This window comes from Mesorhizobium sp. ES1-4 (assembly GCF_020164745.1).
GTDB lineage: Bacteria > Pseudomonadota > Alphaproteobacteria > Rhizobiales > Rhizobiaceae > Mesorhizobium.
Genome location: NZ_JAIUGV010000027.1, coordinates 1 through 46,835, shown reverse-complemented (window position 1 = coordinate 46,835; position 46,835 = coordinate 1). Strand labels below are relative to the sequence as shown.

Sequence of the window (46,835 nt, the reverse complement as noted above, 5' to 3'; positions counted from 1 at the left end):
GCACCCATATGTGCCCACGCGTCCATTCGACCATGGCTGCTGCGAAATCCAGGACAGCGTGTCATAACCGTCGTCCCCTATATGTTCCCTAGCGTATACGCCGCCGGAATCGAAGACGCCACGACGCTCCTGCACAAGTACAGCGAACCCTTGTCCAGCAAACATTCTTGCCACTTTGTGGCGAGGCTCAACCGGACAGCGATAGGGCGTCTTACCGTATGGAGTTCGGATAAGGATTGACCCGAGTTCCCCAGTGTAACCAATAGGCCGATACAGGTCCGTGGCGAGCTCAACGCCGTCCCGCATTGGAACGCGCAAGCCGGTCTGCAAAACCACTTCGTATCGCGGCGTTGGCGGTTTAATCGGGCCTAGTTCATTACACACTTCAGAGTGCCTCCCAGACATTGAGACTGATTCAAGATGGAGTGGCCAATTTCGACGGGTCTCAGCATTCTATCTGCATGGTGGTGTTCCAGCCCACCTGCCTGTGCAATACCAGATGGAATACGCTCATTGGGGTGGCGCTGATTGCATGCCTTTCACTTAGCGAGCCAGCAGGCTGACAGGTGCTGTGGTCCAACTTCGATCGCCGGCGGCTCCTCAGCTTTGCAACGGTCGAAGGCAAGCGGGCAACGAGGATGGAAACGGCAGCCCTTCGGCACGCGCGCGGCACTTGGAACCTCGCCCTGCAGGGCCGGCAACTCGGCGCGACCTGCGTTGCCGCCAATCTGCGGTGTGGCGTTGCGCAAGGCGACGGTATACGGATGGCGAGGGTTGAATGTGATCTCGTCGGCGCTACCAATCTCGACCAATTTTCCAAGATACAAGACCGCAATCCGGTCGGCGATCAGCCAGGCAAGGGGCAAATCGTGGGTGATGAACAGCAGCGCCATGTTGTGCCTGTCGCGCAAGTCAACCAGGACCTGAAGAATCTGAGCGCGTATCGAGACATCGAGCATCGATACAGGTTCATCAGCAACGATGAGTTCCGGCCGGACGGCAAGCGCTCCTGCAATCACGACGCGCTGGCGCTGCCCGCCGGATAGCTCGTGCGGGAAGCGGGCGAAGAAATCGCCGGGAGGATTGAGCCCAGCGGCCGCAAGCGCTTCACTCACCCGGTCGGCGAGTTGAGTGGCGTTACCGACCAGCCGCAGGGACTGCAACGGCTCCGCCACGATGTCGAACACGGTGTGTCGCGGATTGAGGGCCTGATAAGCGTCCTGGAAGATCATTTGCACGCGACGCCGGTACGGACGTAGAGCCGAGAAGCCCTCTACCGACCTCATGTCGCGGCCTTCGAACAGCATTCTGCCGCCAGTCGGCTTGGCAAGCTTGGTGATGACGCGGCCCACAGTGGTCTTGCCGCTTCCCGATTCGCCGACCAGGGCGACGATCTCGCCCCGCCCGACGTTGAGGTCGATCCCGTCTACCGCGCGCATGGCGCCGACAGATCGGCCCAGGACACGGTCGAACAGACCGCCCTGGATAGGAAAATGAACTTGCAGGCTCTCGAGACGCAGGATGCCGGCAGTGTCAGGCATGAACAGCGACCTTGTCTTCTTGCGTCAAGGACCGGTGAAGGTGACAGGCGACACGTCCCCGCCCGAACTTATTGAGGCTGGGGACTTCGGTCGCGCACCCCCCCATGACCGACGGGCAACGCGGATGGAAAGCGCAGCCCGAGGGTCGATTCACCAAGTTGGGAGGATCACCCGGTATTGGCCGGATCATCTTTTTGCCGCTCGCTGGGTTCGGGATCGATTCGATCAGCTGTCGGGTGTAGGGATGTTTGGGCTGGGCGAAAATCTCGGCGACAGTGCCATCCTCGACGATGCGGCCCGCGTACATGATCATTACGCGATCACAACACTTAGCCACCACAGAAAGGTCGTGGGTGATCAAAATCAGGGCGAGGCTCAACTGCGATCGCAAGTCGCCTAGCAGGTTAAGGATCTGAGCCTGAGTGATGACGTCGAGCGCTGTGGTGGGCTCGTCACCAATGATAATCGAAGGTCGACACGCGAGCGCCATGGCAATCATCACCCTTTGTCGCATTCCGCCCGACAACTCGTGAGGGTAGGCGGAACCACGATCCGCCGGGATGCCGACCAGTTGAAGCAACTCACTTCCCCGCTTGGTCGCCTCGCCCCGCGACATGCCGAGCTTCAGCATGCATGGCTCGGCGATCTGCTTGATAATGCGGTGAACAGGATTAAGTGCGTTCATCGCGCCCTGGAAGACAACGGACGTTTCGCTCCAGCGATGTGGCCGCATCGCCGCATCATCGTCGATCGGCAGTCGGTTGCCACGATAGCGCACTTGGCCGCCGCTGACCCGCGCGTTGGGTGATAGTAGACCAGCGATCGCCATCGCGGTCGTGGTCTTGCCACTGCCCGATTCTCCGACGAGGCCCACGGCCTCTCCGGCTCGGAGCGCGAAGCTTACGCCGTCGATTGCTCGCAATGAAACGCCCTTGAGCCCATAATCGACAGAGAGCCGGTCTATTTCCAGAAGCGGTGTTTTGTCCTGGGAGGAGCTGGTCATGGGATCACCCTCCGCCGTGGATTGAACGTGTCGTCAAGGGCACTGCCAATCAGGACGAAGCTAAGCGAAACCGTGAGTACGCACAGTCCTGGGGCGCCGAGGTACCACCAGGCTCCAGCACTGGCCGCGCCGGCGCGCTGAGCGAGCGAAAGCAAAGTGCCCCATGAAGGCTGCAACGGGTCCCCGAGTCCAAGGAATGAGAGCGATGTCTCGACATAGATTGCGCTGGCGACCACCAGCGCACCATTGGCTGCGATTTGCGGCACGAGATTGGGGAGGATGTGCCGCACCATGATGCCGAAATTACTGCTACCCGCAACGCGCGCACGATCAATGAATGGTCGCTCCTTAAGCGACAGTGTCTGACTCCGGACGATACGTGCAACAAAGGACCAGCTTGTCATGCCTATAACGACAATGATCACGAAAAGAGAAGGACGGAAGCCCAGGATTTCTCCACCGCGCCCCATCACCTCGAGAACCACGGGTGTAATGACCAGCGCCAGCACGAAGGACGGCATGACAAAAAAGAAGTCTGTCAAGCGCATCAGCCAGACGTCGACCCTGCCACCATAGTAGCCAGCGGTCGTACCGATTGTAGTCCCAACGACGAGGCTGATCACAGTCGCGAGTAGCGCAATCGTAAGCGAGATCCGGGCACCATGGAGGACCAGATTGAGCACGTCCCGCCCGATTTCGTCCGTGCCGAGCAGATGCTCGCCTGATGGGGGTGCGAGGAAATCGCCAGTTGCATTGATCGCAGTCTGGAGCGGTCCCGCCAGAATATTGGGGACCGCTCCCACAACAAGAAAGAATACCAGACATACGAGGCCCACCTGAGCACCGCCATAGCTGAGAAATTGACGCAGAAAGCCTTTTATTGCGCGCGCCCGGCCTCGCGGGCAATATCGAACAATATTGTCGCTCATTGTCGGACCCTCGGATCTAGAAGGCTGTAGGCAAGATCGGCTACGAGGTTTGCGAGAACAATTGAAACGCCAAGCAACAGGAATATGCCTTGAAGGACTGGGTAGTCCCGTGCGTTGAGTGCTTCCACCGTCAGCCCGCCGATACCCGGCCAGGCGAAAACGGCTTCGACAGTGATGGCCCCGGCGACCACATAGCCAATATTGAGGGTGATCAAGGTCACGACCGGTAGCATTGCATTGCGAAATGCATGACGCATCAGCATTTGACCGTTGGTCAGCCCTTTCGCCCGTGCGGTTACCATGTAATCCTCGGTGAGTACGTCACTCATTGCGGCACGAGCGACGACGACGTACTGGCCGATTAGCCCAAGCGCCACCGCAGTGGCGGGAAGCGTGAGATGTTGCAGGTAGTCGAGGAACGAACCAAGAGAGCCCGTGATCAGGCCGGGCGAGTATGCACCATAGCCCGGGAGCCAACCCAATGCCGTGCTGAAGATTACCACCAGGATCATGCCGAGCCAGAAAGCCGGCGTAGAATAGAGCGCCAGAGAGGCTCCGGTTGCGATACGGTCGCCGGCTCCTCCCCGGCGCCAGCCTGCGTAGATCCCAAGCATCACCCCAATAACGATTGCCATTATCTGAGCAACCCCGACTAGGACTATGGTGTCCGGCAGGCGTTCCGCTATCAGGTCTGCGACATGCCTGCCCCTGAACTTGAAGCTGTAGCCGAAATCGCCGCGGAGTGTTGCCGACAGGTAGTCGACCGCCTGGTCCGGGAACAGCGGCCGGTCAAGGCCCCAACGTTGGTTCTGCGCCTCAATCTGCTCGGCGGTGACGCTGACGCGCGCCCCGCCAAGCAAAAGAGATGCAGGGTCACCTGGAATAACTCGGAATAGGATGAAGTTCAGGACTGCCACCATCAGGAGGGTTATAGAGGCCCTGACGATGATGCGCAGGATGTGACGGCTCCCTCCCCCTCCGTTCACGGCGCGGGCACCGGCTTCAAGCGATCGAATGGGAAGTAGCTGTCCATCGACATGATGCCTTGCTTTCCCCAACCCTCGAAGCAATCCCTCCGGTGGGCTTCGAGCAGGGTGGGGTAACATAGTACGATGTAAGGCGCTTCAGTATAAATTAGTCGCGCTGCCTGGTCGACCAGCTTTTGGTTTTTCTTGAGGTCAACGGTGACCTGCACCTCCGCGAACAGTTTGTCGAACTCCGCATTCGTCCAGTACGCCTTGTTCTTGATGCCGATGGAATTGCTGCTGCCGAAGATGAGCAGGTCTTTAGGTGTTGGGCCTTGCCAGGTATCGGAAATGAGCAGATCCCACCCTCCGCCGCCTTTCGCCGGAGCTGCGGCGCGGGCGCTCAGCGCACCGGAGTCGAGCCGAGTCACCGATACAGGGATACCGATTTGCTCCAACCAGCCAGCGATAAACTGCACTGCCGCGACCGGCATCTCTATATTTGCTGAAGGTCCAGACACCAGCTCTAGCTGGAAACTCTTCCCGTCCTTGTCCTCCCGAATGCCATCGCCGTTCGTGTCCCGGTACCCTGCGGCGTCAAGCCGGCGGTTGGCTTCGGCGAGATCGAAGTGGCGCCTGATGTCGTTCAGATCTGAATAGTAATCGGCCGCCACCGGCATTGCGAGTCCGACACCAGGGTCGGCGTGTCCGCGCATGGCTCGATCGACGATGGCCTTCTGATCGATCGCGTAGCCGAGCGCATCGCGAAACGCCGGATCCTGCAGAGCCTTGGTGCTACCTGCGCCATCTCCCGAAGCGGTGTTGAAGGCGAGATAGGTTTTCTGAGCTATGCGGGATTCACCGACTACAATGTCGGGATCCTTCGAGAGATCAGCCCACTGGGCGGACGTCAGGTAGTTGCCATAATCGAGTTCCCCGCTCTTAAGACCTTGCGCAATCGGATCGGCGGCATCGAAGGACCGCAGGATCACCCCCGCGATTTGGGGCTTCCCCGTACGGAAATAGGGGTTCGGCGTCAGGCGTGTAAACTGGCCCTGGTGAAACTCCGAAACGATCATAGGTCCCGTACCCACCAAAGGCGGATCGTTGCGGAAGGTTACGCGTGCGTCAGCATAGCTGATGTCCTTCCAAATGTGCTCGGGAACGATCATTATGATATTGTCTATTGGCCAGGTCGCGGGGAACTTGGTCACGATCTGCAAAGTCTCGTCGTCGAACGCTTTGATGGACTCGACGTTCTCAAGACCGCTGGTGCTGTTCCACCCGACGTTTAGCTCGTCGGGCTTGCCTATGGAATCGTGCAAATAACTATAAGTGAACGCCGCGTCCCTAGCGGTAGCAGGCTGGCCGTCCGACCACTTCATGCCGGGCCAGATCTTGAAGGTCCAAGTGAGGTTGTCGTCGGCGACGGACCAAGATTGGGCAAAGCCCTTTCGATCGTCGTATCGCTGGGCGTCTATGCAGACCAAGAAATCATAGCAAATAGCCAAGGGCCAAAAGGAGCCCCAAGTGGCGAAGGGGTTCATCGAATCAGGGCCTCCACCCAGTCCGCCGATTCGCAGGATGCGATCGTCGCACGACGAGGCGAACGCCCTCGAGTTAATCCCCCAAGGGGTCGCCGAAATCGCCAGCATTGCCTTCATAAGCGCACGACGATTATATGAGTATTGGCTCATTTTATCCTCCCTGTTTGCCGGCTTTATCATCACTTCATGTTCACACGACCACGATGATCTACGGCCTCAACCCGGAACATCTGGCTTCCTTTTGACGGAAGCTCCACAGTCCCCTCATTCCAGATAAGTAGCAGTGCCCAGGGGGGTGGTTCCTGCAAATTGGCCGCTGTGCCTGCATGAATCCGGCGTTTTTCTCGATTCTGGGCACAGCTAGCCAGAATTAAAGTCGATTGGCCGGTTCCAGCTCCTGGCGGCGCCCACGGACAATTCGCATATAGCAAACGAGGCAGTCATTCAGGTTCTGTTCGCGACCTCGGGTTGGAGGGTCCCGTCGAGCCGCAAACGCCTTTATCACGGATGTGTGATGTCGGAATGTCGATGCCGAAATTCCAGAGGATATCCTCTTCCGGCACACGACGGTCTAAGAGGCGTTCGACAAGCTGCGCGCCGCGCAACAACACGGAGCTTGAGCCGCCCGTTGAAAAACGATGTAAACGCTGATGGATCTCCAGCCTGATGCGTGGCCGCCAGCTCGTCGACCGTGAACTATCCGCAAGCCATTGATCTGGCCTTTTGATTGAGGCGGATAGCGTCTTTTGAATTGCAGGATTAGCGGTATTTGGACGCTGTTTTCCTGCAATTCGGTTTTGCGATTCCCTTGTGCTGCGGAGCGTGATTCACTCGGTTCGGCGGCGGCGAATCGAGGGGACGGCGAATGTCCAAGCCACGCGAGACGGGAGAGCAGGACCTGTTCCGCTCCAGGCTCGATCAGATCATCAACATGAAGCAGGCGATCGACCGGCCGGTGCTGGAGGAGCGTTTCGGCGCCGTCTATTCGGACGGCCCCGGCATGCCGCCGCTGCCGACCCGGCTGATGGCGGGGCTGGCGATCCTCAAGCACACCTTCAACCTGTCGGATGAGGTGCTGTGCGAGCGCTGGGTGGAGAACCCTTACTTCCAGTATCTCACCGGCGAGACGTTCTTTTGCCATACGCTGCCGTTCGACCTCTCGTCGATGACGCGCTGGCGCAGCCGCATGGGCGAGGAGCGGATCGTGGCGCTGTTGCAGGAGAGCCTCAGCCTTGCGGTCAAGACCGGGGCGATGAAGCCGGCCGACACGCGCCAGGTGATCGTCGACACAACCGTGCAGCCGAAGAACGTCATGTTCCCGACCGACGCCAAGCTCATCAACCGGGCGCGCGAACGGCTGGTGCGGCTGGCCAAGAGGGAAGGAGCTCCATTTGCGCCAGAGCTATCAGCTGGCGCTGATCAGCCACCAGCGCTATGCCCACGCCAAGCAGTTCAAGCGGGCCAACAAGGCGCTGCGCAGGCTCAAGACCTATCTCGGCCGGACCATTCGCGACATTTCTCGCCAGATCGCCGGCGATGCGGGGCTGGACGCGCTCTTCAAATGGCCGTTCTACCAGGCCGCCACCGTTCTCTAGCAACGCCAGCGCCAGCGCGGCCGCAAGATCTACAGCCTGCACGCGCACGAGGTGGAATGCATTGGCAAGGGCAAGGCGCATATGCCCTACGAGTTCGGTGTGAAGGTGTCGGTGGCCACCACGCTGAAGCGCTCCAAGGGCGGCCAGTTCGCCCTGCATGCAAAAGCGCTGCCCGGCAATCCCTATGACGGCCACACGCTGGCAAGCGTCATATCGGCCACATCAAGAACGAACACCGCATGGGCCGCAACTACCTCGCCGGCCAGCAGGGCGACGCCCTCAACGCCGTCCTGGCCGCCGCCGGATACAACTTCTCCCTCCTGCTCAGGTGGCTGAAGTGATTTTTGTGGCCCTTGATCGCCCTGCTTCAACTCCGGCCGAAGTCGGTCGCCGCTTAGCGTCTGGATCACGGTCGACCAGCACGAGTTCCAAAAATCCAACCTGCATCTCAGGCACCGCGTCCTGACCTCGGAAATCGAGGATCCAGTCTCGACAGAGTATTCGACAAGATGCGGACGTGTGTTACAATAACGAGCCGCAACTCATACCAGACATGAGCTCATATTTTGGGATAGTGGCCTCCAAGCGGTCAAGCCACGGACGCGAATGTCATCCGATAAAGGGTCGCGGCGTCATAGATGGGCAGTCCTGTCCTACGACGGATTGCTGACGTCACCATCGGGAACAATGTACATTCAAATAGGAGGGCGGCAATCCCCGGATGTGCGGCGCCAAGTCGCGCGACACAGGCTGCAACCTCCGACTCCATTTCAACAACACCAGCCGGCCACGCGTCACCTTCAATGCCGCCGATGACTACTCTTGCCTCTGCGGATGAATCTATGCCCAGCAGCTCTTTGCCGCAGTGTCTTGAGTCTGCGGCCACAACGGCGAGCTTTGCGTCAGCTGGAAGCTGCCGGAGTAGCGTGGGCGCCAGTAGCAGGCTCGACATGGCCACCGGGACTTCGACAGACGCGGCCACTGCAGCCTGGTACCGGATACTGAACCCGCAGTCCCCGGTTATCGCGACTGCTCCGCGCTCGACCAACCGCCTGGCAGCTGCAATGTAGGCCGGCTCGAGAGAAGCATCACCGGGAATGACCCTCTCCTCCAAAGCCCCGGCCGCGGTCTCTATTATAATTGGGAAGTCGAAAGTTGCCGGGTTGAAGACCGACTCCGGTTGCGGTGGCGGAAATTCACGAGGCGGAAGTCCGATCTCCAGCCCAATAATTCCGAGGGCCCTTTGTTGAGTTGTCACGGAAGCATCCTTCTTCTGGAAGCAGCTAAGATGGTGATTTCGGCAGCAAATGCCCATCACCTGCGCGATACAGGTTCTCTCTGAATGCACGAATTTAACAGCGTCGAAACGGCTGTTTCAGAGAAACATGCCTTTCCAGGCGCAGTAAGTCGGCATTGTTTTGGTGCATTCGCATGAAAGCCGTAAAAACTGGGAAACCGCAGAACGCTTGTGCGACCCTCCCCGGGCCTGTAGGATACCGGGTTTGCGTCCGCCGTCAGACAATCGTGTTAGGGCACTTTCCAGAGCCCAGATGCCCTGAATGGCAGATTGAACGCACATCAGATCTTCAAGCTCGCAACTGCCGAACGGGCAGCGCTATTTACCTAACTCGACCAATCTGGGGCTTGGACCGGACGATCCTAGTTATGCAGTCCTGAATGAACTGGGGCAGTAACCTCGACATCAACCCGGCCCTGAAAAACCGCGCGTAGGTTCGTCGCAGGGCAGCCTGCTCCGAACGGACCAGTTCCTGCCCGGAAGCCACCCACGGGATAACTCAACTAGCGGCACAACCCGCAACTCACCTCGTCTCCAGCACCGCATTGAGAAACTGCTGCGTTCGCTCGTTTTGCGGATTGCCTAAAAGCTGGCTGGGCGGGCCTTGCTCGACAATCTTACCGCCAGAAAAGAAGCACACGCGATCGGAGAACTCCTTGGCAAAGCCCATCTGGTGCGTGACCATCAGCATTGTGAGGTCATGTTCGGCGCTGAGCTTGCGGATGACGTTGAGCACCTCTCCAACCAGTTCCGGGTCAAGCGCTGATGTCACCTCGTCAAACAGCATCACCTTGGGCCGCATGGCCAACGCCCGAGCGATCGCCACGCGTTGCTTCTGGCCCCCGGAAAGCTGGATCGGGAAATGGTTCTTCTTGTCGCCGAGGCCCACCAAGTCGAGCAGCTCTGCCGCTCGGGCCTCCGCCTCCTTCTTCGAGAGCCCAAGGACGGAGATCGGCGCCTCCATGCAGTTCTGCAGAGCAGTCATATGCGGGAACAGGTTAAAGTGCTGGAACACCATACCGATCTTGGCACGCACGCGACGGAGATGACGCTCGCTCGCCGGCACTATTTGGCCGTTCTTCTGCGTATGCGTCAACGGTTCACCGTCGACCCATATCACCCCCCCGTTGATGTGCTCAAGCGTCATCAGCATGCGCAGAACGGTGGTCTTGCCCGAGCCGGACGGACCAATGATGGACACCTTCTCGTTGCGTGCGATCTCGAGATTGAGTTCGTCCAGCACCGTCAACGCGCCGTAGCGCTTTGTGACGTTCTCGAAGCGAACTATGGGTTCGTTCATGACTTTTTCGCTGCGCCTGATATCGAGGTCAAGCTCGTCCCGCCTGGCTGATGCCCTAGGGCGCTTCGTGAGATCGTCCTCGAAGCGAAGCACAAATTCGCTCATAGTATAAGGCCTCCCTATTGCAGATGGTAGCGGCGGTTGAGCCAGACGCGGACCGACTGCACGATAGCGGAAGCAACCAAGCTGAACACGTAGTAGAAGAAGCCGCACATAGTGATCGCTTCTATGTATCGATAGTTATTGCCCCCGAAATTTTTCGCCTGCTGCAGCATCTCGAAGATCGAGATTGCCGCCAGGACCGGCGTGTCCTTGAACATGCCGATGAAGTAATTGCCCAGAGCTGGCACCATGGGCGGGATCGCCTGCGGCAGAATGATTGTTCGCCAGGTCCGCGTTCGCGAAAGGTTTAGTGCCGTACAGGCCTCCCACTGGCCGCCATCCACATTCTCGATGCCGCCGCGGAAGACTTCGGAACAATAGGCTGCATAGTGGATCCCCAGCACGCCAACTCCCGCCGTCCAGGCAGGAATGAAGATTCCGATCTGCGGACCAACGAAATAGACAAAGAACAACTGCAGCAGCAAGGGCGTTGAACGGATAAACTCCACGATCTCCGCCATGGTGGTCGAGACGTAGCGGTTTGGCGACTGGCGAATCATCGCGAAGACAAGACCCAATATCAGCGCGATCGCAAACCCGAGCAGCGTAGCCTCAATGGTGACGATCGCTCCCTGATAGAGATATGGGAAAGCCTCCCATACGTAAGACCAATCCCAGATCTTCAAGCCACCTGCTCCCGAACGAAACCGCGCGAGACGCGGCGTTCCAGCCAGCGCACGAAAGGAGTGATGAGGGCGCGCGCGATGATGTAATAACCGAATAGTGCAACCGCAAAGAACAGCATATAATCGCCAGTTGCGTCGGCCGCCTGCTTGGCGGCGCTAGTAAATTCGGGAATGGTGATGAAGAAGACGAGCGAGCTACCCTTAAGCACATCGATGAGCATGTTACCCCAGGTCGGCAGCATGGCGCGCATTGCCTGTGGGAGGATAATACGCCGCATCATGGTGAGCCGCGAAAAATTGAGCGCTGTAGATGCCTCATACTGGCCCCTATCAACGGCCTGAATGGCGGCGCGGACATACTCGGCTGCGTAGCCAGAGGCATTCATTCCGATCCCCAAAATTCCGACAGTCCACGGCGACAGGAAAATACCGAAAATCGGCAATACAAAGAACCACCAGTAGAGCTGAACCAGCATGGACGTCCCGCGGAAGAATTCGATGTAGGCGATACTGAACCAGCGCAACTGCCGACGGGGAGAGACTCGGGTCAGGCCCACGAAAAGCCCAAGGACGATCGCTACGACGCAGGCGCCAAGAGTGACGATGACCGTAGTCATGACGCCCTTGGTGAGCACGGCAAAGATAAAGCTGAGATCGACCTTACTCATATGCCCTCCCCACTGACCGCCTACCGGCCAAGGGCCGGGGAGCGGTCAGACGCATAGCTTCAGCCCTTGCAAAGATCAGCGGTCTTGCTGCCATCCGGGAGATCGCGTTTGGTGTAACCATATTTGCCGACCGCGGCCATCATTTCGTCAGAGCCAATATAGTCTTTCAACACAGCATTGAACGCGTCTACCGCAGCCTGTTCGCTGAGCGGGAAGGCTATGGCGGGATGTTCATTCGGTCCCGGCGGGGTATACGGGTCAGCCACCTCAATGCTGGGATCCTGCTCGGCAAGAGTCGTCGCGTTCAGACTATAGAGCGAGCCGGCAGCGGCGCGGCCGGCCTTTACAGCCTGTACGACCTCGGGCGGTCCGGCGACCTGCATAACCTTGTCGTCAGGGAAACCTAATTTCTTCGCCTGCTCGACTGCGGTGGTACCCGTCATGATGGCCAGGGTAAGCCCCTTCTTCTGAGCGTCATGGAGGGAATGCAGCGCTTCCGGATTGCCCTTCGGCACGATCATCGAATCATTGCTCGATGCGATCGGTTCGCTGAACAGGACGTTGCGGCACCGCTCCGGCTTAATCCACATGCCGCCCGTGATGATGTCAAAGCGACCAGCCTGGAGGCCCGGGACAAGGGAACCCCAATCGGTTACGACCGGCTCGATTTTGGTCGTTCCCATCTTTCTCAGAACGTCCAGTGTCATCACATTGACCAGGCCAAGCGGCTCGTTGTTCGCACCAGGATAGGCACTGGGAGGCTCATTGGTGAAGCCAAGACGGATCGTTTCTCCGTTCTTAATCTTATCGAGCAGCGACTCCGCCGAGGCCGAACCGGCAAAGGACGAGATTGTCATCGCCGCCAGGCCGAGCGCGGCAATCCTCTTCAAGATTGCAGCCTTAAAGCATTCGTCGAGTTTCCACTTGACCACTGGTTAGTCCTCCGTTTTCGCATCGCCGATGGTCTCCCGATATGCCTCGGGAAAAGACCATTGCATCATTTGTTGAGCTTGTAGTCCGGCGGTTCCCATCATCGTGTGAGCTGCAGGGTCCCCACTTAGGTATAGATTCCTCCAGTCGATCCTTTGCTACGCCACTTGTGCATGCTTCGTGAGCGTAGCAGCGCAGCTGTGGTGCTTTGTGCGAGAAATGCAAGTTATTCGCAGAAATTCGGTGATTTTTGGGTGCATACGCACATTTCCGTCATCCCCGTGGTTCGTTGGAAGTGAACAATCGCGAGCTGTGGTATGGCCAACTGAGGCACACCACGTCTTGCATGACTCCTGCCCTGCCCGGTTGGATGGGCGCCACCGCCTGGGCTATGCCCTTGTTGCCATGGCAGGGCACAAGTTCGTCGTATGCGACACGCCGCTGAGAGATTCGCCTCGGAGACGCTGGCCCGAGCATTGTTCCCGTCACAGTTGATCATTCGTGCCATTGACGGATGAGTCTGTTCACGGCTTCGCTCCGGATCAACCTGGACGGAATCGCCGGCATTATTGAGCAGATGGAAATCTGAATTCCTGATCAGCTTCGCCAGGTTGATCCCTTGCTCCGGCGTCGCGGTAGGGTCGTTCTTGGACCAGATGATCAACGTCTGGGCCTGAAGCTGATCAAGGTAGGGGAAGATATACTTCTGCTGCAGCAGTGGATAACGATGCAGGTTTGTCTCGTCTTCCGGCAATCTCTGCCAGATCTCCCATTGTCCCCGAGCCGCGGCCCGCCGATAGGCTTCTCGCTCGGCGCATTCCACATCCTGCCCGTGGGCGCGGCAGCTTTTCCGCCGTGCGGTGATGTATTCCTCTTCGCTCGGCATCGGGCCGGAACAGCCGTAAGCCTGCCGGCAGGCCTCCAGCCAAGCTTCGTCACGGTCATCTCCGAACGCCGGCGACACGGAGTTAGCGGTCAGCAGGACAAGCTTAGAAACAAGATCGGGACGCACGATCGCGACCCGCGCGTCGACGAATGATCCTTCTGAATGGCCGACTAGCGTGATCTGCTTCAAACCCAGTTGTTGGAGGAAGCTAATTACATGATTCACACGACCGAGCCGGTTAATGTATTTGCAGTCAGCAGGATAATCCGTTCCCCCAAAATGGAGTTGATCAATCGCTACTACCGTAAATTGATCGGATAGCCCGTTCAGCTGCCGAACAAAGGAACTCTTAGCCTCTGCACGGAAGCCCGCCCCCTGCAGGAAAACAATCGGCCTACCAGCTCCGTTCTCGCAGTACGATGTCTCGACACCATCAACCGATACGCGATGCTTGGTGATCATCGGTTCCTCGGCAAAAGGAGGGGCATCAGGTCGGCATTGCGACATGCGAGATGGACTGCCATTGCTCACTCCTGAGCGTAGCAGCCTCACATGCCACGTTGCCGAACTATCTCGTCTGAATACCGGAAATCGGCACCCCGGAGCCTCGCGTCTTGTCACTTTGCTCTGTCGTCGCCCAGCCACTGCGGCCGGGAGCCTTTTAGGTGCATGGGTGGCATTCCCCGCAAGATTTCAACCCTTGCACAGGTCGCCGGTCTTGGTGCCGTCCGGCAGATTGATTTTGGTGTAGCCGTATTTTGACCGACTGCATCATTTGGTCGGAGCCGATATAAGTATTCAATACCTCGTTGAAGGCATCGACCGCCTGCTGATTGGGCAGGAAGGCGAGACTTGGGTAGCCGGCCTTCCCAGCCGGCGGGGTGAACGGATCTGCCATTTCAACGCTGTCGACCTTGTCAGCGAGCTCCTTACCGTGAAGTAGTTTAGCGACCCCGCCGCCGCGCGGCCGACCTTCACTGCCTGCAAGAATTCGGCCTGGCCGGCGACCTGCATGACACGATCCTCCGGAATGCCCGCGTCTTTGGCGGTCGTGACCGTGTCGGAACCGGCGGTGGTGACCAGCGTTAGGCCCTTATCACGAATATCGTCAAAGGAGTGCTGGTCTTTTGGGATTGCCATTCGGCATGAGCAGGGCTTCGGTGAACTTAGCAAGCGGCTCGGTGAACACCACATTGCGGCAGCGCTCCGGCAGAATGTACATGCCGCCTGGCCTAGCTCCGTCTGCCGTCTCTCAAGGTTGTGTCGGCCAATTTCTCAGCCACCATAATCGTCGGAATGTTTGTGTTCGCCCGAGGGCAAAATGGCATGACGGAAGCGTCGGCGATCCTCAAACCCAAAATACCATGAACGCGTCCCGACGGATCGGTCACAGCGCCAGGATCCGCGGCTGCCCCCATCCTGCAGGTCGACGTCGGATGCCAACTTGGGATGACGTTCTGGCGAATATACCGATCCAGATGTTTCTCGTCGTTGACGAGATCGGAAATGCTATCCCCATCCGTTATGACGCGCCTAATCAGCCCACGGCGCAGCCGCGGCGACGCGTCCATGAGCAGCGCCAGAAATGACGTGAGTGCATAGTTTGTGCTTGTGACCTTGCTCACCAGCTTCGCTCGCGCATTCAACGCTGACGGAAACGGGTCCAGCGCCACAGAGGACAGCGAATCTTGCTGCAGCAGGCGGACTATGAAGCGAAAGCCCTGCTTGAGGCGCTCGGCGTCCCGCTTGTCGCTCAACCAGTTGAAATCGACCTCCGGCTCTATTTTATGCGAACTACCCTTGAGCGCCACAGTTCCCGTCGAGTAGCTGCGATTGACCCACACGGCGAGAGTGCCGAGGCGCCTCCCCAGCGGGTGCCAGGATGATTTGGCAACAGTCGATATTGCCATATCGGTCGACGGGCAGCCTTCGTAACCCGACGAGTAGCGGGCGTGCATCTGAATATATTCGCTCACGCCGGGTGACAAGCGATCGGCCGGCTTCAAATAGGCCGAAACGCAAATCGTGGGGTGTTCCTGAAGATTCTGGCCCACACCTTTCAAATCTGCAACGATAGGGATTCCGAATTGTACTAATTCCTTCGCGGGGCCGATCCCGGAGCGCATCAATATGGCGGGTGAATGGAGTGCTCCTGCGCACAGGATAACGCAAGAAGCGCTATACGATTGCACGCCCGATTTGTTCTCCGTCTCGACCCCCGTTACCGTTGTTCCCAAAAAGGTCAGCCGCGCAACTGTCGTTTCGGATAAAATCGTTAGATTGCGGCGAGAGCGGACGGTTTCGGGTAAGTACGCCATCGCGGAGGAGACCCGATGACCATTGCGGTTGGTCAATGGGACAACTGAATAGCCATCACCGAATGCACCATTGAAGTCTGGCCTGAAATGAAGCCCCAAAGCATCGTAAGCATCGGAGATTGCCCGGATGAAGCCCGACCAGTCTGATTGGCGCACACGTTTGATTGGCAAGGGGCCGTTCGTGCCATGAAATTCCCCGCCGAAATCCAAATCGCATTCTAGACGACGGAAGTAGGGCAGCACGTCTTCCCAACCCCAGCCCGTTGCACCGCTTGAGGCCCACTCATCGTAATCTCCGGGCCCGCCGCGGTTGGCGACTTGGGCATTGATGCTGGAGCCGCCACCCATGACGCGCGCCTGTTCGTAATGGACAGGCTTGCGGCCACCTCGCACCGTTGTCGCGTGGAGTGACTGCCATCGATAACCGGGATTAAGGTAAGCACGCGTTGGGTCGCCATCCTGGATGTCGTCAGGAATGGCATTCGGCGGCGTATCAGGGCCAGCTTCAATGAGCAGCACGCGAGCGCCATAGGCGGAGAGCCTGCTCGCCATCACGCATCCAGAGGAGCCACCACCCACGACGATATAATCGAAAACCACGCAAACTCGCAAATGTCTGAGTCGGGCAAAAATCTAGCAGACGGCGAGCAAGCAAAAACGCGCAATTATCTTGCAGGACGCAGGAAATCAGCGCATTCTTAAGAGATTCGCATTATGGCGGCCTCCCAACGGGGCGGAACGTTTAAACATGACCTTGCCAGCAGTCCATCAGGGCTGAAGGCGATGCCGGAGCGTCGTGACTTAAGTGGACAAAGCGCATCGCGACTGAAGGGGACAAACCTATCGCGAGATACATCAGAATGCAGCCCGGTAGGTCCAGAAGTGCTTTTGCAGCATCGCGCTGACGAGGCCGTTGTAAGGAGCAGAATGATGCTTCGCCTTGCGCTCCATCGCCGCTTTAGCGGTACGAAAACTCCCGTCCCAATCATGGCCGGCGGGCAAGGCGGCTGACCCTTGCGCCAGTCATCGGTGAATCGGATCAACCAGTTGTTGAATGCGCGTAAGATTGCGCGTTCTATACATCGATTGGCACCGCCAAGGTTACCTTCGTGCGATCCATCACAATCATCGTGCTGTAATTTCTAACAGCCGGGCTATCAAAGAAGAAACGCCTCGAGAATGCGTCGTACTCTGCCAAGTCACGCACGGAGAGAAGGAGAACGAAATCGGCGTTACCGGTGACCGCATACGCGCTCATTACTTCAGGCGCCTTCTGTAGAGACTGCTTGAAGCGATCGATGACGTCGGAACGATAGCGCTCAATGTCGACCAAGACCAGCATCATCAGGGACCTGCCCACCGCCTCAGGCGACACGATTGCAACATCAGCCTCAATTACGCCAATTTGTCGCAACTGCTTCAATCGCCGCTGACAGGCCGTGGGCGATATACCGGCCAGTTGGCCCAATTCTTCCGTTGTTTGGCGATTGTTGCGCTGAACAGCGCTTAAGATTTTCAGATCTATCCGATCCAATTCCATGGTCATTCTCCGGAATAGCTGCAATTTGCGCAGAAAAACTGCGATATGCACTCGACTGTAGCCTCAACCCCGCGCAGACGGAAGCCCAAACGATCAGGCCAGGCATGGGACCAAAGTCGGCTATCGTCCTCGACGTCAGTTATAGCCATTGGCCGAAGAGTGCTGTCCACCATCGCCCAACTGACAATGGCAGCCGACGGTCAAAAGCCGAGGCCTTGCGCCCAGTTCGGCCGAGGAAACGTCTCGGAACTTAAACGCTAAGCCGACTGGACGATGATGATAGGGGGGACCTCTATTTCCGCGCTTCGGCTTCCATTCGTTGGCTCACGCTGCCAAGAGTCTCATCTGTGTATAGGGAATCGAGCGCTAGGTTCGCCTGCCCCGGTTGCTGCATCAAATGCAGCCGTCTTGAGGTGGTTGGGAAAAATCGTCACCGCAGCCACACAAACCGCCGGCCTTATGCAACCTGCCGGCAATTTCGCATAATTACTGCATCCCGCCGCTCAGAATTTGCGCAAGGCGCCCAATGTAGCGCGCTATTGTCTCACAACGGCACCTACACGCCACTTCATAAAGCAGAAGAGGCCTGGCTTTGCAGGCTTCAGATTGAGGAGTTCGCCTATGAGCAAGCAATTCGCACCTGAAATGGATGCAGGTCTCGCGGTTTTCAATCGCCTGGAGTCTGAGGTGCGCAGCTACGTCCGCGCCTTCCCCGCCCTATTCGATCGCGGAGTCGGGACCACTCTCATCGCTGCAGACGGTCGGGAATATCTCGACTTTTTCGCCGGTGCAGGCGTTTTGAATTATGGGCACAACAACCCCGTCATCAAGAAGGCGCTGCTGGATTATATCGAGCGCGACGGAATTGTGCATGGGCTGGACCTTGCCACGACGGCCAAGAAAGCCTTCATCGAAGCTTTCGAGCGATACATTCTCAAGCCTCGTGGTCTGACATACAAATTACAGTTTCCCGGCCCCACAGGTACGAACGCGGTCGAAGCGAGTCTAAAACTGGCTCGCCAGGTGACCGGGAGATCGAACATCGTCTCGTTTACCAACTCGTTCCATGGGGAAAGCGCTGGAGCATTGGCAGCGATGGGAAACAAGGAGCACCGGGCCGCTGCCGGGTTTCCCCTCGCCCATGTGACATCGTTGCCATACGAAGGCTACCTGGGGGCGTCAGTTGACACAATCGATTACTTCGAAAAGCTTCTCAATGACCCCAACAGTGGCCTCGACAAACCTGCCGCGGTGATCCTGGAAGGGATCCAAGGTGAAGGCGGCATCAATGCTGCGAGCGTTACTTGGCTGCAACGGCTGCGCGAGCTAACGTCGCGGCACGGAATCTTGATGATCCTCGATGACATCCAGGCCGGGGTCGGTCGCGCGGGCAGTTTCTTCAGTTTCGAAGCGGCTGCAATTGTGCCGGACATCGTTACCCTGTCCAAATCTTTGTCGGCGATCGGAACCCCAATGGCCCTTATTCTCATCAAGCCTGAACTTGATGTCTGGGCCCCGGGCGCACACACCGGGACCTTCAGAGGCAACAACTATGCTTTCGTCACTGCTCGTGCGGCCCTCGAAGCTTACTGGTCCGACTCCAAGTTCGAGGATGAGATCGCTCGCAAGTCTGCGATCTTGGTCCAAGAACTCAACGCGATTACCGAGGAATTCCCCACCCTCGGCCTGAGCGTGCGAGGCCGCGGTCTGATGTACGGACTCGTTTCACCGAAGCACCACTCCTTGCCAGGTCTGGTCTCCCAGGAGGCTTTTCGTCGGGGCTTGGTGATCGAGATCGCCGGCTCATACGGTGAGGTGCTTAAGTTCATGACTGCCCTCACCATCGCCGAGGCTGACCTTCGGCGTGGTCTGTCCATCATTCGCGACAGCATTGGCGCAGTAGCGACTACCCTCGACGGTGGAGGCGCGGCTCGCTAGCCGACAAAGCACCGGGCCACTAGCAGGTCCAAAATCGGGCCGCTCGCAGTCACGGAACGGGAAGGCCGTTCCGTGGCATGTGGCAGTGGGCGAACTCGGAGCGGCTGAACGGCAGACTAGGGCTTTCACTGCCGGACCGATACCACGGTTGCCGTTCTTCCTGCGGCGCCGACCACTGTCGCTGCGCCAATTCGAAGAAAATCGAGCGATAAGAAAGAGGACTGGATGGCCAGCAACGACGTAGTCAAAAATTATATCGATGGCGAGTGGCGGGATTCTGTGTCCGGCACACGCATCGAGGTCGATGACCCGGCGAGCGCCGAAACGATTGCTGTCGTAGCTGAAGCAGGACCCCAAGACATCGAGCTTGCCGTTACTGCTGCTCACCGCGTTTTTCGCGACCGCGTGCTGATAGACATGCATCCGTATGATCGCGGTCGCATGTTGTTTCGCGTTGCCGACGCCCTTGAAGCGCGTTTCGACGAGATCGCAGCCATTAACTGCGCGGAGACGGGGAAGGCATTGGAACTTGCCGATGGCGAGGTTCAGACCGCCATCAGATACCTGCGATACTATGGTGGCTTGGCCGACAAACTTGAAGGGCGCTCGATCCCGCGCGGGGCCAACCTGGTCAACTACACAGTCAGAAGTCCCTTCGGCGTGTCCGCCCAGATCGTTCCGTGGAATGGTCCACTTGAACTGACGGCCCGCTCGCTGGCCTGCGCCATCGCAACCGGCAACTCAGTCGTGGTGAAGTCGCCGGAACTAGCTCCCCTTTCCGGAGTTGAACTTGCGCGTGCCTGTGAGACAGCGGGGCTGCCTGCCGGAGCGGTCAACGTGCTCACTGGATACGGCCAAACGGCAGGCCAGGCGCTGATCGAACATCCCGACGTTCGCCACATCGTCTTCACGGGCTCGATTACTACTGGGCGGACGGTGCTCAAGACGGCAGCGGATCGGATCGTGCCCTGCATAATGGAACTGGGCGGAAAGTCGGCTGCAGTTGTGTATTCCGATGCCGACCTCGACTGCGTTGTGGAAGCGGTACGCGTCGGGACCTTTCTGAATGCAGGCCAGAATTGCAACAACCTTACACGTCTTATTGTGGAACGTTCTATTGCAGACAAACTGGTGGAAAGAGTGAGGGTCTGCGTCGAAGGACTGTCGGTCGGTCCAGGACGCGAAAACTGCGACATCACCCCGTTGATCTCCCGAAACCAACGACAAGGAGTTGAGCGGGCCTGCCAGACGGCCCTCTCGCAGGGCGCGCGACTCGTAACCGGCGGGACTGCGCTTTCGGAGCGGAGCGGTTACTTTATGGCGGCCACGGTGTTTGCCGATGTCGCGCGAGACAGCAATCTCTTCCAGCAAGAAGTATTCGGTCCTGTTCTTGCCGTTACCACGTTCGATAATCCGGGAATGGCCGTCAATCTCGCGAACGACACCGTTCACGGTCTGGCAGCGGGCGTGTTCACGCGGGATATTGACCGGGCCCTCTGGACCGCCGACCGCCTTTGGGCCGGTCAAGTGTACGTGAATGGGTGGTATGTGGGCGGGGTGGAAACACCGTTCGGTGGGATAAACCAGTCCGGCTACGGCAGGGAGAAGGGTCAGGAAGCGCTGGACGGCTACGTTCAGACGAGAAACGTTGGTATCCGCCTCTCGCAGCCACCATCTGGAAATTGAACGCTTGCTGATCCCTACCGACGGCGCGGCTGTCGGGCGATGCAGGATTCAATGACCTCGACCAAATCGAAATAAGCCCGGCGAGAGAATCCGTATCGGAGGTCATCGAGAACAACTCTAATCATAGGATTTTTGGCTGCGGACGGGCTTTACCCACCACGGACATGTAGGAGCGCATTGCCTAGCCCGCTGCGTGGGTCGCATGGGTCAGGAGAGGATCACAGTGCTTCAGAGACAATTGAGATTCGCAGAGCTGCCGCCGAAGATTTCGACAAGTTGGCAATGTTGAACCGCGAGTTGATCGAGGCCGAGAAGCATCGAAACCCCGATGACGGTTTCAGAACTCAAGGAGCGGTTTATTCAGTTGGTGAATCGCGAAATTTGGATGGTCGACCTCTTCAGCCAGAACGGCGAGATTGTGGGCCTCGCCACTCATCGTTTGGAGCCAGACAATGCGGAGCCGAGTGGGCAACGCGTCTTTTTGAGGCAATTCTACGTCAGCTGCCAACACCGACGTTCGGAGATTGGCTGCAGGACCCTTGAGCTGCTTATTCGGTCTCGTTTCCACAACAAATCAAGGATTTTCCTCGACGTGCTGGAGACCAATCCTGGCCGCAAGACCTTCTGGTCTCACACCGGTTTTGTCGCCTACAGCACGCTCATGGAGCGTCTCGTTGAAAAAGCGGACACCAAATAACCTGCGGTGCTGGGAATTAATTTGGGGATCGGATTGTCTGGCATTTGCGTGCGTCGCGCAAAAACACGAGAATAGAATCGAGCCGGTCGTAACCGAATGGGGCTCACTTGTCCCCGGCCTGCAGGCTAGCCGCTTCGACTTCATCACGGCCGGCATGTGGATCAAGCCGGAGCGCTGCCGCAACGTGCTGTTCAGCGAACCGATCGCTACGGAGAGAGGCGCACTGCTGGTGCCTAAGGGCAACCCGGAAGGGCTGCATTCTTATGAGGATGTGCGTGACAAGGGACTCACCTTCGTCAGTGATACAGGCTACACCGCGGTCCAGGACGCGAAAAAGTCAGGCATCGCCGACGACAAAATCATGCAGGTCGCCGGACCGCCGGCGGACAGGCTGTCGCGCCGCCGCCGGTGCCCTCGACTACTTTACAGCGACTGGACTTGTTAAGAAGGACCACAGCCTTGAGCTGGCCGATTCGTTCATCGCGCCAGCCAACTATCCTGCTATCGCCTTCGAGCTCAACGAGCAGGCTGCGGTCGACGCGTTCAATGCCGTATGCAGGACTATGTTGGCTCTGGCGAAATGATGGCAGTATTCGGCAAATACGGCTACGGCAAAGACAACCTGCGGACGGCAGCAAGACCGCTGACCTCTGCAGAGGCTGAAGGCAATGTGCCTTAACACGTCCCCGGTCATGGCGGGGACGTGTTCAGTGGGCAAGCGTCTGTGAGGCGATTTCAGGTCCACCGTGGCGGTGCTCACAAGACGCGCCTCATTGCCTGAAACAAACACATCTACACTTCATCGGGTGCGCACATGTGAGCGTCGCGGCCCACAATACGACGGCCAATATGCGGGCTGGCTCACCTGCCACATCAGGCAACTGCGCAAGCAAATCCCCTGACGTGTGCCGGAACGAGAAGCAGGAGAATACTGTGGAAATCAGAGTTGTACGCCCGGGCGACCTTTCTCAATTGCGCAAGATTTGTGACGAACACATCGACTTGGAAGGGGTGACAATAGCGGACCAGGACCTGAGTCCTTATTGGAACTCGGCGTTTTTTGGAACACCTGCCCAGTTGTTCGGTTGGGTTTGTGATGAAGGAGGGTGTGTGCTGACAGTTCTGCAAATTCGCTGAGAGAGGGCGGTCATGGCAGGCTGGTGATTGTTCACGTCACCGATTCCCGCGAAGGAACGCCACCATGACCAAGATTGAAAGTAAGACCGGCAGCGCTGCCATCAAAGACATTCTGCTTTCGGACCCGGACGGACTTCACGAAGTGATCCGTGCGGTGATGCAGGAGGTACTCGAGGCCGAGATGGACGAGGCGCTGGGGGCTTCGAAGAGCGAGCGCACACCTGAGCGGCTCGGCTACCGCTCGGGTTATTACGGCCGCACCCTTGTCACGCGGGTCGGCAAGCTTGAGCTGCGGGTTCCGCAGGACCGGGCCGGCCGCTTCTCGACCGAGCTTCTCGAGCGTTACCAGCGTTCGGAGCGGGCCTTGGTGGCGACGCTTGCGGAGATGTATGTGCAGGGCGTGTCGACCCGCAAGGTCAAGGCGATCACGGAAGAGCTGTGCGGCCATGCGTTCTCGGCCTCGTCGATCTCGGCCATCAACAAGCGGCTGGACGAGAGCCTCGCTGCCTTTGCCAGGCGCCCCCTTCAAGAGCCGTTTCCTTACCTCATCCTCGATGCGCGCTAAGAGAAGGTGCGTGAGGCCGGCGTCGTCATGAGCCAGGCGGTGCTGATCGCTGTCGGCATCGACTGGGACGGCCGGCGCCAGATCCTGGCCGTCGAGATGGCCAATCGCGAAAGCCGCTCGGCCTGGAGGGATTTCCTCGTCGCGCTGAAGGCGCGCAGCCCCAAGGGCGTCGAGCTGGTTGTCTCCGCCAATCATGCCGGCCTGGTCGCGGCGATCGGCGAGGTGATCCCCGAAGCCGCCTGGCAGCGCTGCTACGTCCACTTCCTCAGGAACGCGCTCGATCACCTGCCGAGAAAGCACGGCGCCGACTGCCTGCAGGACTTGCGCTGGCTCTAATGACCGGCGCGATCTCGCCGAGGCCAAGGCCGATCTCGCCGCATGGCTGTCCAAATGGTCGGGCCGCTATCCGCGACTGACGAGTTGGGTGGAGGAGACCATCGAGCGCACGCTGACCTTCTTTTGCCTGCCGCGCCAGCATCACAAGCATCTCAAGAGCACCAACATGCTTGAACGGCACAATGAGGAAATCCGCCGGCGCACCAATGTCATGCGCATCTTCCCCAATGAAAGCTGCCTGCGCCTCGTCAGGGCGCTGGCTGCGAGACCAACGAGAACTGGATGGAGGCCAACCGCTACATCAACATGGACGATCTGCGCGAGCACAAGAAGCTCGCTCTACGCCAAGCCGCATGACCAGCATCGTGGCCGCCCCATTTTGCAGAACTTGACGCACACAACCTGAAGGAGGTAAGCGTCATGACAACTCTTAGAGGATACATGACCGCGTCGATCCGGCTTTTCCTTGTTGGTCAGGGGCGATCCTCGGGTACGCCTCCGGCGAGGGCCGCCTTGCGCGATCATGGCACGGTAGCGAGGCTGGGCTCTTAAGGTCGTCCTTAGGAGCGTAAGCCCCGCGACCATCCCATCGCTGAAAACAAACCCTTGATCAGCGGGCGCCCGACGGACCGCCTCTGTCGTCGTGGCGCTCCCATGAAGAACCTGGCCCATAGTGCATCCTTTGATTCGGAAGATAAGGATGCCCCATCAAAACCTGAGATCAAACATTTAGGCAGGCCTCGACTGGGACAAGTAAAACGGCCGCATTCGAGGCATGAGGCTGCACGCGTCTAAGATCCGAACAGCCAATACCCGAGCGTCCTCGACATCCCCGCCGCCAGAAGTCAACGATGCCCAGATCGGCCGCACGACCACCAGCAGAAGGGCGCCACCTCAACCCGTCCTACACTCAACATTTTGTCGCGTCCGCGACGTGCCTTCTTGATCCGATCCGTGGTCTGCTCACCTAAATAGCTGAAAGAGATCACGCATTTCTGTTTCCGGCCTGATTAGCCAGTTTGGCACGAGGTTTGCAACTTTGTGTGCGATCCAGTTGAACGGGCCGATTGGCACAGTCACCTGAAATCACAACTAATTAAAGGAACGGAACATGTCGGAACTGTATCGGATGGCATTACCAATGGGGGACAGCCGGCCGGCAATGCCTCCGCCCACCACAACCAGCCTTCGCCTGACTGTCTCGTGCTGGCCACGCCAGAGTAATCAATTTTGTCCTAAGAACCACAATACGACAAATCGCAGAACGTCCATCCATCCATCCTGAAACCAAGACACAGCAATCGCTTGTCGACGCAGTGTCCCACCGCCGAGAGGAAATGTAGATGAGAAAATTTGTTGCCGCCAAGCTTCATGGAATAACTGTGACCGACGCGAATTTGAACTACCGGGGCTCAATAACTTTGGATCCAGATCACTGCGACGAAGCCGGCATCCTTCCAATGGAATTCGTTGAAATCTGGAATAAATCATCGGGCGCTCGAATCAGCACTTACGTGATTTATGGAGAGCGGGGTTCTCGTTGCTGCGTGCTGAACGGAGCCGCTGCTCGCACCTGTCAGGTCGGGGACGAAATAATCGTTTGCTCCTCCGCATACATCGAGGAGCATCAGATGGTGGAGATCAAGCCGCGAGTGCTGACTTTCCACCGGGATAATTCTATCTGCGACCACATGTTCTACGAGGGTGCAATAGACGACGATGGAAGGATAACGTTCTCGATTCGCGAGGGCTCTCCCGGCGATAACGCGCTAAAACTCACTCCCTAGTAGGGCCTTTCGGTGACAGCTCGTGGCGCCGGGTCCCGGTCAAGGGCGTACTCGTCCCCAGTACTCTGGTACGCGATACAGTGCATTATCCCACTCGGCCACTATTCGGTCAGTTGCCATCAAGCCCAATCGGTTCTGCCCAGATCTGGGAAGACGATTTTGCTGCGCCAAAGGCAACTTCAGCTTCAGCCAGCGGCTGCGGGTAGAGGCGACCAATTTCACGGAATGTTTGGCCTTGGATCGTTGTCTTTAAGTCTGAGGTCCACGATGGCAAAACGACCTATCGACAAAAACGCAGAGTGGAGAACAGCCAATGTCAAGGAAAGCTCTCATCCTGGTTGAAGGCCATGCAAGAGGTAATGGAATACGATACATCCACGCGGCCCGGCGTCTTGGCTTTCATCCAATTACACTATCAGTTGATCCAACACAGTACGAGTATCTTGCGGCGGAAAGAAGCGAGGCAATCCGTGTCGATACAACCAATCTTGATACCTTGATTCGCGAATGTTCCAGGCTGCGTGAGACCAATGACATCGCTGGTATCACGGGCTTCTCGGGCATCGACGAGTCGGTCTATGCAACCGTTGGCAAACTATGTCGGCATTTCGACTTACCGGGACCCAACCCCGAATTGATTGAACGATGCTGTGACAAATTCTCTCAGCGCCAGCTACTTGCGGAAGCCGGAGTTCCGATACCCGCTTATCGCATGGCGCTGAATGTGGCAGAAGTAGAAAGCGCTGTCGCGGAGATCGGCTTTCCCGTAATTGTTAAGCCGGCAATCGGCAGCGGTAGCATCGGTGTCCGATTGTGCCGCAACGCCGATGAGTTAGCTGACCACACGACCTATCTGTTGGGTGGGAAGCACATCTGGCCGTCTTCGCCGAGGATATTGGTTGAGGAATTCGCGCGCGGCCCTTTTTATAGCGTGGAGATAATGGGCAATGAGGTTATTGGGATTGTCGCCGTTGATTTCGGCCCCCCACCGCATTTCGTCTTCCGTGAAACGACCTTCCCGGCCCCGCTTGCGGAAGACGATCATGACCGTATCGTTGATGTTTCGCTGAGGTGCTTGCAAGCTCTTGGCCTTAATTGGGGGCCAACGAACATCGAGCTCCGGTTGACTAATCATGGCCCGGTTGTAATCGAAGTGAATCCGCGTCTTGCTGGTGCGCTTGAGCCTGAACTGGTCCAACTGGCGAGCGGTGTCGATCTGGTCACCGAGCACATCAAGCTTGTCGTCGGCGAGGAATGGGATTTGCGCAGAAGGCATTTGCAGACCGCAGCCGCGCGGTTCCTAGTTGCTGATTGCGACGGCACCCTCGATTGGATCGATGGCGGCAGTCAGGCGATCGCGGTACCAGGTGTCGCTGAAATCAAATTGTATGTTGAACCCAACGCGCCGATCTTCAGGAAAGGCGATTTTCGAGACTGGATAGGACATGTCGTCGCCGTTTCACCCAGCCTTGCTCAGACCGAAGCGATACTCCAACGAGCTGTCGACTTAATCGCTTGGTCTATCACACCGCCGTCGGGCGAACAGGAGCGATCTGCAGCCCCACGACTCCCCCCCAACTGAGAGGTGATCCGTCGCCAGCATAAGAACTCTTACCCGCAATAGCTCGCCTTGTTGTCAAAAGCATAGCTGGAGTTCAAACTTATGAATATATCCAAGGGACCCCAGGCATTCCCTAGAAGTGAATACCTTCGCCGGCTCGGCTCGGTGAAGTTCGAAATGGGTCGGTGCGATATCGACGCGCTCGTCGTTTCCGACCAACATAACATTACCTATCTCACGGGGTACACCGCGCTATCAGCCTATGTTCCTCAGGCCGTTGTGGTTTCGATACGAGAAGAGGAACCGACGTTCATTCTGCGCCGCTGTGATGCGCCGGCAGCCATTCATCAATGTTTTATGGAGCGCGACAAAATCGTCGCATACCCCGAAGCGTATATTGGAAATCCTGACAAGGATGGCTATGACGCGGTAGTCGATTACTTGGAGGACGTCGGCCTCGCGAGTCGAGGCATAGGAATCGAGCTATGCTGCCTTCCATCGCAATCGGCGAAAAAGTTTAGGATGCGCCTGCCTGGTGCCACGATCGTCGATGCTACTAAGGCGGTCACTTGGAAAAGGCTCATCAAGTCAGATCTCGAGATAGCTGTAATGCGGGAGGCGGCGGCAATCTCAGACGCCGCGATTCGACGCGCTGCTGAGGTAATACGCCCCGGGGTGCGTGAAGCAGACGCGTGCGCGGAAATTGTGGCAACGTTGGTGCGCGGCGCAAACGGTAAGCCAGGAAGCGGGATCGAGGGAATAAGTTTGTGTTCATCACCGCGAACGGGAACGTGCCACATTCCGTGGAGCGAGGACGTTTTTCGCTATGGATCGCAGGTGAATCTCGAAATCGGCGGTGCGCGATATGGTTACTGTGCTGGGCTTATGCGCACTTACACGATCGGCTCACCCTCCGATCGTCTACGTCGCGTGCATGAGATCCAAGTCGCCGGCCTTGAGGTCGCTCTTGATGCGATACGGCCAGGAGCGACTTGCAGCGATGTTGCCAACGCCTTCAATCGCAGCATCGAGAAGCGGGGCCTCAAAAAGGAGACGCGTTGCGGCTATGCACACGGCATTGGTTGGTTGGAGCCGACCGCAAGCCTTAAGGATGGCGATATGACAGAGTTGCTACCAAACATGACCTTTCACCTGATGTTAGGTAATTGGATCGAGGAGGATTTTGGATACGTCATCAGCGAAACGTTCCGTGTCACAGACTCCGGCGTCGAGGTACTGACCACTGCTCCCCGGAAGATTTTTGAGATCTAAATTAGAATATGGCTTGTCATAACGACAGCGCGGACGTCCGGAATAGATCTTGCCGGTCGACGAGATGTCGCCTACCTTGTTGAAGTGCGGACGGCGAGCGGCGGTCGGCATGCGGGGCCGATCCGTGTCGAGGCGAAGCCGAACGCACGCTGGTCGCTGTACGACCAGTTCTCCTGCGGCCGATCAACTCGTCGACGACGTGACGCGCGAATGCCTTACGCGATTCCGGACACAGATCTCTGGTCGCCGCGTTGCTCGCGAACTGACGACCTGATCGCCCAGCGCGGCAAGCCCGGCATGATCGTCGCAGACCACCGCACGGAGTTTACCTCGAACACGGTCCTTGCCTGATCAATGGATCATCGCGCCGAAAATACATTCCGCTGCAAGCCCATGTGCGCAACATAAATGGCTGCACCTCTAGTCTACTCGCCACTGTTTAAAAGACTGGGGCAGGTCAATGCGCTTTCGTTACGACCTCAGAGCAAGTCTACAGGTCATAGTAGTAGGTAAGGTATGGACTCAATTTACCGATCTTGTCATAGAGCGCCCGCGCATGATAATTTGATCTGTCCGTATTCCAATAGATTCTCAGCCAGCCTTGGTCGCGACCGTAGGAGGCCAGATTCGTGAGCATGGCTTGGCCAATCCCCTGGCGCCGCGAAGACTCGTCGACATAGAGATCTGCGAGAAAACAGACCGGACGATCGCTAAGAGTATACGGGTGAATGACAAAGGTAGCAAAACCTATGGTAACGCCAGTTGCTGAGACCGCGATCAGCGCGTTAATCGGTTCGTCTGGGCGCTCGATGCGCCGCCAGATCCTATCTGTCGCCTGTTCTGATGAATTGAGACCTTGGTCGGCGCAATATGCGTACCAAAGGGACCGCCATGCATCGCGGTCGGCAGTGCCTGCGAGACGAATCTCCATGAGGGGCGGGCTCCGGCTGAGAATGGGCTCCAGGGCGCGAGGTGTTCGGCCTGAAAGGTTGACGGCTTGCGATAACTGCCACCGGCCCGCAAGACGTGCAGCACGCGACCGCCGGGTGTTATAAGATCTTTCCGCCTGTGACGGCGTCGTGGTCGCGCTGGAACTGGTTCCCGGGAGCTCGGTTCGCGATACGTCAAGCGCGAGTTGGGCGAGCGTTATCATGGGATCAAGTTCCCTCAGGTTTTCCCGCAGCACGTTTGCGACAGCGGTGCAGATCTAGTGCGATCTTTCCCTGCGACCACACGATGCAAACAATCTGACACCATAGGTGCATTCATCCCGAAGCGGGCTTCCGACCGCCGCGCTACACGCGCGACGGCGGGACAATCTAGCGGATGCGAGAGTTCTTCCAGCTTACCACGGAGATCTGCACCGCGTCGGCGCCATAATTGCGCATGCTTTAGAAAAGCAGACAATCATTGCAGTTCGCGCGCGCGTCCGGCGCCATTCCCAGTCACCCATATTGACTCAACGTTGCGCAGCATCATTTCTACAACACTAACTTGCTGCCCTTGTCGCGAAGTCAGGCGAGCGTCGATCTCGGGATAAATAAAGAAGGGCAGCGAAATTCGATCAGTCGGACCACTATGCACGACCTGGTGGGGCGTACTCTTGAAGCGGCCGTCGCTCAAGACCTGAAGGAGGTCGCCCAGATTGACTACGAGACTATCGGGCAGGCTCGGCACCGGCATCCATCGACCGCGGAACCACACCTGCAAGGAACGCAGGGGGAGTTCCTCTTGCAGCAGCAGCGTGAAGAAGCCATGATCCGTGTGCTTTGCGCAAGTGCCGCCGCGAGCTGGATACCGTATCACGCGTTGCCCAAGCGTCGGCGTGCTGAAATGGCGTTGGAACCATGCCTCTTCCATACCTATCAGGTCCGCCAGCGCATCCCCGATCTGGGGGACAATCCCGGCGAGCACGGTAGCCTGCAAAGCAAGCAGGTTTCTTGCGAAGCCAGGAGCCAAGGCTTCATCCGGAAGGCGCGTGCGGCCGGAGAACGGACGCCGGTCGCCTTCGTTCTCAATTCCGAGGTCGAATACCTCCTTTGGATCGAAGCCGGCCTCAGGATGTAGCATTTCGCCGTGTAAAGGACTGTATCCACGGGCGGCAGTGGGGTACACGTCCTGAAAGGCGTGCCCGTAGCGTTCCTTAACCGACTGTGGCAATGCGAAGAATCGCCGGGAAGCCTCAATGGCTTGCGCGATCTGTTCCCCGGGGATGCCGTGCTCGACAAGGTAGAAGAACCCGTATTCCTGGCATGCCATTTGCAGGCGCTGGCGCTCGTCACGTCGCGTTGCATCGTCTCTCAATTTCGAAAGTGAAATTTTCGGCAGCGTGGTCATAGTCAATCCCCTTTTTGGGCGCTTAAGTTGATTAGTGTTTGCCGCGGCTCTCAAAGTCGACAGTTCCTTGGATGTGGGCAACGCGCCGTCTCTTCCAATAATAACGAAAGTCGACATGATGTCCCATTCTAAGGCTAAGCCGATGGCTGGGCGGTGATTCCGTCTTAGCAATTGATCTCTAGCGCTTCCTGGTGAAGATAACAACGATTTGTATGTTAATATAGTTGTATATATTGTTACATCCGTCGCGGTTAGTTTAACATTATCACGGCCAAGATACTAAGAGCGATTTACAATTCTGAATTGCTTTATGACTTCCAGGCTCAATCCAGACCAGCGCCGACCTCCGGGTTTCATGGCAGGATCGGCCATCTCGAAGAGCTCTATGACGCGAGGTATCGCCAGCTACCTGAGCTCGTCCATCACACACGCCGTCCCGGACGATGGCCGAATGGCAGAAACCGACCGCTCGAAATTTTCCTATCCCATAGTCTTTTTCGACGCTATCCGGGTCGAGCGGTCAAGCTCAGGGACGAAGACTTCGTTCGCAAAAAAGCCATCTACATCGGGTTCGGCGTTCTGCCTGGCGGCACCAAGGAGCACATGAGCTGAGGAAGCGCTTGTCGACGTTATCCGCCGTCTCGACGAGACGACTAGCCGAGCAGCAAAGCAGGCAGCGATTTAGCTCCGTCTGCCGTCTCTCAAGGTTGTGTCGGCCAATTTCTCAGCCACCATAATCGTCGGAATGTTTGTGTTCGCCCGAGGGCAAAATGGCATGACGGAAGCGTCGGCGATCCTCAAACCCAAAATACCATGAACGCGTCCCGACGGATCGGTCACAGCGCCAGGATCCGCGGCTGCCCCCATCCTGCAGGTCGACGTCGGATGCCAACTTGGGATGACGTTCTGGCGAATATACCGATCCAGATGTTTCTCGTCGTTGACGAGATCGGAAATGCTATCCCCATCCGTTATGACGCGCCTAATCAGCCCACGGCGCAGCCGCGGCGACGCGTCCATGAGCAGCGCCAGAAATGACGTGAGTGCATAGTTTGTGCTTGTGACCTTGCTCACCAGCTTCGCTCGCGCATTCAACGCTGACGGAAACGGGTCCAGCGCCACAGAGGACAGCGAATCTTGCTGCAGCAGGCGGACTATGAAGCGAAAGCCCTGCTTGAGGCGCTCGGCGTCCCGCTTGTCGCTCAACCAGTTGAAATCGACCTCCGGCTCTATTTTATGCGAACTACCCTTGAGCGCCACAGTTCCCGTCGAGTAGCTGCGATTGACCCACACGGCGAGAGTGCCGAGGCGCCTCCCCAGCGGGTGCCAGGATGATTTGGCAACAGTCGATATTGCCATATCGGTCGACGGGCAGCCTTCGTAACCCGACGAGTAGCGGGCGTGCATCTGAATATATTCGCTCACGCCGGGTGACAAGCGATCGGCCGGCTTCAAATAGGCCGAAACGCAAATCGTGGGGTGTTCCTGAAGATTCTGGCCCACACCTTTCAAATCTGCAACGATAGGGATTCCGAATTGTACTAATTCCTTCGCGGGGCCGATCCCGGAGCGCATCAATATGGCGGGTGAATGGAGTGCTCCTGCGCACAGGATAACGCAAGAAGCGCTATACGATTGCACGCCCGATTTGTTCTCCGTCTCGACCCCCGTTACCGTTGTTCCCAAAAAGGTCAGCCGCGCAACTGTCGTTTCGGATAAAATCGTTAGATTGCGGCGAGAGCGGACGGTTTCGGGTAAGTACGCCATCGCGGAGGAGACCCGATGACCATTGCGGTTGGTCAATGGGACAACTGAATAGCCATCACCGAATGCACCATTGAAGTCTGGCCTGAAATGAAGCCCCAAAGCATCGTAAGCATCGGAGATTGCCCGGATGAAGCCCGACCAGTCTGATTGGCGCACACGTTTGATTGGCAAGGGGCCGTTCGTGCCATGAAATTCCCCGCCGAAATCCAAATCGCATTCTAGACGACGGAAGTAGGGCAGCACGTCTTCCCAACCCCAGCCCGTTGCACCGCTTGAGGCCCACTCATCGTAATCTCCGGGCCCGCCGCGGTTGGCGACTTGGGCATTGATGCTGGAGCCGCCACCCATGACGCGCGCCTGTTCGTAATGGACAGGCTTGCGGCCACCTCGCACCGTTGTCGCGTGGAGTGACTGCCATCGATAACCGGGATTAAGGTAAGCACGCGTTGGGTCGCCATCCTGGATGTCGTCAGGAATGGCATTCGGCGGCGTATCAGGGCCAGCTTCAATGAGCAGCACGCGAGCGCCATAGGCGGAGAGCCTGCTCGCCATCACGCATCCAGAGGAGCCACCACCCACGACGATATAATCGAAAACCACGCAACTCCCCATCAAGGTACCAAGTGTGATGGGCTTCTTCAGCAAAGCGCTCCTCCTACCGCCTGAGATATGGTCACTTACGGCGCGGCAGCTCCACATCATGCCGTCTGTAACGGAGCGATTTGATCGCCAAATCGGTCGAGGGCATGCCCGAAGCGAGACCGAGCGACCCATCTGAACTATCTCTGAACCGACAAGCTCTCAATTCCAGGGCACATGCATCTCCGGACACGCCGGTGCGTCGGTGTGAATGATTGCAAGTTCGTAGGGCGAGAGCAGCGCTCGCCTACGGTTTCTTGCATCACCGTCTTCCGAGAAACAATGATACTAACAAGAGATAACGACGACTTTTTCGATTTTTACAGCAGTCAAGACTGTCACTTCAAAATATCGCATAACTACGTTATTGTAGACCCGGTCTCTTACATAGCGAAGGCCTACTTTCGGTGCTTTCCGAAGCGAACGCGTGTTCGTTGGGCGAATGAATGAAGTGACCTTCTCGAGCGTTAGGTTCTCGAAAGCAAACTGGATCGCTGCCCTGCCGGCCTCTGCGGCGATCCCCTTACCGGAAGACGCAAGGTGGAGGCACGATACGGTTTCCACATTAGTGGGATCTTCGGGCAGATACGGGCCACTGTACATCAATCCACAGTAGCCTGCGAATTTTCCGACTTGGCCTTCGCCTTTTACGAACACCATCCATAAGCCGAAACCATTGCTCTGCCAATGATGGATGAACTGTTGTAGTTTAGCTTTCGATTGCTCTCGGGTCGGATAGACTCCATCCCACATGGCATTTACCACAAATGGATCGCTATGAAGCTCATGTAGAAGAAGCTCGTCGCTATGCGACGGTGGCCTTAGGATTAGGCGCGGCGTTTCTAGAATGTACATGAGAAGCTCCCTTCTAGCCATAAGTTAGAGCCGCACTTACCTCCAACGCGGCCATGATCTCCTAGCATGAGCGTCAAGGCCGCAGTGCTTGATTGAAGGCGTTCGACGAGGTTTATGCTTAAGGTAGCGAGGTCTACACAAATCAAGCTTTGGGCGCCTAACCGTGTCAGTGTTGACGGCACCTGGAAAGCCGGCCCGAAGGCGATAAAAAAATTAGGCGCCTCCTTTCAGAATGGAAGCAGGCGACGCGCTGGTGAGCGGGCGCCTGATACGCGCAACATGCTGCGGCGGCGTTTACGCAAGGGGTTGCTTACCCCAAGGGGGGGGTATGGTATTGGCCCAAAACCGGCTAACTACATTGTTCATTTAAAATACGCGCCTCCTTCAAGCTTAACCTGCACTGGTCACTTTGCGAATGCCCGCCAGTGGGTTCTTCAGCGTGCCGACGGTGTGCAGGTATTCTCCCGGATCACCGAAGTCCACCATTTGCTGGTTTTTTTGTATCTGCAGTCGATTCATACATCGTCGCAGAAATTCTGGAGCGAATAGGTCATGCTGCCTGTATTTTTCGTCATATTCCGGATGTTTCGTCTGGTAGCCAAGGATGGACTCGCTTACGAGCTGCCAGAAGTGTGTCGACGGAAAATCAAGATGTTCTTCGAGTGTTACAGCCAAGTAACGAAAGAAGCAGTCGAAAACGTCGGTGAAAATGAAGTCGTGCTTCATGTCGCGATTTACTTGAATGCAGATCCTCTTAATCTCCTCCGGCACGTTGAGATCTCCGCCTAGAATACGAAGCTCCTCGCCAATGTCTTTCATGATAACTCGCGTCGGAGCGTGATCTTTCATAACTAGAATTATATTTTCTCCATGTGCCATAAACGCTAGATCGTAAGCATAAAAGCAGTGGAGAAGCGGCGCCAGATAAGATTCAAAATAGCGGCGTAGCCAAGCGGCGGCGTCTAACCCCGAGGCATTGATGAGGGCTGTCACGAGTGCTTCACCATTGTAATCGACATGAAGCAGCGACGCCATTGTCATCAGACGTTCCCCTTCTTTCAACTGCCGAAGGGGGCTTTCCCTCCACAGCGCAGAAAGCATCTGCTTGTAAGGGGAGTCCTTCTTGAGGGCGGTGTTGAAACAACGATTGCGATAGCCAATCGTCGCGACCTCGCGAAGGATGCTGAAGCCGTTGGCGGCTAAATAGGAGTCACTGTCGAGCAAATTCTTCAACCATTCGTTGATGGCGGGCGTCGCCAGCATGTGTGTCGGTGACAAGCCGCGCATAAACCCCATGTTAAGTATCGACAGCGCCGTTTTCACGTACCGTTTATGCGGATCGCTTATATTGAAAAGTGTGCGGATCGATTGCTGGGCATGATATATGTCCTTCCCCTGGCCTAGGCAGACAATGTGCCGGTTGGCGATATCCGCCGCGAAGATAGTTGAGAGCCGATTGAACCATTGCCAAGGATGCGCTGGCATATAGATGTAATCGGTCGAGTTTAGTCCCTTTTGACGCAACGCTGCGTCGAACTGTTCCAGCGCCTGTCGACCGAGTTCCTCGTGCATGAGAAGGTCGTAGTCGAGCGTTGAAATGGACTTAAACGTTGCCATTTCTTTATGGACGGCCAGCCATATGAGTCTTATCGAACTGCCCACCTCCGGCGCATAGCGACTATAGTCGAGCGCGTCAAAGCCAATGCGACCGTTATTCGCGATAAAGGTCGGGTGGCCCTCCGTCATGCCAGCCTCAACGATCTGGTAATCGGCAAAAGCCAGTTCTGCGGCGGATATCTCTGTTTTGGCCTGCTTGTACGCGCTGCCATACAGCGTGCTGCTGATCTCCTGCAGGTAAACCGGCATCATCTCTTCCTTTATGCCAAGATGGCGGCTGAACTCAATAACAAAATCAAGCGCATCCAGGGGGGCCGGCCTGCCCTCAATCCTTTTCTCCAGAGAGCCGGCGTCCACTTGCCAGTGATCTAGCAGGAGGCGCCGAGCCTGGAACCAATACTCCAACCCAGGGGTCTCGCTTTCCAGCACATACTTCCCCCAGTCGCCTTCCATTCGCTGGAGTCGAGGAGCAATTAGCAACTCGTGTGCAAATTCGCTGATTGCTTTACGGATAAGGAGCCGGTTGGCCTTTGCCCATAAATGCGGTTTCAAATGCTGCGTTACGCGTTCGGCTAGGCTTATCTCATCGTCTCGGGCTGTCATATCACTCACGATCTCAACTCCTTCAGAACGTAACGGTGTAAGGTTCGCGAACGCGCCTTACACTCGTCTCGCCAAACTTCGACGTCGCACAAAATCCGTTCTATTTTTCATCAGAAAGGATAAGAAATACCGGACCTCTTATACAAGTTAATTTCTAATGTGTTGTGTACCGTTCGTCTTCGCTCGTGATAAACCAGCAATATTACCATCTTACTTATATAATATATTAGAATACCGGTTTCACCGGCCCTGGACGTCGTCCTTCATCTTGCAACGAGCAAGAAGTGTGTATTGATTTGCACATGCCGTACTGTCGTTCGATCACGTCAAGCGGTCGGTGTCCATTGTTTGAGCTCTCCGAGTGTCCATTTTTGCTGTCCGTCTCCATACAATCGCATACGTCTAAAGCGGAATTTCCTTTGCTTGATAAGCCCAGACTGGGTAGGGGGGACTGAGTGAATGCCTACTCCGCTGAAATGCTGTCCTGCACCGCGCCAATGCTGTCGCGTACGATCGACAGACCACGGCGCAGTTCAGCCTCGGTTATGGTAAGGGCTGTCATGAACTTGAGCACCTCACCATACGAGCCAGCGATCTCGATCACCAAGCCGCGACGAAAAGCTTCCCGGGAAATGAGCCCCGGCAATGAGTGGTGCTTTGGTGATACGAGTCCATACATCAAGCCGCGGCCTCGGACATTCAGAGCAAGGCTGGGGAAGTCGTCTGCGATCGACTTGAGTTCTTGAGCCAAGATGGCTGATTTGCGAGCAATCTCATCTTCAAACTTGGAGTCGGACCAGTAAGTCTCAAGGGCCGCACGAGCAGTGACGAAAGCATAGTTGTTGCCCCTGAACGTGCCGGTGTGCGCACCCGGCGTCCAGACATCAAGTTCAGGCTTCATGAGGACAAGGGCCATAGGCGTTCCAATTGCAGACAACGACTTTGACAGGGTAACGATGTCCGGCACGATCTCAGCCGCCTCGAAACTGAAGAATTTCCCTGTGCGACCGACACCAGCCTGAATATCATCGAGGATCATCAGGATCTCGTGCCGAGAGGTCAGATCACGCAGCCGTTGCAGCCATTCAACGGTAGCAGCATTGACACCGCCTTCGCCCTGCACTGCTTCTAGGATCACCGCAGCGGGTTTGCCGAGACCACTGCTAGGATCATCGAGAAGCTTCTCGAAATACTCGATCGTGTCTGAAGCGCCGAGATAGCCCTCGTACGGCAACGATGTCACGTGCGCGAGGGGAAAGCCGACAGCATCTCGGAACTTCGTGTTTCCGGTTGCCGCCAACGCCCCAGCGCTGACTCCGTGAAACGAGTTCGTAAACGAAACGATGTTTGACCTGCCGGTCACTTGGCGAGCTAGCTTCAGAGCCGCCTCGACCGCGTTCGTACCTGTGGGGCCAGTAAATTGCAATTTATAAGACAGACCGCGGGGCTTCAAAATAAACTGCTCAAAAGCTTCGATGAAGGCCTTCTTGGCGGTCGTAGCAAGGTCGAGCCCGTGCACAATTCCGTCGCGCGCAATGTAGTCCAACAACGCCCGCGTGAAGGCTGGGTTGTTGTGCCCGTAATTCAAGGCTCCCGCGCCTCCCAAGAAGTCGATGTATTCCCGACCGTCTGTAGCTATGAGGGCAGTGCCGACGCCTCGATCGAACAGAACTGGGAACGCACGGACGTAGCTCCGCACCTCAGACTCAAGACGATCAAAGATCGCGAGGCTTACATCGTTTGTAGGAGTAAACTGCTTCTTCATAGGGCGAGTCCTGAATTGTAGCCTGCAAAGGCATCAGCCCAAACTGTCTGGCGAAGGCCATTTCAATCGGTTCGAGGTTCGGCTTGTATGACGGCAGCATGAGCAGTCACACGCCTGGCCACGCCAACTCACGGCCCAAGCCAGTCGATCGCTGCGAGGTCCAACGTCACGTCCACCAGAGAACAAGATCAGGCCGCGCAAATCCGAAAAAGCAATTCAGCACTAGGCGACGCTTTCCGTCGCCTAATTGACCGGTAACCCCGTGAACGAAGCCGCCATCGATTAGGGCGATATCCCCGGTTTTGAGCTCGAACTCGCGGCAAGGGACGGCTTCCAGATAGGCTGCCGAATAGGGATATCCAGTGGTCTCCACACCTTGCGATATCCGGTCCGCAACCGTCGGCTTGTGGCTCCAGAGCTTCAGATTGCCGCCTTCCTCAGGCATGCTGGGATAGAGGTTGAGCGCTGCGACCGTATTGTGCGCCACCGCAGAAAGCTCGTAATCATCGCCAGCACGTAAGACTTGAGCGACGTCGTCGTGGGGATCCAAGGAAAATGTGCCTGTGCCCGACCAACTGAGGCCGCGACAAACATTGGCCTGGCCGTGTTCGGAACGGGCTAGCCGCAATTCGATTCCCTGGTTGTGAAGCTCTCGCTTCAACGCCCTGAATACTGCTCGAACCGGGTCAACCAAATTCTTAAAAAGGGCATCGACGTACGGCCGCGCGTTTTCGGCGTCTGCGAAATAGGTGGCTGCATCCTTCCTGTAGTGAGATGCGCCGACATATTGTCCGGGCACACCATCTTTACGCTCTCTGAGACCAGAGCTTCCAATAAAGTTCGTAGTGATCTCCTCGGCTACTTCGGTGCTGAAAGCTTGCTTGATGTGCAGAGCGGTGAGCTCACCTTTCAGGACCGAGATGATCTCCGCCGTGTTGATCGACCCGGTCCGTTCTTTGATCGAAACCGGCGAGATGGCTGGCACTTGAGATATCTGACTAGGCATTGTCTTGCTCCTGTAGTGCGTGTTCAAGGATGGTGATGCCACGATCGAGTTCGGCATCGGTGATGGTTATCGGTGGGAGGACTTTGATAACGTCGCGATTTGGCCCCGAGGATTCGATAAGAAGGCCATTTTCGAATGCGACATCGTGCACGCGGCCGACAACTGCCGGTGAACGGCATTTCAGGCCGGCCATCAGACCGCGGCCGCGCTTCTGTTCGATGTATCTTGGAAATTTCGCAACCAGGCGATCGAGGTGCGTTTGCAGCCTGACGGCTGTCCGCTCGACACCTGCAGTAAATTTCCTATCCGACCACATCTTGCACATGGCTCCTGCCGTCACGAAGGCGAAATTGTTGCCTCTGAAGGTCCCGCTATGTTCTCCGGGCTTCCATATGTCCAAGTCGGGTCGAATCAGAACGATGGACAACGGACTACCTGAACCGCTTAGGGACTTGGAAAGACACACAATATCCGGTTCGATTTTCGCGGACTCGAATGAGAAGAAATCGCCAGTTCGGCCCGCACCCGCCTGAATATCGTCGACGATAAAAACAATGCCGTGCGTACGGCAAATGCGCTGAATTTCCGTGAGCCAAGCTGCGGATGCGGCGTTCATGCCGCCTTCGGCCTGGATGGTCTCCAGAATGATTGCGGCAGGCTTTTCTATGCCGCTCCCCGGGTCGCTCAAAACGCTGTCGATGTAACTGGCGGAATCGAAAGCTTGGCTCGGATAGCCGTCATAGGGAACACGGATCACATCGTGGCGAGCGACGCCTCCCAGTTCCCTGGTTGAGGCCGAGCCCGACACCGCTAGAGAGCCGAGCGACATGCCGTGGAACGCATTCGTAAAGGCCATGACGCTCGAGCGGCCGGTGTATTTTCGCGCCAGCGCCAGCGCCGCTTCGTTGGCGTTCGTGCCGGTCGGCCCGGGAAACTGAATCTTGTACGAAAGGCCTCTGGGTTTCAGGATCCAATCGACGAACCCTTCAATGAAGTCACGCTTTGCCGCCGTATGCATATCAAGCGACAGAAGAATGTTCTCACCGACGAGATATTCAATCGCTGGCGCCATAATATCCGGATTGTTGTGCCCGTAGTTGAGTGCGCCGGAACCCACCAGGAAATCGATAAAGGGCTTACCCGTCTCGTCCCAGATCGTCGCCCCAAGGGCCTTCGTAAAGACGGTGGGGAACGCCCGGCAATAACGACGAACGTTAGATTCATGAGCCGTGAAAGCGTCGGTGTCCATATCAAGTCCTCTGCACATAGTCTTTCAAAGAAGAGAGCTGTTTAATGGCTAGTGGTTTGCGGCAGATGTTCGTCGCTTAACGTTGAAGCAGAATGCCGGAGGCAGCTTTGTTTGGTCTGGGTTTGGTCTGGTGATGCCGGCATCCTCATCAAATATTGTTGGGTTGCGTTGCCCTCCATTCGGATGCTTTCGAATGTGCTGCAACAGGATGGCTTCTAAAGCTTCCGCGAAAGCATCGCTACTATGGCATCAGGTAGTTGACGTACCCACCCTTCGCTGCCCATAGCGCTCCGGACAAATGAATGAGTCCAAGGAGATCAGCAGGGTCGCGTCGCCAGAGGTTGTGTCGCTCGGCGGTAGCGAAGCCGCTCGCGAGCGCGCTCCTCAATAGCGCCGTAGCGAGCGAGCGGCTTCGCGGCGGTCATCAATATTCGCCGTTCAACCTCGGGCTGCGGACACCAACCTGATTCAAGAAACTATTTGATGACCGATGACACAGCGAAAGCCACGCTCTCTTTGAGAAGAATGCGGATTCCGATCTCTTGCGCGATGACTGGCCCGAGCCGCCGGATCAAGAGGGCGGGGCCGCCGTGGACCCCCTTGACGGAAAGCCCGTTCGTAGGCCAGGCGGAAGCAACCGGGAGACGCGCTGGCGAAGGGCCGCATCGGTTTCGAGAACGTCCACTACCGCGACGGCAACCATCCCCGGCCGCAGCTGGGCTGCTGCCTTCAGGCGAGTCGAAAAGGAGATCGTCCGGGAGGGTGAAGGCGTTGACGAGGTGAGCCGTGAGTAAGCAATCAAGCTCTGATCGGGATCGACTAACACTGTTTCCATCCGACCGATGGTTGACCTGTGATCGGCGTTACCTCAAGCTAGGCAGGCCGACAAGCTCGGTTGGAAGGCGAAGACCTTTCGATGAGCTCGTCTCCGAAATGCTCGAGGCCCACTGCCGCGCCTACAGGAACATACTGGCGTAACGTGAAAACACGATGGCGTCGCGGGCAGGTGCATCTGTCGTGGGGCCATCCGCACTGCCAGGCACGCCCTCTCGGCCGGCATGCACTCAGGTCCGGTCGTTTGGGTCGGCGAATTCACACATCCTGCAAAGCAGAAAACCATCTGCTCCATTCATGCGGTCGACGATTTCGCGAAAAACTGGCTTTTCAAACAGAGCGGAGTAACCCTCATATAGAAGGTTGCCCAATACGTGACGCCGTTCAAAATCCATAGAGCACAGGGTAACGTCGCCGTTTGGAAGAAGAACATTCCGATACTGTCGTGCGTCCACGCAGGTTAGGGCTCCGACCACTGGCTGACGTGGTGCAACGATCTTAGGGTCGACGCTTCCACCCCTACTGCTCACCGGCCGCGCTTTTATCAGGGCTTCGGTAGGAATAATGTCGGCTATATCTGGGTGGGGCTCGCCCAAGGCCACGAATCGGATCAAGGGGATGTCCGCGTCGACGAGTTGACGAACCAGATCGCGATACTTGTCTCCGACCAGGCGGCTGTTCATGTAGGTGCCGTCATCGAAAACATGGACCACGAATACGCCCAAGCGCAAGGCTTGCAATCGCTGCAGGTCCTGCCCGTTCATTCCCACCAGCGTCGTAAAAATCCTGATGCCATGGCCTTTGGCGAAGGCGTGCTCCACCATTTCGGTACAGTCCGGATTGAGCCAAGGTTCGGAGTATCCCGCAAAACCAATGTCGACGGAAGTCGGTACGCGGGCCAGACACCGCTTGAAATCTTCAAGATCCAGATGACTCGCATGAGACACTTTTCTTTGCCGGACCGCGAACTTGTCCTGGGGACAATATGAACATCCTACGACGCATCCCGTGGTCGTCGTTATCTCCAAAACCCTGCCGGCTGTGTTTGCTGAGCGAAGTTCCGGTAAAATCACTGGTGATTACTCCCATCTACTTCCTGCGAAGCGCCACGATGGTGTGCGTGTGCCTTTGGCTTTCTGATACCGCCTGCTGATCTACCGAGGCAACGCAGACATCTACCCTTTTTGGCAGCCTAAGCCGCCCGGTTCACCGATTTGCCGGGCCGACCCTTCACAAACTTCCAGCGCGTCGGACCAGAGACAGCATTGCATCTTTCGAGGCATCACTCGCTCCGGAGATGTAGCCTCAACCGTTGGTCGCTGGCCCGTCGCCGAGATGCGCGCGCAGCACCCTCGAACCCGCCGGAGAGAAGCTTTCTGGATGCCGTCGATCATCCTTCATCGAGCGAGTTCCGTGTTCTCATGCGGGTCAGCCCTCACACTATATTGCCGCACATCGACCAGCAAAGGCCGAGCTAGTGCGCCTGGCGCGCAGTTACTGCGAGATAGGCTTCGAAAAGCCCGACAGGGCTAAGACGCTCCGCTGTATTGAACCCGAAATGTTTTCTGACAGCTGTCAGATTTTGGACACACATCACTCATCGTCAGTCGCTTAATACGGATGGTAATTTCTTCCAGGAATCGGTGACATTGAACACCACCCTGTCATGACCGCCCAATCTCAGCGAAGCGAACTCAGCATCGCCACCAGGACCAAGCCTGAAGATAAATCCGCCGTAGCAGCGTCAACGACATTTTGCTTTCGAAGCCGGATGGATTGCACGAGGTGATTCGCGCCGTGATGCAGGAGGTGCTCGAGGCCGAGATGGACGAGGCGCTGGGTGCTTCGAAGAGCGAGCGCACGCCGGAGCGTCTCGGCTATCACGCGCGCTACTACGGGCGGAGAACTAGCTGCGCACCTACGGCGGTTGGATAATCCCAAGGTTCAAAGCTTTTACAACAGCTACCGTTCTGCTGGTCGCATCCAACTTCCGCATTACATTTTTTAAATGGAAATCTATCGTATTTCGTGATCTGCCTAAAATAGTTCCTATTTCCCAAGATGATTTTCCTTGTGACACCAAATCAATGCACTCTATTTCTCTCGGAGACAGGTTATGAGCTCGTTCCGACGCAGTCGTAGTGTCGAACTTCGTAACCATCCGATGAAACCGCAGCGCGGCCATTTGCAGGTAGGTGATCGCTCTATTCTGCAATTCGCAGTCCGAGGATTGAGCAAAACTCACAAACCTAAAGCTGCCACCAGGGCCATGTAATGGGACGGTAACGCCTGACCTCAAGCCGAATGTTGCTGCTTCGTCCAAGACGCGGCGTCCATCTTCAGTTATGTTTTCATCAGTATACACCTCGCTCCATCGAAAGGGTCCCGCCTCCTTTCGACCTTTCTTGATGAGGGGGTCTATTTTGGCATAGCCCATTCTCGAGTAGCGCTCCTGCCATTCAGCAGGATAATTCCACATCACCACAGAACCCTCCCGGTTCGGCTTGAAAGCCCTCTCTGATGCGAGCGGCCCATAGGCAATCCACGGGCAATCGAAATTCAGCGCAAACGCAGACAACAGTTCGAACAACTGTTCGGATTGAGCGACATCATCAGTCATCTTGAGGAATAGGTCTAACTCCACCGCAATCCGCCGGAGTTCCATGATGTCTCCTTCATTGCGTTCTCATTGGTGCACAGTTTGCTCCAACCCAGCCTCGCAACATCCGAAGTCAACGGGACTCGAGCCGGAGTTCCTTCCGCCACCTGGAGTACCCTCAAGAGTCGTGCCAGCTTGCGAGCGAAGCTTCTCCTTCAGGTCGTCAATCGACGGGGGAGGTACCCAGGAGGCGAACCGACAGCACTGTGTCGGGGAGCGCACAATCCGACAGTCGAGCATTCGATTGACGGAATATGGGCAGGAAAGTATTCGCGGCGCGCTTTTGAAATCAGCACCTAAGTGCCGGGCCTGAGAAAGCTGCATTGCAACTGTACTTATTTGATCGAGGCAAGAACAAGCTCAAAATTCAATCGATACATCGACCTTCTTTTCCAATCTCCCGAGTTGAGCAGCCGTAGCAATCGTATCGACTGGATGGCGGCTGACTTTCTCCAGGCTCGGTAACCTGCTGAATTTGTCCTTCGGATGTTCCCGCTCAGTTGGCACGACTTTTGAACTCACCGTCGTGAGGCGGCAAGAGCTGCCCGCCAAAATTGATGCTGTTATGGGGGAGGTCGAAATTCCAGTTTTGTCTTTTATCGTCTTTGGGACCGAGCGTGTTGATGCGCCCGCTTGGAAACTATGAGACGTTTCCCCGTCCATGGGCGCGGCGCCACTTGTCGCGACGTTTTCGCCTTCACTGTTCGCCTCTGGAACAGGCAGCCGGCCCGGCTCGCGATCATCATGACCGCGATGCTCGCCTCCACGCTGGCTGACGTGTTGATGCCGCTCTATTCTGGCCGACTCATCGACGCTGTTTCTCGTGCTGCTAATGCGGCAGCACCAGCTTCGGATTCAGCTGTTGCAGCATTCTCTGTACCGATTGCATTGGCACTCGGTGGCATTGCCATGCGCCACGTCGCCTTCATTGGCCTGAGCGACCTGGTGTTGAAAATGATTTCCGACGTCGCGACCGAAGCGTTCCATCATGTGCAGCGCTTTTCGACAGACTGGCATGCAAACAGCTTCGCCGGCTCGACAGTGCGCAAGATAACGCGCGGCATGTGGGCGCTCGACCTCCTCAACAGCACGATACTCGTCACGCTGCTCCCGTCGTTTGTCATCTTGATCGGCTCGACGGTGCTGCTCGGCTGGCACTGGCCGGTCATGGGCGTGATCTTTGCTTGCGGCTCTCTCGTCTACCTTGCGTTTTCGATTTCGCTGTCGCTCGGCTATGTCGCGCCAGCGGCGAGCCTTGCCAACCGATGGGACACAAGGCTCAGCGGCGCGCTTGCGGACGCGGTCAGTTGCAACGCTGTGGTCAAGGGCTTCGGCGCAGAGGTTCGCGAAGACGAGCGGCTTGCAAATATCATGACGAAATGGCGGCACCGCGCGCGCCGGAGCTGGGTGCGCGGAACGATCATCGGCTCAACCCAAGGCGTAACTTTGGTTGCGCTCAGGGTGGCGGTGGTCGGATATGCCCTGCTTCTGTGGTCGCATGGACAGGCAACGCCGGGCGAGATAGCATATGTTCTCACGTCCTTCATCGTCCTGCAGGGCTATCTGCGTGATGCCGGCATGCATGTCCGCAACGTGCAGCACTCGGTTAATGATATGGAAGAACTGGTGGCCATCCACAATCAGCAGGTGGATGTTGCCGATCGTCCAGAGGCCAAGCCGATCCGGATCACGAACGGCCGTATCGATTTCGAGAACGTCCACTTCCGCTACGCCAACCATCCCCTGCCGCTCTATAGCGAATGTTCGCTGTCGATTGAAGCTGGCGAAAGGGTTGGGTTGGTTGGACCCTCCGGTTCCGGCAAGACAACATTCGTGAAGCTGATCCAGAGACTCTACGACCTGAGCGGCGGCCGGATCCTGATAGACGGTCAGGACGTCTCGGAGGTGACCCAAGAGTCCCTTCGTTCGCAGATCGCGATCGTGCAGCAGGAGCCGATCCTGTTTCACAGGTCGCTTGCCGAGAACATCGCCTATGGCCGGCCTGGCGCGAGCCAGGCCGAGATCGAGCAAGCGGCACGACTGGCAAGTGCCCACGAATTCATCGCGCCCCTGCCGAAGGGCTATGGGACATTGGTCGGCGAAAGGGGTTTGAAGCTCTCCGGCGGCGAGCGCCAGCGCGTGGCGATCGCGCGCGCCTTCCTCGCGAACGCGCCGATCCTTATTCTGGACGAGGCCACATCGAGCCTCGATTCGGAATCCGAGGTGCTCATTCAACAAGCGGTGGATCGGTTGATGGTGGGCCGAACCACACTCGTCATCGCACACCGGCTGTCGACGGTCCGCTCGCTCGATCGGCTGCTCGTCTTCGACCGTGGCCGCATCATGGAGGACGGCGATCATGCCGCCCTGATCAATCTCGATGGTGGCATTTACCGCCGCCTCTTCGAACGGCAGGCGTTGGAACTCGCGAAGGGCCTGGCCTGATCGCTAAACCGGCTTGCGCGATGCGCCGAGCCGTTGCCGGAGAGGGGTGTGGCAGTGACGAGCGGCGGGCGTTAGGCGGCAAAACCAGCACGGCCGGAACTGTCCGCCAAACGGGCGAGCGGGAATGCACCACGTCTAAGCTTCGGCGAATGCGCGCAGTTACACGCGGGCACCGAATTGTCGCGCCTAACGGCGCACGCACCAAAAGGGCGGGAATGTCGACGGCCCGGGAAGAGTGCGGCCCTCGCCGTTACCCACATTTCGCCAAAGGAAGCGAAGTCAACGCACATTGAGAGGGCGGTGCTTCCCGGCCGGCCGGGATCCCTGTCGCTGGCCCAACCTACCGCACGCTGGCCACGTCAACGGTTCAAAGTCCCTTCGGTTCGCAAAGTCGTCCCCTTGGAGACCCGGAAGCGCAGGAGCTCCGACCGCAGTCTTCGCTCAACTCTGGCCATCTGCTCCGGGATTGGATTCCGTTCCCTTGCTAGCACAGTGGCAGCTGAGCACGAACTCGCCGGCCCCGTGTCTTTCGATTACGGCCAACGGGCTTAGGAAGAGATTGGATTCGCCGGCCCTCTGCGGAGCGAATGAACAGTTCTACAGATCATCGACGTCCGCGAAAAAGAGCACGCAGCCGAAATAGCAGGCCTGAAGCAGCAGCGAACAGGCCAGCGTCGTGACGACTGCCACACGGATCGAATCCAAAGCGAAGTAAACCATCGACGCATTGCTGCACAGGACCAGCCCCACGAGCCGACAAAAAGATGAAGTGC

The 46,835-nt window shown here is 57.1% G+C and carries 34 protein-coding genes and 4 pseudogenes; 12 read left to right on the top strand and 26 right to left on the bottom strand.

Going from position 1 to position 46,835, the window contains the following annotated elements:
- From LB556_RS32125 to LB556_RS30080, 6 genes are all read right to left on the bottom strand, one after another.
- A partial coding sequence (locus tag LB556_RS32125) for a CocE/NonD family hydrolase (RefSeq protein WP_224571103.1) occupies nt 1–306 on the bottom strand: 306 nt, incomplete at its 3' end.
- A 233-nt stretch (nt 307–539) separates the two neighbouring features.
- Nucleotides 540–1,541, bottom strand: a complete 1,002-nt coding sequence (locus LB556_RS30100; RefSeq protein ID WP_063169341.1) for an ABC transporter ATP-binding protein — start codon at nt 1,539–1,541, stop codon at nt 540–542.
- A complete protein-coding gene (locus LB556_RS30095; protein WP_063169342.1) occupies nt 1,534–2,544 on the bottom strand; it encodes an ABC transporter ATP-binding protein in 1,011 nt (336 codons plus the stop codon). The genes LB556_RS30100 and LB556_RS30095 overlap by 8 nt, the downstream gene beginning before the upstream one ends.
- Nucleotides 2,541–3,473 carry an ABC transporter permease gene (locus LB556_RS30090; protein WP_063169343.1) on the bottom strand — a complete coding sequence of 311 codons (933 nt, stop codon included), beginning with the start codon at nt 3,471–3,473 and terminating at the stop codon, nt 2,541–2,543. Before LB556_RS30090 ends, LB556_RS30095 begins: the two co-directional genes overlap by 4 nt.
- Nucleotides 3,470–4,459: an ABC transporter permease gene (locus tag LB556_RS30085; protein ID WP_063169344.1), complete on the bottom strand. Its 990-nt coding sequence runs from the start codon at nt 4,457–4,459 to the stop codon at nt 3,470–3,472. The genes LB556_RS30090 and LB556_RS30085 overlap by 4 nt, the downstream gene beginning before the upstream one ends.
- Nucleotides 4,456–6,135, bottom strand: a complete 1,680-nt coding sequence (locus LB556_RS30080; protein WP_063170379.1) for an ABC transporter substrate-binding protein — start codon at nt 6,133–6,135, stop codon at nt 4,456–4,458. Before LB556_RS30080 ends, LB556_RS30085 begins: the two co-directional genes overlap by 4 nt.
- A gap of 715 nt (nt 6,136–6,850) precedes the next feature.
- Here LB556_RS30080 and LB556_RS30075 point away from each other — a divergent pair.
- Nucleotides 6,851–7,921, top strand: a pseudogene (locus LB556_RS30075) (IS5 family transposase).
- A 248-nt stretch (nt 7,922–8,169) separates the two neighbouring features.
- On the opposite strand, the gene LB556_RS30070 reads toward LB556_RS30075, so the two are convergent.
- From LB556_RS30070 to LB556_RS30035, 8 genes are all read right to left on the bottom strand, one after another.
- Entirely contained in the window at nt 8,170–8,838 is a 669-nt protein-coding gene (locus tag LB556_RS30070; protein ID WP_176477193.1) for a hypothetical protein, read from the bottom strand.
- Nucleotides 8,839–9,400: 562 nt separating this feature from the next.
- Nucleotides 9,401–10,177 carry an ectoine/hydroxyectoine ABC transporter ATP-binding protein EhuA gene (gene ehuA / locus LB556_RS30065; protein ID WP_063170381.1) on the bottom strand — a complete coding sequence of 259 codons (777 nt, stop codon included), beginning with the start codon at nt 10,175–10,177 and terminating at the stop codon, nt 9,401–9,403.
- Between the two features lie 119 nt (nt 10,178–10,296).
- Entirely contained in the window at nt 10,297–10,965 is a 669-nt protein-coding gene (gene ehuD / locus LB556_RS30060) for an ectoine/hydroxyectoine ABC transporter permease subunit EhuD (RefSeq protein WP_063169345.1), read from the bottom strand.
- On the bottom strand, nt 10,962–11,633 hold the full coding sequence (gene ehuC, locus LB556_RS30055) for an ectoine/hydroxyectoine ABC transporter permease subunit EhuC (RefSeq protein WP_063169346.1): 672 nt from the start codon (nt 11,631–11,633) through the stop codon (nt 10,962–10,964). Before ehuC ends, ehuD begins: the two co-directional genes overlap by 4 nt.
- Nucleotides 11,634–11,692: 59 nt before the next feature.
- Nucleotides 11,693–12,565 carry an ectoine/hydroxyectoine ABC transporter substrate-binding protein EhuB gene (gene ehuB, locus LB556_RS30050; protein WP_082826582.1) on the bottom strand — a complete coding sequence of 291 codons (873 nt, stop codon included), beginning with the start codon at nt 12,563–12,565 and terminating at the stop codon, nt 11,693–11,695.
- Nucleotides 12,566–12,789: 224 nt separating this feature from the next.
- Entirely contained in the window at nt 12,790–13,911 is a 1,122-nt protein-coding gene (locus tag LB556_RS30045) for an alpha/beta fold hydrolase (RefSeq protein WP_063169347.1), read from the bottom strand.
- A 770-nt stretch (nt 13,912–14,681) separates the two neighbouring features.
- The gene (locus tag LB556_RS30040; protein WP_063169348.1) at nt 14,682–16,367 is read right to left on the bottom strand and encodes a GMC family oxidoreductase; all 1,686 of its coding nucleotides are present in this window, start codon (nt 16,365–16,367) and stop codon (nt 14,682–14,684) included.
- A 475-nt stretch (nt 16,368–16,842) separates the two neighbouring features.
- Complete coding sequence (locus LB556_RS30035; protein WP_063169349.1) at nt 16,843–17,307, bottom strand: Lrp/AsnC family transcriptional regulator; 465 nt, start codon at nt 17,305–17,307, stop codon at nt 16,843–16,845.
- A gap of 621 nt (nt 17,308–17,928) precedes the next feature.
- Between LB556_RS30035 and ectB (LB556_RS30030) the strand changes: the two genes are divergently transcribed.
- The 9 genes and pseudogenes from ectB (LB556_RS30030) to LB556_RS29990 all read left to right on the top strand — a co-directional run.
- Complete coding sequence (gene ectB / locus LB556_RS30030; RefSeq protein WP_063169350.1) at nt 17,929–19,245, top strand: diaminobutyrate--2-oxoglutarate transaminase; 1,317 nt, start codon at nt 17,929–17,931, stop codon at nt 19,243–19,245.
- Nucleotides 19,246–19,470: 225 nt separating this feature from the next.
- Nucleotides 19,471–20,931 carry an aldehyde dehydrogenase family protein gene (locus LB556_RS30025; RefSeq protein ID WP_063169351.1) on the top strand — a complete coding sequence of 487 codons (1,461 nt, stop codon included), beginning with the start codon at nt 19,471–19,473 and terminating at the stop codon, nt 20,929–20,931.
- Between the two features lie 328 nt (nt 20,932–21,259).
- Complete coding sequence (locus tag LB556_RS30020; protein WP_063169352.1) at nt 21,260–21,628, top strand: GNAT family N-acetyltransferase; 369 nt, start codon at nt 21,260–21,262, stop codon at nt 21,626–21,628.
- On the top strand, nt 21,606–22,073 hold the full coding sequence (locus LB556_RS30015; protein ID WP_224571101.1) for a transporter substrate-binding domain-containing protein: 468 nt from the start codon (nt 21,606–21,608) through the stop codon (nt 22,071–22,073). Before LB556_RS30020 ends, LB556_RS30015 begins: the two co-directional genes overlap by 23 nt.
- Before the next feature lie 756 nt (nt 22,074–22,829).
- A pseudogene (locus LB556_RS30010) lies at nt 22,830–24,023 on the top strand (IS256 family transposase).
- Between the two features lie 986 nt (nt 24,024–25,009).
- Nucleotides 25,010–25,453 (top strand): aspartate 1-decarboxylase, encoded by a 444-nt coding sequence (gene panD, locus LB556_RS30005; RefSeq protein WP_063169354.1) that lies wholly within the window; start codon nt 25,010–25,012, stop codon nt 25,451–25,453.
- A gap of 313 nt (nt 25,454–25,766) precedes the next feature.
- Entirely contained in the window at nt 25,767–27,035 is a 1,269-nt protein-coding gene (locus LB556_RS30000; protein WP_082826583.1) for an acetyl-CoA carboxylase biotin carboxylase subunit family protein, read from the top strand.
- 81 nt (nt 27,036–27,116) lie between these two features.
- Nucleotides 27,117–28,286 (top strand): M24 family metallopeptidase, encoded by a 1,170-nt coding sequence (locus LB556_RS29995; protein WP_063169356.1) that lies wholly within the window; start codon nt 27,117–27,119, stop codon nt 28,284–28,286.
- A 91-nt stretch (nt 28,287–28,377) separates the two neighbouring features.
- Nucleotides 28,378–28,634, top strand: a pseudogene (locus LB556_RS29990) (IS3 family transposase); the annotation flags it as partial.
- Nucleotides 28,635–28,776: 142 nt separating this feature from the next.
- Here the strand turns inward: LB556_RS29990 and LB556_RS29985 are convergent.
- The 9 genes from LB556_RS29985 to LB556_RS29940 all read right to left on the bottom strand — a co-directional run bounded on the left by LB556_RS29985 (nt 28,777) and on the right by LB556_RS29940 (nt 41,905).
- Nucleotides 28,777–29,217 (bottom strand): GNAT family N-acetyltransferase, encoded by a 441-nt coding sequence (locus tag LB556_RS29985; RefSeq protein WP_158515807.1) that lies wholly within the window; start codon nt 29,215–29,217, stop codon nt 28,777–28,779.
- Between the two features lie 476 nt (nt 29,218–29,693).
- A complete protein-coding gene (locus LB556_RS29980) occupies nt 29,694–30,623 on the bottom strand; it encodes a 2-oxoglutarate and iron-dependent oxygenase domain-containing protein (RefSeq protein WP_063170383.1) in 930 nt (309 codons plus the stop codon).
- A gap of 681 nt (nt 30,624–31,304) precedes the next feature.
- Entirely contained in the window at nt 31,305–33,035 is a 1,731-nt protein-coding gene (locus LB556_RS29970) for a GMC family oxidoreductase (protein WP_224571100.1), read from the bottom strand.
- Nucleotides 33,036–33,317: 282 nt separating this feature from the next.
- Nucleotides 33,318–33,884, bottom strand: coding sequence for a GNAT family N-acetyltransferase (locus tag LB556_RS29965; protein WP_158515808.1), 567 nt, complete (start codon nt 33,882–33,884; stop codon nt 33,318–33,320).
- Between the two features lie 390 nt (nt 33,885–34,274).
- Nucleotides 34,275–36,104 carry an IucA/IucC family protein gene (locus LB556_RS29960; RefSeq protein WP_063169359.1) on the bottom strand — a complete coding sequence of 610 codons (1,830 nt, stop codon included), beginning with the start codon at nt 36,102–36,104 and terminating at the stop codon, nt 34,275–34,277.
- Between the two features lie 463 nt (nt 36,105–36,567).
- Nucleotides 36,568–37,869 (bottom strand): diaminobutyrate--2-oxoglutarate transaminase, encoded by a 1,302-nt coding sequence (gene ectB, locus LB556_RS29955; protein WP_063169360.1) that lies wholly within the window; start codon nt 37,867–37,869, stop codon nt 36,568–36,570.
- A gap of 166 nt (nt 37,870–38,035) precedes the next feature.
- The gene (locus LB556_RS29950; RefSeq protein WP_063169361.1) at nt 38,036–38,875 is read right to left on the bottom strand and encodes a hypothetical protein; all 840 of its coding nucleotides are present in this window, start codon (nt 38,873–38,875) and stop codon (nt 38,036–38,038) included.
- Nucleotides 38,868–40,124: a diaminobutyrate--2-oxoglutarate transaminase gene (gene ectB, locus LB556_RS29945; RefSeq protein WP_063169362.1), complete on the bottom strand. Its 1,257-nt coding sequence runs from the start codon at nt 40,122–40,124 to the stop codon at nt 38,868–38,870. Before ectB (LB556_RS29945) ends, LB556_RS29950 begins: the two co-directional genes overlap by 8 nt.
- Before the next feature lie 1,064 nt (nt 40,125–41,188).
- On the bottom strand, nt 41,189–41,905 hold the full coding sequence (locus LB556_RS29940; protein WP_224571099.1) for a radical SAM/SPASM domain-containing protein: 717 nt from the start codon (nt 41,903–41,905) through the stop codon (nt 41,189–41,191).
- 719 nt (nt 41,906–42,624) lie between these two features.
- Between LB556_RS29940 and LB556_RS29935 the strand changes: the two are divergent.
- Nucleotides 42,625–42,860: pseudogene (locus tag LB556_RS29935) on the top strand (transposase); the annotation flags it as partial.
- A 16-nt stretch (nt 42,861–42,876) separates the two neighbouring features.
- Here LB556_RS29935 and LB556_RS29930 read toward each other — a convergent pair.
- Both LB556_RS29930 and LB556_RS29925 read right to left on the bottom strand, forming a co-directional pair.
- Nucleotides 42,877–43,623, bottom strand: coding sequence for a LuxR family transcriptional regulator (locus LB556_RS29930; RefSeq protein ID WP_063169365.1), 747 nt, complete (start codon nt 43,621–43,623; stop codon nt 42,877–42,879).
- A gap of 354 nt (nt 43,624–43,977) precedes the next feature.
- Nucleotides 43,978–44,280: a hypothetical protein gene (locus tag LB556_RS29925; RefSeq protein WP_127262113.1), complete on the bottom strand. Its 303-nt coding sequence runs from the start codon at nt 44,278–44,280 to the stop codon at nt 43,978–43,980.
- Between LB556_RS29925 and LB556_RS29920 the strand changes: the two genes are divergently transcribed.
- Nucleotides 44,260–46,062 (top strand): ABC transporter ATP-binding protein, encoded by a 1,803-nt coding sequence (locus tag LB556_RS29920; protein WP_063169366.1) that lies wholly within the window; start codon nt 44,260–44,262, stop codon nt 46,060–46,062. The two genes, LB556_RS29925 and LB556_RS29920, sit on opposite strands and share 21 nt — an antisense overlap.
- Before the next feature lie 597 nt (nt 46,063–46,659).
- Here LB556_RS29920 and LB556_RS29915 read toward each other — a convergent pair.
- Nucleotides 46,660–46,782, bottom strand: coding sequence for an exopolysaccharide production repressor protein (locus LB556_RS29915; RefSeq protein ID WP_127248688.1), 123 nt, complete (start codon nt 46,780–46,782; stop codon nt 46,660–46,662).
- Nucleotides 46,783–46,835: the final 53 nt, after the last annotated feature.

Excerpts from the sequence above, each read along its gene's own strand:
- LB556_RS30045 (WP_063169347.1), bottom strand. The coding sequence starts at position 13,911 with ATGATCACCAAGCATCGCGTATCGGTTGATGGTGTCGAGACATCGTAC.
- ehuC (WP_063169346.1), bottom strand. The coding sequence starts at position 11,633 with ATGAGTAAGGTCGATCTCAGCTTTATCTTTGCCGTGCTCACCAAGGGC.
- LB556_RS29920 (WP_063169366.1), top strand. The coding sequence starts at position 44,260 with ATGAGACGTTTCCCCGTCCATGGGCGCGGCGCCACTTGTCGCGACGTT.
- ectB (WP_063169362.1), bottom strand. The coding sequence starts at position 40,124 with ATGGACACCGACGCTTTCACGGCTCATGAATCTAACGTTCGTCGTTAT.
- LB556_RS29985 (WP_158515807.1), bottom strand. The coding sequence starts at position 29,217 with ATGGAGATTCGTCTCGCAGGCACTGCCGACCGCGATGCATGGCGGTCC.
- ectB (WP_063169360.1), bottom strand. The coding sequence starts at position 37,869 with ATGAAGAAGCAGTTTACTCCTACAAACGATGTAAGCCTCGCGATCTTT.
- LB556_RS30000 (WP_082826583.1), top strand. The coding sequence starts at position 25,767 with ATGTCAAGGAAAGCTCTCATCCTGGTTGAAGGCCATGCAAGAGGTAAT.
- LB556_RS29965 (WP_158515808.1), bottom strand. The coding sequence starts at position 33,884 with ATGTACATTCTAGAAACGCCGCGCCTAATCCTAAGGCCACCGTCGCAT.
- LB556_RS30090 (WP_063169343.1), bottom strand. The coding sequence starts at position 3,473 with ATGAGCGACAATATTGTTCGATATTGCCCGCGAGGCCGGGCGCGCGCA.
- LB556_RS30080 (WP_063170379.1), bottom strand. The coding sequence starts at position 6,135 with ATGAGCCAATACTCATATAATCGTCGTGCGCTTATGAAGGCAATGCTG.
- LB556_RS30020 (WP_063169352.1), top strand. The coding sequence starts at position 21,260 with ATGACGGTTTCAGAACTCAAGGAGCGGTTTATTCAGTTGGTGAATCGC.
- LB556_RS29995 (WP_063169356.1), top strand. The coding sequence starts at position 27,117 with ATGAATATATCCAAGGGACCCCAGGCATTCCCTAGAAGTGAATACCTT.
- LB556_RS29925 (WP_127262113.1), bottom strand. The coding sequence starts at position 44,280 with ATGGACGGGGAAACGTCTCATAGTTTCCAAGCGGGCGCATCAACACGC.
- LB556_RS30100 (WP_063169341.1), bottom strand. The coding sequence starts at position 1,541 with ATGCCTGACACTGCCGGCATCCTGCGTCTCGAGAGCCTGCAAGTTCAT.
- LB556_RS29980 (WP_063170383.1), bottom strand. The coding sequence starts at position 30,623 with ATGACCACGCTGCCGAAAATTTCACTTTCGAAATTGAGAGACGATGCA.
- LB556_RS29960 (WP_063169359.1), bottom strand. The coding sequence starts at position 36,104 with ATGACAGCCCGAGACGATGAGATAAGCCTAGCCGAACGCGTAACGCAG.
- ectB (WP_063169350.1), top strand. The coding sequence starts at position 17,929 with ATGAGCAAGCAATTCGCACCTGAAATGGATGCAGGTCTCGCGGTTTTC.
- LB556_RS30025 (WP_063169351.1), top strand. The coding sequence starts at position 19,471 with ATGGCCAGCAACGACGTAGTCAAAAATTATATCGATGGCGAGTGGCGG.
- panD (WP_063169354.1), top strand. The coding sequence starts at position 25,010 with ATGAGAAAATTTGTTGCCGCCAAGCTTCATGGAATAACTGTGACCGAC.
- LB556_RS30095 (WP_063169342.1), bottom strand. The coding sequence starts at position 2,544 with ATGACCAGCTCCTCCCAGGACAAAACACCGCTTCTGGAAATAGACCGG.
- LB556_RS29930 (WP_063169365.1), bottom strand. The coding sequence starts at position 43,623 with ATGGAACTCCGGCGGATTGCGGTGGAGTTAGACCTATTCCTCAAGATG.
- ehuA (WP_063170381.1), bottom strand. The coding sequence starts at position 10,177 with ATGAACGAACCCATAGTTCGCTTCGAGAACGTCACAAAGCGCTACGGC.
- LB556_RS29915 (WP_127248688.1), bottom strand. The coding sequence starts at position 46,782 with ATGGTTTACTTCGCTTTGGATTCGATCCGTGTGGCAGTCGTCACGACG.
- LB556_RS30035 (WP_063169349.1), bottom strand. The coding sequence starts at position 17,307 with ATGGAATTGGATCGGATAGATCTGAAAATCTTAAGCGCTGTTCAGCGC.
- LB556_RS29950 (WP_063169361.1), bottom strand. The coding sequence starts at position 38,875 with ATGCCTAGTCAGATATCTCAAGTGCCAGCCATCTCGCCGGTTTCGATC.